The organism is Rhizobium sp. X9, from assembly GCF_018873185.1.
Taxonomy (GTDB): Bacteria; Pseudomonadota; Alphaproteobacteria; order Rhizobiales; family Rhizobiaceae; genus Agrobacterium; species Agrobacterium oryzihabitans.
In genome coordinates this window covers 848,129-905,799 of sequence record NZ_CP071311.1, presented here as the reverse complement: position 1 = coordinate 905,799, position 57,671 = coordinate 848,129, and the positions used below count along the sequence as shown (strand labels likewise).

At 59.3% G+C, this 57,671-nt stretch carries 52 protein-coding genes and 1 pseudogene (2 of these 53 running past the window's edge); 30 read left to right on the top strand and 23 right to left on the bottom strand.

Annotated elements, in window-relative coordinates; genetic code table 11:
- Together JZY08_RS04400 and aspS are read right to left on the bottom strand one after the other, a co-directional pair.
- Nucleotides 1-341: the 5' portion of an aromatic acid exporter family protein gene (locus JZY08_RS04400; RefSeq protein ID WP_003496707.1), read on the bottom strand. The gene continues 136 nt to the left of window position 1, outside the view; 341 of the gene's 477 nt are visible here — the first part of the coding sequence; the start codon lies at nt 339-341; its stop codon lies beyond the left edge, outside the window.
- Between the two features lies 1 nt (nt 342).
- Complete coding sequence (aspS, locus tag JZY08_RS04395; protein ID WP_078054068.1) at nt 343-2,130, bottom strand: aspartate--tRNA ligase; 1,788 nt, start codon at nt 2,128-2,130, stop codon at nt 343-345.
- A gap of 179 nt (nt 2,131-2,309) precedes the next feature.
- Here aspS and JZY08_RS04390 point away from each other — a divergent pair, with 179 nt between their 5' ends.
- The 8 genes from JZY08_RS04390 (at nt 2,310) to JZY08_RS04355 (ending at nt 10,024) form a co-directional block, all read left to right on the top strand.
- The gene (locus JZY08_RS04390) at nt 2,310-3,581 is read left to right on the top strand and encodes an MFS transporter (protein WP_216331116.1); all 1,272 of its coding nucleotides are present in this window, start codon (nt 2,310-2,312) and stop codon (nt 3,579-3,581) included.
- Between the two features lie 82 nt (nt 3,582-3,663).
- Nucleotides 3,664-4,824, top strand: coding sequence for a ribonuclease D (rnd, locus tag JZY08_RS04385; protein ID WP_142169888.1), 1,161 nt, complete (start codon nt 3,664-3,666; stop codon nt 4,822-4,824).
- Between the two features lie 79 nt (nt 4,825-4,903).
- Nucleotides 4,904-5,512: a hypothetical protein gene (locus JZY08_RS04380; protein WP_216331114.1), complete on the top strand. Its 609-nt coding sequence runs from the start codon at nt 4,904-4,906 to the stop codon at nt 5,510-5,512.
- A gap of 182 nt (nt 5,513-5,694) precedes the next feature.
- Complete coding sequence (locus JZY08_RS04375; protein ID WP_035217846.1) at nt 5,695-6,723, top strand: adenylate/guanylate cyclase domain-containing protein; 1,029 nt, start codon at nt 5,695-5,697, stop codon at nt 6,721-6,723.
- 141 nt (nt 6,724-6,864) lie between these two features.
- Nucleotides 6,865-8,223 (top strand): esterase-like activity of phytase family protein, encoded by a 1,359-nt coding sequence (locus tag JZY08_RS04370; protein ID WP_142169884.1) that lies wholly within the window; start codon nt 6,865-6,867, stop codon nt 8,221-8,223.
- Nucleotides 8,224-8,381: 158 nt separating this feature from the next.
- The gene (locus JZY08_RS04365) at nt 8,382-8,729 is read left to right on the top strand and encodes a hypothetical protein (RefSeq protein ID WP_003496724.1); all 348 of its coding nucleotides are present in this window, start codon (nt 8,382-8,384) and stop codon (nt 8,727-8,729) included.
- 171 nt (nt 8,730-8,900) lie between these two features.
- Nucleotides 8,901-9,239, top strand: a complete 339-nt coding sequence (locus JZY08_RS04360; protein WP_216331112.1) for a hypothetical protein — start codon at nt 8,901-8,903, stop codon at nt 9,237-9,239.
- Between the two features lie 152 nt (nt 9,240-9,391).
- The gene (locus tag JZY08_RS04355) at nt 9,392-10,024 is read left to right on the top strand and encodes a DapH/DapD/GlmU-related protein (protein WP_216331110.1); all 633 of its coding nucleotides are present in this window, start codon (nt 9,392-9,394) and stop codon (nt 10,022-10,024) included.
- A 97-nt stretch (nt 10,025-10,121) separates the two neighbouring features.
- Here JZY08_RS04355 and JZY08_RS04350 read toward each other — a convergent pair whose 3' ends face one another.
- The 5 genes and pseudogenes from JZY08_RS04350 to JZY08_RS04330 all read right to left on the bottom strand — a co-directional run bounded on the left by JZY08_RS04350 (nt 10,122) and on the right by JZY08_RS04330 (nt 16,362).
- The gene (locus JZY08_RS04350) at nt 10,122-10,589 is read right to left on the bottom strand and encodes an N-acetyltransferase (RefSeq protein ID WP_137037418.1); all 468 of its coding nucleotides are present in this window, start codon (nt 10,587-10,589) and stop codon (nt 10,122-10,124) included.
- A 64-nt stretch (nt 10,590-10,653) separates the two neighbouring features.
- The gene (gene ppx, locus JZY08_RS04345; RefSeq protein ID WP_035217861.1) at nt 10,654-12,177 is read right to left on the bottom strand and encodes an exopolyphosphatase; all 1,524 of its coding nucleotides are present in this window, start codon (nt 12,175-12,177) and stop codon (nt 10,654-10,656) included.
- A pseudogene (locus tag JZY08_RS04340) lies at nt 12,174-14,294 on the bottom strand (RNA degradosome polyphosphate kinase); the annotation flags it as partial. The pseudogene JZY08_RS04340 and the gene ppx, both read right to left, overlap by 4 nt.
- Before the next feature lie 179 nt (nt 14,295-14,473).
- Entirely contained in the window at nt 14,474-15,202 is a 729-nt protein-coding gene (hdaA, locus tag JZY08_RS04335) for a DnaA regulatory inactivator HdaA (protein ID WP_216331109.1), read from the bottom strand.
- A 2-nt stretch (nt 15,203-15,204) separates the two neighbouring features.
- Complete coding sequence (locus JZY08_RS04330) at nt 15,205-16,362, bottom strand: AI-2E family transporter (RefSeq protein ID WP_035217867.1); 1,158 nt, start codon at nt 16,360-16,362, stop codon at nt 15,205-15,207.
- Between the two features lie 294 nt (nt 16,363-16,656).
- Between JZY08_RS04330 and purM the strand changes: the two genes are divergently transcribed.
- The 3 genes from purM (at nt 16,657) to JZY08_RS04315 (ending at nt 19,469) form a co-directional block, all read left to right on the top strand.
- A complete protein-coding gene (purM, locus tag JZY08_RS04325; protein ID WP_216331107.1) occupies nt 16,657-17,730 on the top strand; it encodes a phosphoribosylformylglycinamidine cyclo-ligase in 1,074 nt (357 codons plus the stop codon).
- A complete protein-coding gene (gene purN, locus JZY08_RS04320; RefSeq protein WP_082184085.1) occupies nt 17,727-18,398 on the top strand; it encodes a phosphoribosylglycinamide formyltransferase in 672 nt (223 codons plus the stop codon). The genes purM and purN overlap by 4 nt, the downstream gene beginning before the upstream one ends.
- A gap of 135 nt (nt 18,399-18,533) precedes the next feature.
- On the top strand, nt 18,534-19,469 hold the full coding sequence (locus JZY08_RS04315; protein ID WP_216331105.1) for an omptin family outer membrane protease: 936 nt from the start codon (nt 18,534-18,536) through the stop codon (nt 19,467-19,469).
- Nucleotides 19,470-19,560: 91 nt separating this feature from the next.
- On the opposite strand, the gene JZY08_RS04310 is transcribed toward JZY08_RS04315, so the two are convergent.
- The 3 genes from JZY08_RS04310 to JZY08_RS04300 all read right to left on the bottom strand — a co-directional run bounded on the left by JZY08_RS04310 (nt 19,561) and on the right by JZY08_RS04300 (nt 23,553).
- Complete coding sequence (locus JZY08_RS04310) at nt 19,561-20,517, bottom strand: peptidoglycan-binding protein (protein WP_216331103.1); 957 nt, start codon at nt 20,515-20,517, stop codon at nt 19,561-19,563.
- A gap of 134 nt (nt 20,518-20,651) precedes the next feature.
- Nucleotides 20,652-21,275 carry an NUDIX domain-containing protein gene (locus tag JZY08_RS04305; RefSeq protein ID WP_216331101.1) on the bottom strand — a complete coding sequence of 208 codons (624 nt, stop codon included), beginning with the start codon at nt 21,273-21,275 and terminating at the stop codon, nt 20,652-20,654.
- 58 nt (nt 21,276-21,333) lie between these two features.
- Nucleotides 21,334-23,553 carry a molybdopterin-dependent oxidoreductase gene (locus JZY08_RS04300; protein ID WP_216331505.1) on the bottom strand — a complete coding sequence of 740 codons (2,220 nt, stop codon included), beginning with the start codon at nt 23,551-23,553 and terminating at the stop codon, nt 21,334-21,336.
- A 41-nt stretch (nt 23,554-23,594) separates the two neighbouring features.
- Between JZY08_RS04300 and JZY08_RS04295 the strand changes: the two genes are divergently transcribed.
- On the top strand, nt 23,595-24,458 hold the full coding sequence (locus tag JZY08_RS04295; RefSeq protein WP_216331099.1) for a 23S rRNA (adenine(2030)-N(6))-methyltransferase RlmJ: 864 nt from the start codon (nt 23,595-23,597) through the stop codon (nt 24,456-24,458).
- Nucleotides 24,459-24,462: 4 nt separating this feature from the next.
- Here JZY08_RS04295 and JZY08_RS04290 read toward each other — a convergent pair whose 3' ends face one another.
- Entirely contained in the window at nt 24,463-25,410 is a 948-nt protein-coding gene (locus tag JZY08_RS04290; protein WP_035242832.1) for a lysylphosphatidylglycerol synthase domain-containing protein, read from the bottom strand.
- 208 nt (nt 25,411-25,618) lie between these two features.
- Here JZY08_RS04290 and JZY08_RS04285 point away from each other — a divergent pair, with 208 nt between their 5' ends.
- Both JZY08_RS04285 and JZY08_RS04280 read left to right on the top strand, forming a co-directional pair.
- Nucleotides 25,619-26,392 (top strand): ribonuclease, encoded by a 774-nt coding sequence (locus tag JZY08_RS04285; protein WP_216331097.1) that lies wholly within the window; start codon nt 25,619-25,621, stop codon nt 26,390-26,392.
- Between the two features lie 113 nt (nt 26,393-26,505).
- Entirely contained in the window at nt 26,506-27,102 is a 597-nt protein-coding gene (locus tag JZY08_RS04280) for a glutathione S-transferase (protein ID WP_082184079.1), read from the top strand.
- 115 nt (nt 27,103-27,217) lie between these two features.
- Here JZY08_RS04280 and JZY08_RS04275 read toward each other — a convergent pair whose 3' ends face one another.
- Entirely contained in the window at nt 27,218-27,874 is a 657-nt protein-coding gene (locus tag JZY08_RS04275) for an outer membrane protein (RefSeq protein WP_035217887.1), read from the bottom strand.
- A 350-nt stretch (nt 27,875-28,224) separates the two neighbouring features.
- On the opposite strand from JZY08_RS04275, the gene JZY08_RS04270 reads away from it, so the two are divergent.
- The 5 genes from JZY08_RS04270 to JZY08_RS04250 all read left to right on the top strand — a co-directional run bounded on the left by JZY08_RS04270 (nt 28,225) and on the right by JZY08_RS04250 (nt 32,477).
- Nucleotides 28,225-29,013 carry an SDR family oxidoreductase gene (locus JZY08_RS04270; RefSeq protein WP_035217889.1) on the top strand — a complete coding sequence of 263 codons (789 nt, stop codon included), beginning with the start codon at nt 28,225-28,227 and terminating at the stop codon, nt 29,011-29,013.
- Nucleotides 29,010-31,061, top strand: coding sequence for an excinuclease ABC subunit UvrC (uvrC, locus tag JZY08_RS04265; protein WP_216331095.1), 2,052 nt, complete (start codon nt 29,010-29,012; stop codon nt 31,059-31,061). The genes JZY08_RS04270 and uvrC overlap by 4 nt, the downstream gene beginning before the upstream one ends.
- 102 nt (nt 31,062-31,163) lie before the next feature.
- Entirely contained in the window at nt 31,164-31,751 is a 588-nt protein-coding gene (gene pgsA / locus JZY08_RS04260; protein WP_045015850.1) for a CDP-diacylglycerol--glycerol-3-phosphate 3-phosphatidyltransferase, read from the top strand.
- Complete coding sequence (moaD, locus tag JZY08_RS04255; protein WP_080600305.1) at nt 31,751-32,005, top strand: molybdopterin converting factor subunit 1; 255 nt, start codon at nt 31,751-31,753, stop codon at nt 32,003-32,005. Before pgsA ends, moaD begins: the two co-directional genes overlap by 1 nt.
- A 4-nt stretch (nt 32,006-32,009) precedes the next feature.
- Complete coding sequence (locus JZY08_RS04250; protein WP_137037408.1) at nt 32,010-32,477, top strand: molybdenum cofactor biosynthesis protein MoaE; 468 nt, start codon at nt 32,010-32,012, stop codon at nt 32,475-32,477.
- 60 nt (nt 32,478-32,537) lie between these two features.
- On the opposite strand, the gene JZY08_RS04245 is transcribed toward JZY08_RS04250, so the two are convergent.
- Nucleotides 32,538-33,434, bottom strand: a complete 897-nt coding sequence (locus tag JZY08_RS04245) for a branched-chain amino acid ABC transporter permease (RefSeq protein ID WP_082184075.1) — start codon at nt 33,432-33,434, stop codon at nt 32,538-32,540.
- Nucleotides 33,435-33,495: 61 nt separating this feature from the next.
- Here JZY08_RS04245 and JZY08_RS04240 point away from each other — a divergent pair, with 61 nt between their 5' ends.
- The gene (locus JZY08_RS04240; protein ID WP_216331504.1) at nt 33,496-34,047 is read left to right on the top strand and encodes a CGNR zinc finger domain-containing protein; all 552 of its coding nucleotides are present in this window, start codon (nt 33,496-33,498) and stop codon (nt 34,045-34,047) included.
- Nucleotides 34,044-34,556: a hypothetical protein gene (locus JZY08_RS04235; protein WP_216331094.1), complete on the top strand. Its 513-nt coding sequence runs from the start codon at nt 34,044-34,046 to the stop codon at nt 34,554-34,556. Before JZY08_RS04240 ends, JZY08_RS04235 begins: the two co-directional genes overlap by 4 nt.
- Nucleotides 34,557-34,822: 266 nt before the next feature.
- On the opposite strand, the gene ndk is transcribed toward JZY08_RS04235, so the two are convergent.
- Entirely contained in the window at nt 34,823-35,245 is a 423-nt protein-coding gene (gene ndk / locus JZY08_RS04230) for a nucleoside-diphosphate kinase (RefSeq protein WP_003496769.1), read from the bottom strand.
- 101 nt (nt 35,246-35,346) lie between these two features.
- Complete coding sequence (locus tag JZY08_RS04225) at nt 35,347-36,042, bottom strand: glutathione S-transferase family protein (RefSeq protein WP_080600306.1); 696 nt, start codon at nt 36,040-36,042, stop codon at nt 35,347-35,349.
- 256 nt (nt 36,043-36,298) lie between these two features.
- On the opposite strand from JZY08_RS04225, the gene JZY08_RS04220 reads away from it, so the two are divergent.
- On the top strand, nt 36,299-37,345 hold the full coding sequence (locus tag JZY08_RS04220; protein ID WP_164056196.1) for a GGDEF domain-containing protein: 1,047 nt from the start codon (nt 36,299-36,301) through the stop codon (nt 37,343-37,345).
- A 69-nt stretch (nt 37,346-37,414) separates the two neighbouring features.
- A complete protein-coding gene (locus tag JZY08_RS04215) occupies nt 37,415-39,298 on the top strand; it encodes an ABC-F family ATP-binding cassette domain-containing protein (RefSeq protein ID WP_216331093.1) in 1,884 nt (627 codons plus the stop codon).
- A gap of 56 nt (nt 39,299-39,354) precedes the next feature.
- On the opposite strand, the gene JZY08_RS04210 is transcribed toward JZY08_RS04215, so the two are convergent.
- The 5 genes from JZY08_RS04210 to JZY08_RS04190 all read right to left on the bottom strand — a co-directional run bounded on the left by JZY08_RS04210 (nt 39,355) and on the right by JZY08_RS04190 (nt 45,763).
- Nucleotides 39,355-39,837, bottom strand: a complete 483-nt coding sequence (locus JZY08_RS04210; RefSeq protein WP_082184072.1) for a heme-binding protein — start codon at nt 39,835-39,837, stop codon at nt 39,355-39,357.
- A gap of 103 nt (nt 39,838-39,940) precedes the next feature.
- Complete coding sequence (locus JZY08_RS04205) at nt 39,941-40,549, bottom strand: response regulator transcription factor (protein ID WP_003496778.1); 609 nt, start codon at nt 40,547-40,549, stop codon at nt 39,941-39,943.
- A gap of 5 nt (nt 40,550-40,554) precedes the next feature.
- Entirely contained in the window at nt 40,555-42,210 is a 1,656-nt protein-coding gene (locus tag JZY08_RS04200) for an ATP-binding protein (RefSeq protein ID WP_216331092.1), read from the bottom strand.
- 284 nt (nt 42,211-42,494) lie between these two features.
- Nucleotides 42,495-44,435, bottom strand: coding sequence for a GGDEF domain-containing phosphodiesterase (locus JZY08_RS04195; protein WP_216331091.1), 1,941 nt, complete (start codon nt 44,433-44,435; stop codon nt 42,495-42,497).
- 113 nt (nt 44,436-44,548) lie between these two features.
- Nucleotides 44,549-45,763 carry a GGDEF domain-containing protein gene (locus JZY08_RS04190; RefSeq protein WP_216331090.1) on the bottom strand — a complete coding sequence of 405 codons (1,215 nt, stop codon included), beginning with the start codon at nt 45,761-45,763 and terminating at the stop codon, nt 44,549-44,551.
- A gap of 317 nt (nt 45,764-46,080) precedes the next feature.
- On the opposite strand from JZY08_RS04190, the gene JZY08_RS04185 reads away from it, so the two are divergent.
- Nucleotides 46,081-47,007 (top strand): Gfo/Idh/MocA family protein, encoded by a 927-nt coding sequence (locus tag JZY08_RS04185; protein ID WP_082184067.1) that lies wholly within the window; start codon nt 46,081-46,083, stop codon nt 47,005-47,007.
- A gap of 32 nt (nt 47,008-47,039) precedes the next feature.
- Here JZY08_RS04185 and JZY08_RS04180 read toward each other — a convergent pair whose 3' ends face one another.
- The 3 genes from JZY08_RS04180 to JZY08_RS04170 all read right to left on the bottom strand — a co-directional run bounded on the left by JZY08_RS04180 (nt 47,040) and on the right by JZY08_RS04170 (nt 50,246).
- Entirely contained in the window at nt 47,040-48,068 is a 1,029-nt protein-coding gene (locus JZY08_RS04180; protein ID WP_216331089.1) for a sensor domain-containing diguanylate cyclase, read from the bottom strand.
- Nucleotides 48,069-48,277: 209 nt separating this feature from the next.
- On the bottom strand, nt 48,278-48,727 hold the full coding sequence (locus tag JZY08_RS04175) for a DNA polymerase III subunit chi (RefSeq protein WP_216331088.1): 450 nt from the start codon (nt 48,725-48,727) through the stop codon (nt 48,278-48,280).
- Between the two features lie 25 nt (nt 48,728-48,752).
- Nucleotides 48,753-50,246 carry a leucyl aminopeptidase gene (locus tag JZY08_RS04170; RefSeq protein WP_216331503.1) on the bottom strand — a complete coding sequence of 498 codons (1,494 nt, stop codon included), beginning with the start codon at nt 50,244-50,246 and terminating at the stop codon, nt 48,753-48,755.
- A 314-nt stretch (nt 50,247-50,560) separates the two neighbouring features.
- Between JZY08_RS04170 and JZY08_RS04165 the strand changes: the two genes are divergently transcribed.
- The 6 genes from JZY08_RS04165 to rsmA all read left to right on the top strand — a co-directional run.
- A complete protein-coding gene (locus JZY08_RS04165; RefSeq protein WP_216331087.1) occupies nt 50,561-51,730 on the top strand; it encodes an LptF/LptG family permease in 1,170 nt (389 codons plus the stop codon).
- Nucleotides 51,727-52,815 carry an LPS export ABC transporter permease LptG gene (gene lptG / locus JZY08_RS04160; protein ID WP_082184064.1) on the top strand — a complete coding sequence of 363 codons (1,089 nt, stop codon included), beginning with the start codon at nt 51,727-51,729 and terminating at the stop codon, nt 52,813-52,815. The genes JZY08_RS04165 and lptG overlap by 4 nt, the downstream gene beginning before the upstream one ends.
- Complete coding sequence (locus JZY08_RS04155) at nt 52,815-55,196, top strand: LPS-assembly protein LptD (RefSeq protein ID WP_216331086.1); 2,382 nt, start codon at nt 52,815-52,817, stop codon at nt 55,194-55,196. Before lptG ends, JZY08_RS04155 begins: the two co-directional genes overlap by 1 nt.
- Nucleotides 55,197-55,493: 297 nt before the next feature.
- Entirely contained in the window at nt 55,494-56,441 is a 948-nt protein-coding gene (locus JZY08_RS04150; protein WP_003496802.1) for a peptidylprolyl isomerase, read from the top strand.
- A 19-nt stretch (nt 56,442-56,460) separates the two neighbouring features.
- The gene (pdxA, locus tag JZY08_RS04145) at nt 56,461-57,483 is read left to right on the top strand and encodes a 4-hydroxythreonine-4-phosphate dehydrogenase PdxA (protein ID WP_216331085.1); all 1,023 of its coding nucleotides are present in this window, start codon (nt 56,461-56,463) and stop codon (nt 57,481-57,483) included.
- On the top strand, nt 57,483-57,671 hold the 5' portion of the coding sequence (rsmA, locus tag JZY08_RS04140) for a 16S rRNA (adenine(1518)-N(6)/adenine(1519)-N(6))-dimethyltransferase RsmA (protein WP_082184061.1). Its footprint extends 642 nt past the window's final position; the window shows 189 of its 831 coding nt (coding positions 1-189); its start codon is at nt 57,483-57,485; the stop codon falls past the right edge of the window. The genes pdxA and rsmA overlap by 1 nt, the downstream gene beginning before the upstream one ends.

Genomic DNA, 57,671 nt, shown 5'->3' with positions numbered 1-57,671 from the left:
GCCTGTATCGGCACGACCGGCGGCAGGCCGAACATGGAGGCGAGGATCATGGCGATGAAGGTCGCCGAGGCCAGCCGGATTTCAGCAACATCATGCGGGACGAGGAGCGCAATCTCCCCGACGAGAATGCCGATGGTGACACCAACCATCAGGCCAAGGCCCTGGCGAACATGGCTTGGAATTCCCGGAGCAAGGCAGATAAGCGCGCTGATTGCGGCAAAGACGGGTTGCGGATGGCCCAGCCACCGATGCGCGACCCAGAACGCAAAAGCGGCCGCAAGTGCGGCCGCCAATGCACGGGTGAAGGCTGCACGAACCCGGTCGAGCAGCGTCTTCACCATATCAGTCCTTCTTGGACGGAACGACGCGCAGCGCCAGCTCACGAAGCTGGGTCGGCGTTGCCGGCGACGGCGCGTTCATCAGGAGGTCCTGTGCCTGCTGGTTCATCGGGAACAGCGTGATTTCGCGCAGGTTCTTCGCGCCAACCAGCAGCATGACGACACGGTCGATGCCGAAAGCGCAACCGCCATGCGGAGGCGCGCCGTACTGGAAGGCACGGTAGAGACCGCCGAAGCGCTCTTCCACATCGCTCTGCGACAGGCCCACCTTTTCGAAGGCCTTGACCATCAGTTCAGGCGACTGGTTACGGATCGAGCCGGAGGCGATTTCGAAGCCGTTGCAGACCGCGTCATACTGGAACGCCTTGATGGAGAGCGGATCCTGCCCTTCCAGCGCTTCCAGACCGCCCTGCGGCATGGAGAAGGGGTTGTGGGCGAAGTCGATCTTCTTTTCTTCCTCGTTATATTCGAAGAAGGGGAAATCGACGATCCAGCACATTTCGAAACGGTCGCGATCGATCAGGTTCAGCTCGTCGGCGGCACGGGTGCGCGCCTCACCTGCGAACTTGTAGAACTTGGCGGGATCGCCGGCGACGAAGAAGCAGGCATCGCCTGCCTCAAGGCCGAGCTGCTGGCGCAGCGCCTCGGTGCGTTCTTCGCCGATATTCTTGGCGAGCGGACCGGAACCGCCGACCTTGCCGTCCTCTTCCTTCCAGAAGATGTAGCCGAGGCCGGGCTGGCCCTGAGACTGCGCCCATGCATTCATGCGGTCGCAGAAAGCGCGCGAACCACCGGTCTTGGCCGGGATGGCCCAGACCTGAACCTTGGGGTTGGAAGCGATCATGTTGGCGAAGACCTTGAAGCCCGAACCGTCGAAATGTTCGGTCACGGCTTCCATGACGATCGGGTTGCGCAGATCCGGCTTGTCGGAGCCATATTTGCGGATCGCCTCGTCATAGGGAATGCGCGGCCACTCTTTGGTAACCGGCTTGCCTTCGGCGAATTTCTCGAACACGGCCGTCATCATCGGCTCCATCGTGGTCCAGACATCTTCCTGGGTCACGAAGCTCATTTCGACGTCGAGCTGGTAGAACTCGCCCGGCAGGCGGTCAGCGCGCGGGTCTTCATCGCGGAAGCACGGCGCGATCTGGAAATAACGGTCGAAACCGGCCACCATCAGAAGCTGCTTATACTGCTGCGGCGCCTGCGGCAGCGCGAAGAACTTGCCTTCATGGATGCGCGAGGGCACGAGGAAGTCGCGCGCGCCTTCCGGCGAGGAAGCGGTGAGGATCGGCGTCGTATATTCGGCGAAACCGGCATCGGCCATGCCGGTGCGCATGGCGGAGATGATCTGCGTGCGCTTGACGATGTTCTTGTGCAGCGTTTCGCGGCGAAGATCGAGAAAGCGGTATTTCAGGCGAACGTCTTCAGGATAGTCAGGCTCGCCGAAGACCGGCAGCGGCAGTTCCTTGGCAACGCCGAGAACCTCGATTTCCTGCGCATAAAGCTCGATCTCGCCGGTCGCCATGCCCTTGTTGACGGTGTCTTCCGAGCGCGCCTTGACGAGGCCGTCGATGCGGATGACCCATTCGCCGCGAACCGTCTCGGCAACCTTGAAGGCCGGGCTGTCAGGATCGGCAACGACCTGGGTGATGCCGTAATGGTCGCGAAGGTCGATGAAGAGAACGCCGCCATGATCTCGCACGCGATGAACCCAACCGGAAAGGCGAACGGTTTCGCCGACGTCGGACTTGCGGAGAGCGGCACAGGTGTGGCTGCGGTAACGATGCATTTTTTTATCCTGGAACGTGTCGTGGGCCAGATGGGCGGCACTGTCGAAATTTGCCGGAAAAGCGCATGGCCAGCCTGATTTGTCAAGGCAAAGCACAACAATGTCGCCTTCTGGCTGTCCTTTCCCCCTCCTTGGCTTTAGATAGTCCTAATCAGCCCGCCAAACCGAGTCGGCCCGCAATGAGCCAGATCAGACCTCTTATCCCGCTTCTCGTCACCGCCGGCATTCTGATCGGCGGTAACGGCCTGCAGGGAACCTATATAGCCTTGCGTGGCCTCTCCGAAGGATTTTCGGCCAGCACCATCGGCCTCATCAGCGCCGCCTACAGCATCGGATTTGCGCTTGGCTGCATTTCGGTGACGCGGCTTCTGCGCAAGATCGGCCATATCCGCACCTTCGCCACCATGGCGGCCGTCGCGTCGGCCGCGTCGATCGCCATGCCGCTGGTCATTCATCCGCTGTTCTGGATGCTGATGCGTTTCGTCATCGGCATTGCTGTCGCCTGTCTTTTCGCGGCGATAGAAAGCTGGATCAACGCGCAGGTGACGAATTCCAACCGGGCGCGCACGCTCTCCATCTATCGCTTCGTCGATCTCGGCTCCGTGACGCTCGCACAATATATCATTCCCGTCGCCGGCATCGACGGACCGGTGGTATTTTCGCTGATCGCCATGGCGCTCACGCTGTCGCTGGTGCCGATCTCGCTTGCCGACAAATCCAACCCCGCGCCGCCGAAACAGATACCCTTCAATCTTTTCGCGGTCTGGCGCATCTCGCCGCTTGCCGTGGTCGGCTGCGTGGCCGTCGGCCTCAGCATGGCGGCATTTCGCAATATCGGCCCGATCTATGCCGAACAGATCGGGCTTTCCGTCACCGCCATCGCCACCTTCATGAGCGCCGGCATCATCGGCGGCGTGGTGCTGCAATATCCGCTCGGCGTCTATTCCGACCGCTACGACCGGCGCATCATCATTCTCGCCACCACGGCCGGGTCGGTGATCGTCGGCCTGTTTCTCGCCTTCTTTGCCGGCACGGATGAGTGGAGCAACATCATCGGTGTCTTCATCTTCGGCGCCTTCGCCCTGCCGCTCTATTCGTTGAGTTCCGCTCATGGCAACGACCATGCCAAGGAGGGCGAACATGCGATGGTTTCCGCCGGGCTGCTGTTCTTCTGGTCGGTGGGCGCAACCGTCGGGCCGTTGCTTGCCTCCGTGCTGATCGACCAGTTCGGTCCGAAAGCGCTGTTCAGCTATACGGCCGCGATCCAGATCGTTTTCATCGCCTACACCATATACCGGCTGCGGGTGCGCGAGGGCGTTCCCGTGGAGGAGAGGAACTGGCGGTTCCGTTCGCTTTTGCGCACATCCGCCTATTTCCAGAAGCTCGCCGCGCCCCCGCCGCCCAAAAAGGACGGGCAGGAGCCAAATCCGCCCGAGAAAAACGATCCTTAAGCCTTCAAAAGCGGGCTTTGTATTGACATGCGCCCGGCAAAGGGAAAGTAAGACGGATAATTTTCACGAGTGGCCATTTGCAATGATTGAAACGACTGCCGCCCTCGCCGAAGCCTGCACGGAACTGGCGAAATCGGAATTCATCACCATCGACACCGAATTTCTGCGGGAAACGACCTTCTGGCCGGAACTCTGCCTCGTGCAGATGGCGAGCCCGACGCTCGAGGTGCTGGTCGATCCGCTCGCCAAGGGTCTCGACCTGACCCCGCTTTTCGAGCTGATGGCCAATCCTGCTGTCGTGAAGGTTTTCCACGCCGCCCGCCAGGATATCGAAATCATCTATCATCTCGGCGGGCTTATTCCGCATCCGATCTTCGACACCCAGGTCGCCGCCATGGTCTGCGGTTTCGGCGATTCGATCTCCTACGACCAGCTGGTGCAGAAGATCAAGAATGTGCAGATCGACAAATCCTCGCGTTTCACCGACTGGAGCCGCCGCCCGTTGACCGACAAGCAGCTGGATTACGCGCTGGCTGACGTGACCCATCTGCGCGATGTCTATCTGGCGCTGAAGGCGCAGCTGGAGCGCGAAGGCCGCTCGCTGTGGCTGACCGAAGAGATGGACATTCTCGAATCGCGCGATACCTACGACATGCATCCCGACGATGCGTGGCTGCGGCTGAAATCGCGTCTGCGCAAGCCGACGGAACTTGCGATCCTCAAATTCGTCGCCGCCTGGCGCGAGCGTGAGGCGCGATCGCGCAACGTGCCGCGTTCACGCGTGCTGAAGGACGATGCGATCTTCGAAATCGCCCAGCAGCAGCCGAAGGATGCCGAGGCCCTGTCGCGGCTTCGCACCATCCCGAAGGGCTGGGAGCGTTCCGCTTCCGGCACGGCCATTATCGAAACCGTGAACGCGGCGCTGGCGCTTCCCAAGGAGGAGATGCCGAAGGCGCCGCGTCACAGCCATGCGCCGGAAGGCTCGGGTGCTGCCGTGGAACTGCTGAAGGTCCTCCTGAAGCTGACCGCCGACAAGCATGGCGTCGCCGCCAAGGTCATCGCCAATAGCGAGGATCTGGACAAGATCGCCTCGGAGGGCGAAAAGGCGAGCGTGGCCGCATTGACCGGCTGGCGGCGGGAACTCTTCGGTGACGTGGCGCTGAAACTCATCAACGGCGAAGTGGCGCTGCGTTTTGCCGGCAAGAAGGTCGAGGCGGTTGAGGTGGCAGCGAGCGAGCCGTAATCGCCCGCACGCCGGACCGTAATTTCGCCCGCATCGCATTCCATCTCTGTGCCGATCGTTGCGCTTTGAGGGTATTGCCATGAAACCTGCCAGCACGCTTCTGGTGGCCGCCTCCGTGGCGGTCGCAGGCATCCTCCCTGCCCCCGCAAGCACCCACGCCGCTGATGGCAAGGTCGATCTTCAGGGAGAATGGACGACCGACTGCCTGAAAATCGGCAAGAATGACCGGCACGGAATCGTTACGCGCATCACGATACGTGGCGAAAGCATGCATGCCGTCTCGCAGATCTATGCCCGCAACAGCTGCCAGCAGCCCACGGTGCAGGTGCGTTACGAAGGCGCGCTGGATGGCGGGCTGAAAGACCATGACAGCCTGCTGTTTGCCCATACCGTCACCTCGATCACCATGACGCCGAACGACCCCGCTGTCGTCGAACATTATAATGGCGACCCGAAAGGCACCGGCTGTGGCCTGAGCGGCTGGAAAGAGAATATTCCTTTCGATGTCGACGGCAAAACCTGCGCTGCAATCACTTTCGCCGGCAGAGGAGAAACCCTGTTCGACCGGGCATGGATAGAGGGCAACCGGCTGCGCTTTGCCGCCTTTCCGGTCAAATGGTCGAACCGCTCACCGGACGACCGACCGCAATCCCCGCTTGAAACAGTCTACTACAGAACATCCTATTAGACGTAGCGCGGTATCAGCACCCTTTTTGCGGCAACAGGGCAACAACCTTTCCAATCCTTCATGTGACCTTACCGAAAGGTCACTTTTTGCAGCGCATTTTCCGCATTAATGTCGCATATGACCTGAACAGAAGCTTCGCCCGGCGGGAACGGGGGCTTCCCTTCCCGAGATCAAGAACCGATATGAGAAAATTGCTGCCCATTCTGGATTACGTGGTGCTCTTCGTTGCCGTGGCCGGCAGCGGCGTGGCCTATGCGCTTCTGGAATATGGCGGCGGCGCGCTGATCGGTGCTACCTATGCGCTGTTCGCCTGCACGCCCATCCTTGCTTTCGAGCGCGGTTACATCATGCCGGGCCTGTCGCGGCAGGTCAGCGCCCTGCCGACACCGGCCTATATCGCCGTCGGCCTCATCATTTACGCCATCCTGGTCTTTTGCGGCTTCGGGCTTGGCGGCACGATCCTGTGGCTCAGCGGGATATTTCCCGGCACCTGGAAGCGGGCGGTGCATGCCGAGGTGCAGACCCTTGTCTTTACCCTCATCGTCTGTGGCATCATCGTTTTCATCATGCGGGTGCGCGAGCTTCTGGGCCGCGATATCTTCATCGACCTCATTCTCGGGCGCTACAGACGCCCGGTCAGCGAAGACCGGGTCTTCATCTTCATCGATCTCGTCGGCTCCACCTCCTTCGCCGAAACCCATGGCGACCTGAAGGCGCAGGAGTTTCTCGGTGAAATCTTCGCAAGCTATGCCGCGCCGGTCAGAAAGCACGGTGGCGTCATCGACGACTATATCGGCGACGCCGCCATCATCACCTGGCCCTATCACATGGCGATAAGGCGAGCGGCCTGCGTGCGCTGTGTTTTCGACGTCCAGGCGACCATAGAAAGCAATCGCGACATGTGGCTTGCCCGCTTCGGCGAAGTGCCGCGCCTGCGCTTCGCCATCCATGGCGGACCGGTCATCACCGCCGAAATCGGCGTTGACCATCACAAGATCACCTATTTCGGCGATACGGTGAACACAACCTCTCGGCTCGAATCGCTGAGCAAGATGCTGGGACACCCCGTGCTGATTTCCGCCGATCTTGCGCATCAGCTGGTGCTTCCCAAGGGCGTGCGCAGCGAATATCTCGGCGAACACGCGGTCAAGGGCCGCGGCCAGACGCTCGGCGTGTGTACGCTCAGCCAGTATCAGGCCCCTGCTGCTTAAGCCAAGACGCGGGGGCGATACTGGCTTTTTAGGGCATCGTCATCAAAATTCATCAAAGCTTCAAACGACAATCACCTGCCTGTCATGCGACGACCATATCGCCTCAATCCTGTCTTCAACAGGAAATGAGGGGTCTCCATCATGAAGCACGTTCTTTTCGCATCCTGCGCTCTTCTTGCGCTCACCACCGCTTCGCATGCGGCTGACAAGGAGTTTCCGGCAAAGCTGGTCTCCCACGCCATTCTGCCGGCCAATACCATCATCGCAGCACCCGCCGATGCGCCGGAGCACCTCAAGACCTCCGCCAAGTTCACGACGGCCGACCGCAAGCGCGCTGAAGGTCTCGGCACCGTGCCCGGCAAGGACGGTGTGCGCCTGACCGGCCTTTCCATGCCGTTCAACGGCCAGCCCATGCAGGGCTTTTCCGGCATCAAGGCCATGCCCGATGGCAGCTTCTGGAGCCTTTCCGACAATGGTTTCGGTTCCAAGCTCAATTCCAGCGACGCCATGTTGATGCTTCACCATCTGAAATTCGACTGGGACGCCGGCAAGGTCAATGCGCTTGAAACCGTGTTCCTCTCCGACCCTGATATGAAGGCGCCCTTCCCGATCGTTCTGGAAGGCTCGAGCAAGCGCTACCTGACGGGTGCGGATTTCGACGTCGAATCCATTCAGCCGGTTGCCGATGGTTTCTGGGTGGGCGAGGAATTCGGGCCTTACATCCTGAAATTCACCCGCGACGGCAAGTTGACCGACGTCATTACCACCAAGGCTGGCGACATCGAGGTGAAGTCCCCGGATCATCCGACCCTGGCGCTGCCCGGCAACCCGACACAGAAAATGCCGGCTTTCAACCTGAAGCGTTCAGGCGGTTATGAAGGCATGGCGCTCTCCAAGGACGGCTCCAGGCTCTATGGCCTTCTGGAAGGCCCGCTCTACACCGCCGACGGCCAGGTGGAGAAGACCGAAGACGGTTCGACCGCACTGCGCATCATCGAACTCGACACCGCCAAAAAGGAATGGACCGGCCGCACCTGGCTTTACCCGCTGGCGCAAGGCGGCGAAGCCATCGGCGACTTCAACATGCTGGACGACAGCACGGCGCTGGTCATCGAGCGTGACAATGGCGCCGGCACCGCCGACAAGGCCTGCGCCGACCCGAAGAAGCCGGAAGCAAACTGCTTTGCCGTGCCCTCCAAGGTCAAGCGCATCTACAAGATCGAGTTCAATGACGCCAATGTCGGCAAGGCCGCGCGCAAGATCGGCTATATTGATCTGCTGAAAATCTCCGATCCTGATAACAAGAAGCGTCAGGGCGGCAGCAACGGTTTCTACGACATGCCTTTCGTCACCATCGAGAATGTCGATCGCGTTGACGCCACGCATATCATCGTCGGCAACGACAACAACCTGCCCTTCTCTGCCGGCCGTGCGCTGGACAAGGCCGACGACAACGAGTTCGTCCTCCTCGAAGTCAAGGATCTGCTCGACGCCAAGTAAGGAAAACGGTGCCGGAATTCATTCCGGCACCGCCCACGCATCGGCGTGAATTCAACAGTCGGAGCGTTCCTGCAGCCTTCATAGGGATGCGCGGCGCTCCGTTTCTCCACTGACCATGCCTGACCCGGAACCCGGTTCCGAAACAGGGAAGAGACCATATGCAGGACCATGCCGAACGACTTTATTACGCCTTGAGGAAAAGCTGGTCGGGCGAGACCAGCAGCCTGTGGTCACGCGAAAACCCGGCCAGGGGGCAAGGCAGCGTGACCGCGCTGGTGGTTCAGGATATTTTCGGCGGTGAACTGGCCAAAACCGCCGTCAGCGGTGGGGACCACTTTTACAATATCGTCGAAGGCACCCGCTGGGATTTCACCTTCAGCCAGTTCGATATTCCAGTCGGCTATCAGGACGCGCTCGCCAGCCGCACGGAAGCCATGGCGACGACCACGCCGCTGCAATATGCCTATCTCAGCGCCTGCATCCGCAAGGCGCTTGGGCACGGCTGACCTGCTTGCACATAAGTATCGGCCGATTGCCGTCTTGTCCCCAGTCCGGCATGACGGCAGCTATCATTCTCAATTTCAGCAACCCGATTTCGATCTCTCCCGCAAAGCGGACACAATCCTTGCGATAGTATCGGTCAGCGAAACGAAGCACACCGACAGGAGAGACGTTCGATGAATGAGAGTTGCCCGGTTCCGACACCGGCTGAGCGGCAAGTTCAGGACATATTGGAACGGACGGAAGCGGCGATGATGTCCACGATTCACGCAGCGCTTGAGCGCGCCAGCAAACAGGCCGCCGAGGAATTCAGGGCCGTTGGCTCAGAAATGCAGCCCCCGCCGCATGACTATTTCGCCGCTGTCGCTCACCAGCAGCTTTTCCTGCTCTTGTGTGGCGCCGACCCGCAAACATTCAAGGGCGGAGACCCCGAAATTGCGGGGCATATCATCCGGAATGCTCAAAACATATCCGATCACTACTGGACGAAAAAAGACGCGAGTTCGGGCGATTGACATACCATGCATGCAGGCAAGATTTTGCTCCACCTAGCGCGCATGATCTACATTTAAAGGGAACGCCCAGACCGACCGGTGTTCCTCGGCCTTTCCCACGTCACATGCCCTTCATCATCTCCGGTTAAGCAGGCCAAAATCCGGAGACTGGAATGGACCCGACCGCACAACCCAATCGCCCAAAGCTTGCAGAGACCTTTATCCATCCGACAGCAAGCATAAGGGATTCGAGCGTCGGCGAATGCTGCGAAATTCTGGCGGACACCTCCCTGCACCATGTGGAACTCGGAAATTACTCCTACCTCGGGCCTCGTTGCATGGCCGGTGACGCGACAATCGGGAAGTTCTGCGCCATCGCCGCAGAGGTCAGGATAGGTGCGCCAAACCATCCGATGGACCGCCCGTCCATGCATCGTTTCAGCTACTGCCCGGAATATTACTCTGCGGATGCCGTGCGCGACGACGCCTTCTTCGATCAGCGCAAGGCGGATCGTGCCATCATCGGTCACGATGTCTGGATTGGTCACGGGGTCATCGTGTTGCCGGGTGTAAAGGTTGGAGACGGCACCGTCCTGGCAGCGGGCGCAGTCGTCACCAGAGACGTGCCGCCCTATACCATCGTCGGTGGTGTGCCCGCAAAGATCATTCGCGAGCGATTTTCCCGAACCATCGCCGAAAAGCTGACCGCCATCGCATGGTGGGACTGGCCATTCGAGACAATCATGGCGCGGCTTGCCGATTTTCAGTCGAGCGATATCGAAGCCTTTTGCGAGCGCTGGGCCTGAAACAATTCGCGCCCCAACGGCGAAAACGTCTGTTTGTTATTCGAAGAAAAATACCAGCCGGCCGTTAGCCTCGCCACGGTGAGACAGAGTTGCAAAATCATGCAACCGACTTTTTCATATCGATGAGGATTTCACCTTCTCTTGAAGGATGCGGACGACGCCCGCACTCCTCAAAGCCGCAATCGCTGTAAAGCGCTATGTTCTTCGTCATCCGCATATTCGTGTAAAGGCGCAATTCGCCAATCCCACATTCCAAAGCGTGTAGCTCTGCGAAACGGAGAAGTGATTTCCCGATGCCCCTTCCCTGAAAGATGGGACTAACGGCTATGCTGTAAATCATGAGATATCGGTGATGGCTTTCGAGAACCACCAATCCAGACGTTTCGCCATCGGTTACGCTAAACCACACTTGTTCCGCAGAAATGCGCGGCAGGTAATCTTCAAAAGCGGGTTTGGGCGCAGCACCCACGATTTGTAGATATGCTGGAATATAGGCCGCAGCACTGATCTCTTTCACGATCAGCGCTTCGTGCGGCAACGCCAGTCTAAATCGTGTCTCGGTCAACGGATCCCCTTAAGCCAGCTCCCATGTTGACCAGCATTCTATGCTACGTCATGCGCGCGACCATTTATTCGAACACAAATGCCAACCGCTTGCCCGTCAGCTTCGCCAATTGCTGCAGGCGGCCATCCAGTCGCTCGCCGGCGAAATCACAATAATCATGCGGTACGACGAATTCCAGATCCACATCCGGATTGGTGGATTTGCGGAATTTCAGGTGGTCGACGACGCCAGGCATCGAAGCCGAGAAGAGGTAGACGACGCGCAGCAGGCCGCCGAGAAGTTTCCCCAGCTCCAGCAGGCGATCGCCCGCCATGGCTGCGAGCGGTTGGGTGGTGCCGTTGTCGTTCAGCCCCTCGAAACGGTAATAATTGGCAAGCGCGATATAGGCACGGCCCGGATGGGTGATCGCCACGAAGGAGGAATGGGCGATGATGTTCAATGCCTGCAGGCCACGATAGTCCGGATGGGCGCGCCAGCTGATATCGGCCAGAAGGCAGGCCGCCTGCCGGTAACGGCTTTCCTCTTCCGTCTCTTCGATACCGAAGACCGGGAAAGTGCGGCCGCTCCAGTCCGCCAGTTCACGTGCATGTTCAGGCGAACGGGCGCGCAGAATGGCAAGTTCGTCGGCCGTGACCAGCAGCGGATCGGAATCCCGCTCGGTTTCCGTCAGGAGCGAATAGAGATAACCTTCGCGCACGCCCTGCGCCGAGAAGGCGATCTTTGCCGGTTTCATGACCTTCAGAACTTCGCGCATGGCGATGGCGCCGAAGGGCAACAGCGAACGGCGGTTCTTGGAGACTGCCTGCCAGGCAGGGTCCTTGCTGTCCCTGGAGACGATAACCTCTTCCAGAAAATTCAGCATTTCCTCCAGCGGCAATTCGTAACCCTGCATCATGTGCAGCGGATAGCCGGTGATTTCCATGTGCAGCTTGGCGATATTTCGCCATGTGCCGCCCACGGCATAAAAGGTACGCCCCTCGCCCGCCGCCAGAAGTTTGGCGAAGGATTTGACGTGTTTTCTGGCAATGGTTGCGGCTTTTTCCAGCGAGCCGTCCGATTGCTCCGACAGTCGCAGGCCGCCGAGCGGCAGGGTGATGCCCTCGCCGCAGCTTTTGCCCCTGATGTCGATGAGTTCGAGCGAACCACCGCCCAGGTCGCCGGCAATGCCATCCGGCTCGTGGAAACCGCTGATAACGCCATAGGCGGAATAAAGTGCTTCCTTCTCGCCTGACAGCACCTCGATCTCGCAACCGAGGATCGCTTCGGCTTCGCGGATGAAATCCGGACCGTTTTCCGCCTCACGCGCCGCCGCCGTTGCCAGCACGTAGAGCTGCTGCGCCTGCGCCTGTTCGGAAAGCGCATGGAAGCGCCGCAGCGCCATCAATGCCCGGCCAACACCTTCCTCATGCATGCGGCCCGTCAGCGCCAGCCCCTTACCGAGACCGCAAAGGACCTTTTCGTTGAACAGCACGGCGGGCGCGCGGGAGAGGCCTTCATATACGACGAGACGAACGGAGTTCGAACCAATATCTATGACGGAAACGGGGGCAAGGCCGGTCAGCCGCCCCTGTGCTTCTGATCGAGTCATTCAGCCTGTTTCTTGCGGGACGAAATCAACCCGGCAATCAATTTGGGCGCACTGGATTTCAAGGCTTCACCACGTCCGGAAAGGCTGGGATTGGTCATGAAATAGTGCTGCGCGTTGAACGGTTCTTCGCCTTTACGCACCTCGATGCGCCTCGACGTTCCGTCCGCAAGTATCTCGTAGCTCTGCTGGTTGTCAATGAGATTGCCCAGCATAATCTGTGAAAGAACCTGCTCGTGCACGGTGGGGTTGGTCAGCGGCACCAGCGTTTCCACACGGCGATCGAGGTTGCGCGGCATCATGTCGGCGGAGCCGATATAGACCAGCGCCTTGTCGGAAGGCAGGCCGAAACCATTGCCGAAGCAGAAGATACGGCTGTGCTCCAGGAAGCGGCCAACGATCGATTTAACGCGGATATTGTCCGACAGGCCCGGCACCTGCGGACGCAGGCAGCAGATGCCGCGCACCACAAGATCGATTTCCACACCGGCTGCACTGGCGCGGTAAAGGGAATCGATGATTTCAGGATCGACCAGCGAATTCATCTTCATCCAGATCGCCGCCGGCGCGCCGCGCTTGGCGTGTTCGATCTCTTCATTGATGTGCTTCACGATGCGCGAGCGCAGCGTATAGGGCGAAATCGCGAGCTTCATGCCTTCTTCCGGTTCGCCATAACCGGTGATGAAGTTGAAGATATTCGCCATGTCATGGGCGATCTTCGGGTTACAGGTGAAGAAGGAAAGGTCGGTATAAATCTTGGCCGTGATCGGGTGATAGTTGCCGGTGCCGAGGTGGCAATAGGTCCGGAGCTTGCCGTCCTCGCGGCGCACCACCATCGACATCTTGGCATGGGTCTTCAGTTCGATGAAGCCGAACACCACCTGCACGCCGGCGCGCTCCAGGTCGCGCGCCCAGCGGATATTGGCTTCTTCATCGAAACGTGCCTTCAGCTCCACCAGCGCGGTGACGGACTTACCCGCTTCGGCCGCGTCGATCAGCGCGCGAACGATCGGGCTGTCATTGGAGGTGCGATAAAGCGTCTGCTTGATGGCAAGCACGTCGGGGTCGCGCGCGGCCTGCAGCAGGAACTGCACAACCACGTCGAAGCTTTCATAGGGGTGGTGAACCACCATGTCCTTTTCGCGGATGGCGGCGAGGCAATCGCCGGCATGTTCGCGCACGCGCTCGGGGAAACGGGCGTTGTAGGGTTCGAATTTCAGGTCGTCGCGCGGCGCCCGCACGATTTCCGAGATGGTGTTGAGTGCAAGAAGGCCGGGCAGAACGGCGACGCGATTATCCGGCACGCCCAGTTCATGCACCACGAACTGGCGCAGCGACTGCGGCATTTCGCTGTCAGTCTCGATGCGGATGACGGAGCCGCGGCGGCGGCGCTTGAGGGCGCTTTCAAAGAAACGGACCAGATCTTCCGCCTCTTCCTCCACTTCGATATCGCTGTCGCGGATGATGCGGAAGGTGCCGAAACCACGCACCGTATAGCCGGGGTAAAGCCGGTGAATGAACAGGCCCACCACATCTTCAAGCGTGATGTAGCGGATGGCGTTCCTGTCATCCGGCAGACGCACGAAACGGTCGAGCGCCGGCGGCAGGCGCAGAAGCGCGGTCATCGGCTCGCGGCCATTGACGCTGTCAAGCTGCAGGCCCATGGAGAAACCGAGGTTCGGAATGAACGGGAACGGGTGCGCAGGGTCGATGGACAGCGGCGTCAGCACCGGGAAAATGCGTTCCTCGAATTCGGTGCCCAGCCAGGTCCGATCCGCATCGGAAAGCGCCGCAGGGCGCACGACGAAGATGTCTTCCTTGGCGAGATATTGCTGCAGAACGGCAAGCGAAGCCTGCTGCTCCATCTGCAGATTGTCGATTTCCTTCAGAATGTCTTCCAGCTGCTCGGCCGGCGTCTTGCCATCGGGCGTCTTGACCGTAATCTTCTGGCGCACCTGTCCTTCAAGGCCGGCGACACGAACCATGAAGAACTCGTCAAGATTGGCGGCCGAGATGGAGAGAAAACGCAGCCGCTCCAGAAGCGGGTGATCCGTATTCAGCGTTTCTTCCAGAACACGGCGGTTGAATTGCAGCCAGGAGAATTCGCGGTTGATGAAACGGGCGGGGCTGTCCCAGAGGCTCTCGCCCTCGATCACCGGCTGAACCTTGTCCAAATTGTCCTGCGCTACTGCGTCCATGCCCTGTTCCATCCCCTGACCTAATTCCGTCCCGTGATCCTGCTGCATCGCGTGATCGTCCTTCTTGCCCGTATAACAGTTTGACGACGGAACTGTGACAGTCAATCGCCGTCCAGTCCCCCGCCCGCCGCTGCGCTTTCCATCGCGTTGAGAACTTCCGCCGCCAGCGGACGGGTAATCCTTGTTCCACGCGAGAGCGCCAGCCTGTCGATCCGGTCCACGATCGTCTGCGCCGTATCGAGCGAACGCTCCATTCTATTGACGATGTAACCTATGAGTTTGTCATCCATGTAAAGCTGACGGTCGGCGAAGAGTTTCATCAGCACCTGTGCCAGAAGCCCCTCGTCCGGCTCGCCGGTCTCCACCACGGTTACGGCTTTGAGACGCGAACGCAGATCCGGCAGCGTCACCGGCCATGCGGCCGGCCATTGCCGGCTGGTCATCAAAAGCGTCTTGCCGTGCTGGCGCACGCTGTTGATGACGTGGAAGAGTTCGGTATCGTCGAAACCGCGGCGATCGGCATCTTCGAAAAGCACCGGTGCGCTCTCGGCCGCTCGCGCGGCATCCGCACCGACCTGCGGGTGGATTTCCACGGCGCCGCTGATGTTTTTCCAGATATGGGCAAGGTGCGACTTCCCCGAACCCGGCGGCCCGGCGAGCACAACTACGGGCGACGGCCAGTTCGGCCATTCATCAACGAGGCTGACGGCAGCCTCGAGCGAAGCGGATACGAGAAGGTCTTCCCTGCCGGAGGCGGCCTGGTGCGAAAATACGAGCGGCAGCTGCTCGGCCTTCGACCGGGCGTTGTCGGTTTTGATCTGGTCAGTCATCGTCAGCCCTGACCGTCCGCCTTGGTGGAGGACGTTTCCCTTTCTTCCAAGGCAGGGTTGGCCTCCCACGGAAGGTTGGCGGCGTGTCCGTGGTAAAGATCGCTTTCAAGATACCGCGACAAGGCGAAGCGGACAAGCACGCCGACGGCCGCCGCGGCCGGCACCGCAACCAGAAGGCCGACAAAGCCGAAAAGCGCGCCAAAGGCGAACAGGGCAAACATCAGCCACACCGGATGCAGGCCGACGCTTTTGCCAACAAGCTTCGGCTGGAGAATGTTGCCCTCGATGAACTGGCCGGAGAAGAACACGGCAAGCGTCAGAAAGACATAAATATAATCCGGCCAGAACTGCACGATGGCGACGCCGACGGCGAGGATGAGGCCGACCATCGAACCGATATAGGGGATAAAGCTGATGAGGCCGGAGAAAAGGCCGATCAGCAGGCCGAAATTGAGGCCCACCAGCGACAGGCCAACAGCGTAATAAACGCCGAGGATAAGGCAGAGCGACCCCTGCCCGCGCACGAACCCGGCAATCGTATTGTCCATGTCGCGGGCGATCTGGCGGACGGTATGCACGTAGTCACGCGGTATCCAGCTGTCGACCTTGTCGATCATCCTGTCCCAGTCGAGCAGCAGGTAGAATGCGACGACGGGCGTGACCACCAGCAGCGACACGACGTCGACCAGCGATTTGCCGGAATTCCATATCTGCGTCAGCAGGGTACCGATAAAGCCGGCGCCCTCCGTCAGGAGCTTTGAAAAATTCTCCTTCACCGAGTTGATCTGGCTGCTCACCCAATCAGGCAGGAGGTTGGTATCCGCACCCGCGATCAGCTGCTGCAGGGACGATATATATTGCGGGATGCGGGTGATGAATTCCGACGCCTGGGCGGCAATCACCGGAATGATGATGATGAGCGACAGCGCGAAGATCAGCACGAAGGAAACGAGAATGACGACGGTTGCCATCAACCGGCTGAGGCCGCGCCGTTCCAGCCAGTCGGCAACCGGATCGAGAAAATAGGCAAGCGCCATGCCCGCCACGAAAGGCAGGAGAATGGAGCTGAAGACCATCAGGAAAAGGATAAAGACGGCAAGCACGCCGATCCAGAAAAACACCTGTCGGCGCAGGTTCGTACCACTCACATGGGGTTGCATCCGTTCATCCTCTTGTCGCCGTCCCTTAACCGCCCATGATGGAGATAGGATGCGCATGTGCACATGGTCAAGACCGGCAATCCGGCAGCGTCTGGCAGGCAAGTGCCGGACAGGAGCATCGAGGACCCGTTTTCAGGCCTGCACGGGCCATTCCCGGTCCGCAAACCCGAGGCAGGGAAAATGTCAAACCTTCGCAAAGCCGTTAAAAACCGGAGCTTTTGCCACGCAAACCCTTGCATCAGGCCCCGTGCCGTGCGAATGGCGACGCCAAAGGAACCAGCGGAGACGAGAGCCATGAGCCAGTCGGGCAAGAACGGTCTTACCTATAGTGACGCAGGTGTGGATATCGACGCCGGCAACCTGATGGTCGAAAAGATCAAACCGGCGGTGCGCTCGACGCGGCGTCCCGGCGCGGACGGCGAAATCGGCGGCTTCGGCGGCCTGTTCGATCTGAAGGCGGCCGGCTTCACCGATCCGGTTCTGGTCGCTGCCAATGACGGCGTCGGCACCAAGCTGAAGATCGCCATCGACGCGAATTACCACGATACGGTCGGCATCGACCTCGTTGCCATGTGCGTCAACGATCTCGTCGTTCAGGGCGCAGAACCGCTGTTCTTCCTCGACTATTTCGCCACCGGCAAGCTCGATCCCGATCAGGGCGCTGCCATCGTTACCGGCATTGCCGCGGGCTGCCGCGAATCCGGCTGTGCGCTGATCGGCGGTGAAACCGCTGAAATGCCCGGCATGTATTCCGATGGCGACTATGATCTCGCGGGCTTTGCCGTGGGTGCTGCCGAACGCGGCCAGCTTCTGCCGGCCGGTGACATTTCGGAAGGCGACGTCATTCTCGGGCTGTCCTCCTCCGGCGTACACTCCAACGGTTTCTCGCTGGTGCGCAAGATCGTATCGGTCTCCGGTCTTGACTGGGATGCCCCTGCCCCCTTTGCCGAGGGCAAGAAGCTTGGCGAAGCGCTGCTGACACCAACCCGCATCTATGTGAAGCCGCTTTTAAAGGCGATCCGCGAGACCGGCGCGCTGAAGGCGCTGGCGCATATCACAGGCGGCGGTTTCCCGGAGAATATTCCGCGCGTTCTGCCCAAGCATCTCGCTGCCGAAATCGATCTCGACGCGATCAAGGTTCCCGCCGTTTTCTCATGGCTTGCAAAAACGGGCGGCGTCGAGCCCAAGGAAATGCTGCGCACCTTCAATTGCGGCGTTGGCATGATCGTGGTCGTTTCGGCTGAAAATGCCGAAAAGGTCACGAACGCTCTGACGGCGGAAGGCGAGACCGTTTTCCCACTCGGCCGCATGGTGGCCCGCGAAGAAGGCGCGCACGGCACGATCTACAAGGGCACCCTCGGCCTATGATGAGCGCCGCCTTCCCGTCCGGCCGCAAACGCGTCGTCGTTTTCATTTCCGGCAGCGGCTCCAACATGGTGTCGCTGGCCAAGGCCTGTCAGGCGGCCGATTTTCCGGCCGAGATCGTCTGCGTGATCTCGGACAAGGCGTCAGCGGGCGGGCTGGAAAAGGCACGGGAGTTCGGTATTCCCACGCTGGCCTTCGAGCGCAAGACCTATGCCAGCAAGGCCGAGCATGAGGGCGCCATTCTGGCCGCACTTGGCGAGATCGCGCCTGATATTATCTGCCTTGCGGGTTACATGCGGCTGATCTCGGGGGATTTCATTGCCCCCTATGAAGGCCGCATCATCAATATCCACCCTTCCCTTCTGCCGCTCTTTCCCGGCCTGCACACGCATCAGCGCGCCATCGACAGCGGCATGAAGATTTCCGGCTGCACCGTGCATTTCGTCACCGAAGGCATGGATGAGGGCCCGACGATCGCTCAAGGCGCGGTGCCGGTTCTCTCCGGCGACACGGCTGAAGCGCTTGCGGCGCGTATCCTGACCGTCGAGCATCAGCTTTATCCGCTGGCCCTGAAGCAGCTGGCGGAAGGCAAGGTGCGAATGGATGCCGGCAAGGCCATCACCAACAATGACGCAAGTAAATCTGAATATTGCACTCTGATTTCTGCTTGATAATAAAGATACCACTAAAGTAAAAACACACTTAAAGTGCCATTTATTCCAAAATAAACCGATCATTTACCATAATCATCTCTAATGCCCGCAACGGCCCCGCATTTCGGGCCCTCCGGTCATTCAGGAGCGATTATGCTATTTTCAAGATTTTCCCTGCCGCTTTCGGCCCTTTTACTGGTGAGCACGAGCCTGCCGCTCGCCGCCGAGCAAAGCGGCATCACCGCTTCGCTCGATGCCGGTGTTCTCAATCTCAGGGCGACCGAAACCGTCCATATTGGCAACAGCAAGGTAAGCGAACTCGAATGGGAAACCAAAAATGCCATGGCGCTGCGCGGCTCGCTGGGGCTTGAGCTTGCGCCTGGCTGGCGTGTGAAGGCGGAAGGCCGCGTCGGCTTCGAAGGCGATGGCTACATGACCGATTACGACTGGATGGCGCCTTTTTCCAGGGACAGCTCCAAAAACAACTGGAGTCACCGCTCCCAACATGACGATACGCGGCTTGATCATTATTTTTCGGGAAGCTTCGAACTCAATCGCATGCTGCTTGACGATCCGCAGCAATATCTGAGCGCTGGCGTCGGTTTTCGCTACACGGATGTGCAATGGTCGGCCTATGGCGGTAGCGCCGTCTACAGCCTTTTCTCTCCAAGGGATTTGCGTGGAAGATTCAGGGATGATGAGAAGGTCATCACCTACCGCCAGCAAATCCCGGTTTTCTACGGCAACTTGACCGGCGGCCAAAGGTTCGGCAACTGGTCGCTCAATGCCGGTGTGGAGGGCGGTGCTATGGTCTATGCCAAGGCAACGGACGACCATCATCTGCGCGACATGCGCTTTACCGATAAATACGACGTGGCCGGCATGTTCGGGGTAAAGGCAGGCGTTGCCTATGACCTGACGGAAAACGCCTCGATCTATCTCGACGGTGCCTACGACTATACCAGCCTCGGGCGCGGAGATACCTATTATAGCGGTGCCGGAGCCGGAAACCTGTCATCGGAAAAAAATGCCGGCGGTGGCAGCTTGCAGTCGATCTTCGTGGGTGCCGGCGTCAAGGGCCGGTTCTGATTTCGGAGGCAGTCTTCTGCCTCCCCGAAAAAGCCGCGCCTTCGAAAAGGACGCGGCTTCAATCAATCATCCATGTGCCCACCTTCAGGCGTTAAAACCAGTCCTGCTGCCAGACATAATCGCGATAAGCCCAGGGCGGCGAATTGACCAGGACTGACTTGGAATAGATCTTCTGCAATTCTGCACCGAAGGTCGACACGCCGGGAACGAGGCCAACTTCCCACTGGAAATGCCACCATTCGGCGCCGAGATAATCGCCACCCTTCTCGAAGGCGGCGCGCGCGCGGATCGGCTTGAAGCCGTTTTTGGCAAAAAGCGCTGTCAGATCGAGGAAATGGCCGGTGACCGACACGCCCTTGACCCGGCTCTTGTTGGTCACGACATCCGTTATCGTCTGCTGTGGCGGTAGAGCGCCTTTTTCAGCCTTATCCTGCCAGCAGCGGGCGTAAACATTGTAGCGCCGCTCTCCAACTCGTTGGGCCACATAGGCATCTGTCGCCGGGTCCTGCATGCCGCTCCAGATGAAGAGGTCGAGTGCCCGCCCGGAATAGTGGAAGGAGGTGGCGCTGCGGTTCTTGTTGACTGACGCATTCAAATCGCGACTTCCGCCGGAAGACGTAAGAACGCCCCCTTGACGATGGACCTCTTTATAAACCTGCAGATAGGAAGGCATAACGTCGCTACGCAACCTGACTCGTGAATAGCCCTTTTCTTTTCCCGCACCAAAAACGTCCGCAGGCCCCATCTCGATACTGTAATTCGCCTGCCCTCCGAGTGAAAGCGGCGACGACAATTCTCGCTGTCTGGTTTCGAACGCCTGCTGCAAAGCGGCCAGTGTAACCGGTCCGATGCGACCGTCCTCATAAAGCCCGCTGTCCGCCTGAAACGAGAGGACCGCTTCTTCCGTATCGGCACCGAAGATGCCGTCCGTCTCAAGACTGTCATAGTCTGCCGAGGCCGATTTGCGCCCTTCGAAATGCAGAAAATTCAGTATTTCCTGTATCGCCTGCACGGTACTTCCGCGCGAACCCTTCTCCAAGATCATCATCAGCTCCCCAGCCGCTCGTGAACTTACGCACACAGAGCTTACGTGGGTTGATAAAATAATCAACGGCAATCTTTAATTGAATTTCAAGTAATTTAGAGTATACTTCGGTGAAGATATTATTCACCGGACAGCACTCAGCGTGAAATTCTGTCCCGATTCAACATGGCCCATTGCAGCAGAATGATCGTCTTGGAGTCGGTGATTTCGCCGGACGCGATCATCGCGAAGGCCTCGTCGAGACCGTAGGTCAGGACTTCCAGATCCTCGCCTTCCGTTTCCAGCCCCCCACCACTGCCGGCCTGCACGTCAAGATCGATGCGGGCAACGAAAAGGCTGACTTTTTCGGTCAGCGTTCCGGGGCTGGCATACATATCGAAGAGATAGTCGACCTTCTCAACCGCGTAACCGGATTCTTCCATCGCCTCCCGGCGAATGGCGTCGGCCGCATTGTCATCATCGAGAAGACCGGCCGGAACTTCGATCATGAAGCTTTGATCGCCGTTCATGAAAGCGGCGGGGCGAAACTGGCGCACCATCACCACGCTGTCGCGCTTGGCATCGTAAAGCAGGATGGCGGCGGCGCTGCCATGGTCGTGGACTTCCCGCACGATGCGGATCGTCTTGCCATCCGGCATAAGCTGGTCGAAAACGAGCTTCTGCATATGCACGAAGCCCTTCCACACGGTCTCTTTTTCCACCAGTCGGACCCTGCCGGTATCCGTATCGGCCGGAACGTTCTTCGCTTGTGTCTGTGTCACCGGATATGTCCTTGCCTGTCGTGGAATTGGTTGAGCCTGCCCCTGTCGCAGCGCAATATCAAGCCTCGCTGGCTTGATCTTCGCGGCGGAGCCATACCTTGTTGTCGTGAAAAGCCGCCCCGCCATAGGGGGCAACGGCGTCCGCGCCGGTCAGAACATTGATGCCCTCACCGTCCAGATGTGCCTTGTTGGGCCACAGCCCTTCAGCAACCAGAACGCCGGGTCTGGCACCCTCCACGATTTTTGCGTGGAGACGCACTTCGCCGCGGCCATTTCCGATGCGCACGATGTCACCATCGGCGATATTGTTACGGGTAGCGTCCGCAGGACAGATCATCAGTTCGGGACGGCCTTCCTTCTGCACGGAGGTTTTCGTTTCCGCAAAGGTGGAGTTCAGGAAGTTGCGGGCCGGCGATGTCGCCAGCCGGAAAGGATGGTCCTGATCGGCGGTTTCGATGACGTCTACCTGATCCGGAAATTTTGGAAATTGCGAAACGGGGCCCATCACGCCGATGTTTTTCGGCGGCCGGTTGGGAGACGGCCCGGTTGCCCATTCGGGGCTGAAACGGAATTTTCCGTCGCCATAACCGAAGCCCTCGAGATAATGCGCCACCTCGAAAGCGGGCTGCGCATCGATCCATTTTTCTTCCGCCAGCGTATCGAAATCGCCCCAGCCGCTGACTTTCAACATGCGGTCGACATGGTCACGGGCTGAGAGGCCGAAGCCCGGCATATGGTCGATGCCGAGACGTTTCGCCAGCTCTTCGATGACGAAGAGATTGGTGCGCACCGTTTCCGGCGGCTCCACCAGTTTGGGGCCTAGCAGAATGTGGTTCTGGCCGCCGGCGCGGTAGATATCGTCATGTTCGAGGAACATGGTCGCGGGCAGCACGATATCGGCAACTTCAGCCGTCTCCGTCATGAACTGCTCATGCACGGCAACGAAAAGATCGTCGCGCAGGAAACCCTGTTTCACCAGCCGCTGCTCGGGCGCGACATTAACGGGATTGGTATTCTGGATGAGCAGAGCCGTCACCGGGCCGCCATGACGCAGCGCTTCCGCGTCACCCGTCAGCACGCGGCCGATCTGCGACTGGTCGAGCTGGCGCACATCGGGGTCGGCATAGGCCGTGCCCATCAACTCCGACTTGTTGAGCCGGAAGATATCGCCATTGTTATGGAAGGCGCCGCCACCCTCATATTGCCAGGAGCCGAGCACCGTTGCGATCGAGAGGGCGGCGTGCATGGCGACCGCGCCGTTGCGCTGGCGGGCGAAACCGTAACCCAGCCGGAAGAAGGTCTTTTTCGTCGTGCCGACGAGCCTTGCGAAATCCTCGATCTCCTCGACGGAGAGACCGGTGATGTCAGATGCCCATTGCGGCGTTTTTGTCTTCAGATGCGCTTCGAGCCCGGCCGGATCGTCCGCAAACCGCGCCATGTAGTCGCGGTCGGCATAACCGTCGCGGAAGGCGATGTGCATGATGGCGCAGGCAAGCGCGGCATCCGTGCCCGGACGCACGACGATGCGCATATCCGCCTGTTTCATGGTCGGATTGTCGTAGATATCGACGACGACGATCTTCGCGCCGCGTTCCTTGCGGGCCTTGACCGCATGGGTCATGACATTGACCTGAGTGGCAACCGCATTGGTGCCCCAGATGACGACGACATCGGCCTTGGCGATCTCGCGCGGATCGGGACCCCGCAGCGCGCCCGTGCCCATCACATAACCCGTCCAGGCCATGTTGGTGCAGATCGACCCGAAAAAGCCGGAATATTTCTTGGCATGGCGCAGCCGCTCGATGGAATCGCGCTGCACCTGCCCCATGGTTCCGGCGTAGAAATAGGGCCAGATGGCCTCGGCACCGTGGCGGGCTTCAGCCTTCACGAAAGCGTCGGCGACCTCGTCCAGCGCCGCTTCCCAGGAAACCTCCTGCCAGTCGCCGGCACCCTTCGCGCCCCTGCGGCGCTTCGGGGTCAAAAGACGACCGGGATGATAGATGCGCTCGGAATAACGCGCCACCTTGGCGCAGATGACGCCGGCGGTGTATGTATTGGCATTGGCGCCGCGCACACGGCCGATGCGGCCATCGGCATTGATGTCCACTTCCAGCGCGCAGGCGCTCGGACAGTCGTGAGGACAGACCGTGTGGCCAACACGTGTGGCGCCTTCGGCGGCGTTTTTAGCGGAAATCGGGGTCGCAACGTTCATGTCTTTTCTATATTGCATCAGCGATGCGGCAAAAAGGCCGAAGTGACGTCCATCAAGAATATTCATCATCACCATTCATCCGGATAAACGGCAAGCGAGACACATCCATGAACTATCGCCACATCTACCACGCCGGCAATTTCGCGGATGTTCTCAAGCACGCTATTCTCGCGCGCCTCGTCCGCTACCTGCAGAACAAGGACAAGGCGTTTCGCGTGCTGGATACCCATGCCGGCATCGGCCTTTACGACCTGTCCTCGGAAGAGGCGCAAAAGACGGGTGAATGGCAGACCGGCATCGGCAAGCTGATGGACGCCGATCTTCCTGCTCCCATCGCCGAATTGCTGGAACCCTATCTTTCCGCCGTCAGGGAGCTCAATCCGGATGGCGGCGTGCAATTCTACCCGGGTTCGCCGAAACTCGCGCGCATGCTGTTTCGCCCGCAGGACCGACTTTCGGCCATGGAACTGCATCCGGATGATGCACGCGCCCTGTCCCGCCTGTTCGAGGGCGATTATCAGGTGCGCGTCACCGAACTGGACGGCTGGCTGTCGCTCGGCGCACATCTGCCGCCGAAGGAAAAGCGCGGCCTTATCCTCGTCGATCCGCCGTTCGAGCTGGAGAACGAATATCAGCGGCTCGCGGATGGCCTGAACAAGGCCTATCGGCGTTTTTCCACCGGCACCTATTGCCTGTGGTATCCGCTCAAAAAGGGCGCGCCGATCAGGGATTTTCACGAGCGGCTGCAATCCTTCGAAATTCCGAAGATGCTGTGCGCCGAACTCTCCGTCAAAAGCGACCGGCTGGAAGGCCTGAGCGGTTCCGGCCTCATCATCGTCAACCCACCTTATACGCTGAAGGACGAGCTGCACACGCTGCTGCCATTCCTGAAAACGGTGATGGCGCAGGACCGGTACGCTTCGCACCGCGCCTTCTGGCTGCGCGGCGAGGAAAAGCCGGAGGAGGATTGAGGTCCTACCTCAGCCCTTCCCGTTTCTGCGCCTGCGCAAGCTGTGATCGCTCGAAGAACAGGATCACGAACAGGGCCATGATGAAGGGAATGATGAGGTAGAACAGCCGGAATACCAGCAGCGCCGCAATCACGTCAGCGGGGTTCATGTCCGGCAGGCCGGTGACGAAGACCAGTTCCAGCACGCCGAGCCCACCCGGCGCGTGAGAAATCAGCGCCGCCGAGAATGAAATCAGGAATATGCCGAGGATGATCATGAAACCCGGATTTCCCGCCTCCGGCAGGGCGAAATAGATGATGCCCGCCGCGCCGATCAGCTCGATCGGACCGATGACCAGCTGTTGCGCCACCAGTTTCGGTGCGGGATAGGGCAGGAAAAACGAGCGGATTTTCAGTGGCTTCAGCTTCAGAAGACTGCCGAGCACGTAAAGACCGACGACGACGAGCAACAGGATGCCGGTTGTCGTTGAAGCCTCCACGGGCAGGATGCCGGTGAAGCGCTCGGTAATGTCAGGCTCGTAGACAAGCACCATGCCGATCAGCATAATCGTGCCGATGGTAAAGGTGAAGGAACAAAGCGCGACAAGCACGCCGACTTCCCCGACGCTCAGCCCCTTCGACGTATAGGCACGATACCGCACCACGGCGCCGGAAAACACGGAAGCGCCGACATTGTGGGAAAGCGCATAGGTGGTGAAAGAGGTAAGCGTGATGAAGAACCAGTTCACCTTGCGGCCGAGATGCTGGAGCGCGATGCGGTCGTAACCGGCAAGGGCGGCATAGGCTACCAGCGTCGACAGGCCGGAACACACCCAGTCCCGTGCGCGAATGGCCGCCAGACTTTCCCACAGGTCATCAAGCGAAAGACCGCGCAGCTCATGATAGAGCAACCAGGCTGAAAAACCGATCGTCGCCAGACCAACGACGGGCCAGATGTATTTCTTTGATGTCATGCGGTCATGCCCGCCTATTTCCTCCAGCTTCACCCCAGCCCTATTTCCGCTTTCCGCAGAAGATTCGTTCGACTCTATTCGTTATGCGGCGAAGCTTTCAACCTTTTCATGGAAGATTGCCCGTTTGCCCCGTTCACAAATTTATGTAAGACCGATTTGTCGCCGACGGTGATATGAGGTCGTCCATTTTCCGGGGAACGTGCGCAGAATGAAGCGTTATGCGGGTTTCATCGCCTTGGGTCTTCTGTCGCTTGCAGCGCTTTGGTTCGCGCAGGAAAAATCCACGCCCACCGGCTCCGACAGCAACCGGCAGACGCAATCACAATCGCAGCCAGTCGGGAATTCCGGGGCAGACGCTTCCCGGCGCGCTGCATCCCGGCAGGATACGGGCAGAAATCCCGTATCACGCGGAACGGGCTTTGATTTTTATGTACTTTCACTGTCTTGGTCGCCGGCATTCTGCGCCAGTTCCGAAGGCTCCGGTAATCGCCAGCAATGCGGCAGCGACAGGCGTTACGGTTTTGTCGTGCATGGGCTTTGGCCGCAAAACGAGACTGGCTATCCCGAATTCTGCAAAAGCGGCGAGCCGGACCGCGTGCCTGACGCCATCGGCCGTACCATGTTCGACATCATGCCTTCCATGGGGCTGATCGGCCACCAATGGCGCAAACACGGCTCGTGCTCCGGCCTTTCGCAGAAGGATTATTTCTCGGCAATCCGGGCCGCCTTCGAGACGGTCAGGCTGCCGGAGAGGATTGCCTCGGGTGCCGGAGCGGCCAGCCTCTCTGCGGACGCGATAGAAACCGCCTTCACCGATGCCAATCCCGGCATGTCGAAACGCGGCGTCTCGATCAGCTGCGATGGAAAGCGCCTCGAGGAAGTCCGCATCTGCCTCAATACGGACATGACATTCCGCGACTGCCCCGAGCTTGACCGCAAAGGCTGCCGCGCCGGTGCCACCGAAATTATTCCCATTCGCTAAAGCGGATCGGATGATCTCTATTTCTTTATTTTACATATTTTCCAGACATAAAACCGCTACGCATTTTATTGGAAATACTCCAGTCACGAGACGCCAACCCATAGGACCCGACCATGGAACTGCTCTATTCGCCCGCCTCCCCCTATTCCGCCAAGGTGCGCATGGCCGCCCGCCATCTCGGTATCGACATCACGTCCGTGCGCGTCGACACCAATGCCGAGCCGGCAACGCTGATGGACAATAATCCGCTCGGCAAGATCCCGGTCCTGCTGCTGGATGATGGCGGTTCGGTCTATGACAGCGTGGCGATCATGCACTATCTCGACCGCCTTTCGGGCGGAAAGCTCTACCCGAAGAAGAATGGCAAACGCACGGAAGTGGAAATTCTGGAAGCGCTCTGCGACGGCATCATGGATTGCCTGCTCGCCATTGTTTACGAGCGCCGTTTTCGCCCCGAAGACAAGATTCATCAGCCATGGATCGACAAGCAGTGGAAAAAGGTTGTGAAGGGCCTCGACCATCTCAACGCGAACCTGCCGAAAACCGGCAAGAAACTGCATGGCGGCCATTTCGCGCTTGCGGCGATGATCGGTTATCTCGATCTGCGTTTCGCGGGTGAATGGGCAGAGGGTCGCGATGCGCTGGCGCAGTGGCCTGAGACATTCGGCAAGCGTTTCGAAGCCTACACGGAAATGAAGGCCGCCGCCTGACGTCAAAGCAAGACGATGCCTGGCCTGATAGCCGGGCATTCATTCTGGGCACATGCCGCAGAAACAAAAAGCCGGGGCGTAAACCCCGGCTTTTCTTTTACCGATCCGAGAAGGATCAGAACTTGACGCCGATACCGGCCTTGACGGAGTGATCGTCGAAACCACGCGAGAACGCGCCGGAGTCGAGACCGTAGTCCTTCTTCTGGTAGTCGCTGTAGCGATATTCCAGACGGGCGGTGATGTTGTCCGTTACCATGGCTTCAACACCGGCACCAACGGTGTAACCGAGGGCGGTGGCGCTGTCCTTGGAGGTCGCGTCACGAACCTTGTTGTCGGAGACAGCAAGACCGGCCGTACCATAGAGCAGGAACGGGTTCATGTCGTAACCAACGCGGCCACGCAGCGAGCCGTTGACGCCCTGCTTGCCTTCGACGGCGTTACCGGCAACCGTACCGGCGGAGCCCTTCTCGTCGCCCAGGTTCACGTCTGCTTCAGCACCGTAAACGATCTGGCCGCTCTGCATGTTGTAACCACCGTAGAGACCGCCACCGAAGCCCTTGGCGTCACGGCCATCATTGCTGGAGCTGAAACGGCCCCAGTCATAGTTGACCGTACCACCGAGGTAAGCGCCGGACCAATCCTTGACCGGTGCGGGCTGGTCGTAGGACACCGGTGCCTGGGGCACTTCGTTTACGGCGTCAGCGGCGTGAGCGGCCGAGAAGCCGGCAGCTGCCATGGTCGAAGCCATAAGGGTTGCTACGAAAATACGCATGCTATTCTCCTTTCAGGACCGCTCTGCACTCAAAACATTGTTTTCAGACGCGGTGTAAAAATCGTCGGGTTAATCGCCCCTCTGGAAACTGAACTTGATGGGAGAATGCGGAGATCAAAGAGCCAAAATGTGAATTGTTTGGGGCAGAGACGTGACTAGAATTAGACGTTGCCTAATTGCCACAAGGGTTTTATTAACCCTAACAGAAGCCTAATCAGCAATATATCGGCTTTAAACTTAGTTATATTCAAATTAAACCGAAATTGCATTGTGAATAAAAAATCGCCCAATTCTTTTGGGGCCGACGGACAGCTTGCGATTTGCATTTATATCCAGCAAATAGGGCGGGTATGAGCAAATGCAGGTCCGCCGTGAAAGAAAATATACCGAAGACAGTCTTGATAACCGGAGCCGCCCGAAGGCTTGGGCGGGCGATCGCCACGGATTTGGCCGCCCACGGCTTTGCAATCGCCGTCCATGCCAATGCCTCTATGGCTGAAGCCGAGGAATTCGCTAACGAAATAAGGCAAAACGGTGGCAAAGCCGTCGCCGTCCAGGCGGATCTGACACAATCTGCGCCGACAATGGCGCTTGTCGAACAGGCATCTTCCGCGCTCGGCCCCATCGGCGTCGTCGTCAACAATGCGTCCGTTTTCCTCAACGATTCGGCTGAGGCCCCCGATCCGGCGGTCTTCGATGCGCATTTTGCCGTGCATGTCAGGGCCCCTTCCCTCATCGCGGCCGCCTTCATCGAACAATTGCCACAGGATAAATCCGGGCTGATCGTCAATATCATCGACCAGCGCGTGCTTGCGCTCACGCCGCGTTTTTATTCCTACACGCTTTCGAAATCCGCCCTTTGGACCGCGACGCGGACGATGGCGCAGAGCTTTGCACCACGCGTCCGGGTCAATGCCATCGGACCGGGTCCCACCTTCAAAAGCGAAAGACAGGCGCCGGAGGACTTTCAGGCGCAGATCGACGGCCTTATATTAAAGCGTGGTCCTGCCGCAGATGAGTTCGGGCGGACGATTCGCTTTCTTTTCGACACGCCGTCGGTCACCGGACAAATGATCGCGCTCGACGGCGGCCAGCACCTTGGCTGGGAAACCCCTGATGTGGCGGAGATTAATGAATGAACGGAAAGAAGCTGCCTGATGGCGGTATTCTCTTCGATGAAACCGACGACGAAGACGACGATGCAAGCCTTGCCGTAACAGAAGCGGCCGAGGCTCCGCGCGACGTTGCCGGCATGGACTGGAATGCGGGCTGGAAGAATGAATCCGGCCTGAAGGGCATGGACCTCATCGGCGAATTCGTCAAACACCTGCCGAATTCGCCGGGTGTCTACCGCATGTTTAACGAGGCGGGCGATGTGCTTTATGTCGGCAAGGCGCGCTCGCTGAAGAAGCGCGTCGGCAACTATGCGCAGGGCCGTGTCCATTCCAACCGCATCGCCCAGATGGTGCGTTTCACCACCCATATGGAATTCGTCACCACCCGCACGGAGACCGAGGCGCTTCTGCTTGAAGCCAACCTCATCAAGCGCTTGCGGCCGCGCTTTAACGTGCTTCTGCGTGACGACAAATCGTTTCCCTATATTCTCATCACCGCCGACAATCGCGCCCCGGCGATCTTCAAGCATCGCGGTGCGCGGGCGCGCAAGGGCGATTATTTCGGCCCCTTCGCGTCGGCCGGCGCGGTCGGCCGAACGATCAATTCGCTGCAGCGCGCCTTCCTGATCCGCACCTGTACCGACAGTGTTTTCGAAACCCGCACGCGTCCCTGTCTTCTCTACCAGATCAAGCGCTGTTCCGGCCCCTGTACGCATGAGATCAGCGATCAGGGGTATGCGGAACTCGTCAAGGAAGCCAAGGATTTCCTGTCCGGCAAGAGCCAGAGCGTCAAGACCGCGATTGCACGGCAGATGAACGAGGCGGCCGAGGATCTCGATTTCGAGCGCGCCGCCGTCTATCGCGACCGGCTGGCCGCACTTTCCCATGTCCAGAGCCATCAGGGTATCAATCCCGCCGGTATCGAGGAGGCGGATGTCTTCGCCATCCATCATGAAGGCGGCATATCCTGTATTCAGGTGTTCTTTTTCCGCACCGGCCAGAACTGGGGCAACCGCGCCTATTTCCCGAAGGCGGACCCGTCGCTGCCCGGCTCGGAAATCCTCAATGCGTTCCTTGCGCAGTTCTACGACGACAAACCGGTACCGAAACAGATCCTGCTTTCCGAAACCGTGGAGGAACAGGAACTTCTGGCGGCTGCCCTTGGTGAAAAAGCGGGACACAAGGTGACGATCAGCGTGCCGCAGCGCGGCGAGAAGAAGGACATTACCGACCATGTTCTTGCCAATGCGCGCGAGGCGCATGGCCGCAAGCTGGCGGAAACCTCGTCCCAGGCGCGGCTGCTGAAGGGTTTTGCGGAAACCTTCAACCTTCCCTATGTGCCGCGCCGGATCGAGATTTACGACAACTCGCACATCATGGGCACCAATGCCGTGGGCGGCATGGTGGTGGCGGGGCCGGAAGGTTTCGTGAAGAACCAATATCGCAAGTTCAACATCAAATCGACCGACATCACCCCGGGCGACGACTTCGGCATGATGCGCGAGGTGATGACCCGCCGCTTCTCGCGCCTGTTGAAGGAAGAGGGCAAGCCCGACCGCGGGCAGACGCAGACGCCGACACCGGAGGAAGCCGCCGACATGCCCTTCCCCACCTGGCCGGATGTAATCCTGATCGACGGCGGTCAGGGCCAGATGACGGCGGTGCGCGCCATCCTCGATGAACTCGACATACGCGACAGTGTGATCGCCATCGGCGTCGCCAAGGGCGTGGACCGCGATGCGGGCCGCGAGCGTTTCTTTGTGGATGGGCGCAGCGATTTTTCCCTGCCGCCACGGGATCCCGTTCTCTATTTCATTCAACGCATGCGTGATGAGGCGCACCGTTTCGCCATCGGCTCACACCGGGCGCGGCGCAAGAAGGAAATGGTGCGCAATCCGCTGGATGAAATTTCGGGGATCGGCCCCGGACGCAAGCGCTCGCTGCTGCAGCATTTCGGCACGGCGAAGGCGGTTTCCCGCGCAGGCCTCAACGATCTGATGAACGTCACCGGCATTTCAGAAGCGGTGGCGCGGCAAATCTACAATCACTTCCATGAGAGCAGTGGCGATTGAAGGCGCGGTATCGCAATGAACTGCTAAAAAAACATAATAACGTGTTGACCCTATGCGTCAGGGGCGGCATCAAGGCAGCTTATCCAGACTGACAGGTTTCCCATGGCTTCGCGCGCATATAACATTCCCAACCTTCTCACCTATGCCCGCATTCTGGCGGTTCCTGTCATCGTTTTGTGTTTTTACGTCGAAGGAAAGCTGGAAAGCTCGGATTTCGCGCGCTGGACGGCTCTCTGGCTGTTCATCATCGCCTCGCTGACCGATTTTCTCGATGGTTATCTGGCGCGTATCTGGAACCAGACCTCCAATATCGGCCGCATGCTGGACCCGATCGCCGACAAGCTGCTGGTGGCCTCGGTGCTGCTCCTGATGGCTGCGGATGGCACCATTGCCGGCTGGTCGCTCTGGGCCGCCATTACCATTCTCTGCCGCGAAATTCTGGTCTCTGGCCTGCGCGAATATCTGGCGGCGTTGAAGGTCAGCGTTCCCGTCACCCGCATCGCCAAATGGAAGACCACCATCCAGATGGTGGCCATCGCCTTTCTTCTCGCGGGCCCTGCTGGCGACAAGGTTCTGCCCTACACGACAGAAATGGGAATTACGCTTCTCTGGCTCGCGGCGGCGCTGACCATGTATACCGGCTACGACTACTTCAAGGCGGGCCTCAAGCACATCGTGGACGAAGAATGATGGCACGGATCGTTTATTTCGCCTGGGTGCGCGAAAAGATCGGCACGGCCGAGGAGGAGCTGGACATCCCCTCCTCCGTCACCACGGCCGGTGAACTGATCACCTGGCTCACAAGCCGTGGCGAAAATTACGAAGCCGCCTTCGAATTTCCGGATGTGATCCGCGTTGCAGTCAATCAGGAACATGTCGAACATGACGAGAGCATTGCCGGCGCGCGCGAGATCGGCATTTTCCCGCCCATGACCGGGGGATGAGTGGATGCAGCCAGCCGTCAAGCCGACGATCCGCGTGCAGCGCGAAGATTTCGACGCTGGGGAAGAAACCCGCAGGCTGACGGAAGGCGACGGAAGCATCGGCGCGGTGGTGGCCTTCACCGGGCTTTGCCGCGACGATGGCGGCACGCTGGCGGCGCTGGAACTTGAACATTATCCCGGCATGGCAGAAGCGGAAATGACCCGCATCGCCGATCTCGCCATCGAGCGTTTCGCCCTTCTCGGTCTCACTGCCATCCATCGCCACGGCAAGATCGCTGCCGGCGAAAATATCGTCCTCGTCGTCGCCGCAGCCCGGCACCGGCAGGCCGCCTTCGACGGCGCAAATTTCGTGATGGACTACCTCAAGACCTCCGCCCCGTTCTGGAAAAAGGAACATGGCAAGGATGGCACGGCGGGCGAGTGGATCGCGGCCAAGGCAACGGATGACGCGGCCAAGGACAAGTGGCGGTAACGCTTCGTCGTTTTCGCATTTCCGGACGGAAAACTGGCGTCCACTTCTCCTCGGAATGCTCTAGGGCGCTTCCACCCTGCTGCGCATGACGATCAGCCAACCGACCAGAAGCGTCAGAACGGCCGCATCCCGCCAGATGACAGGCCCGTAACCAACCCACAGGGTTTCGGCAAAACCGACGGCAGCGGCCCCGAGCGCGCAGACGAGCGGGCTGGCATAACCGCCCGCCGCCGAAATGAGTACGACCTTCAGGCCGAATACCAGCCCGGCGCCGAAATCCATTGTGCCGTAATAAAAGGTCGCCAATACACCGGCGATTGCGGCGATAAGGCCCGCCGCGCAATAGGACAGCAGGAATATTCTGCCCGCATTCACCCCGCAGAGCGAGGCGGCGAAAGCATCGTCCGACACCGCCTTCCAGCGTCTGCCAAAGCCGGAACGCCGCAGATAGAAATAGCCTGCGAGAACGAGCAGGCAGAAAACGGCCGTGTTCAGCATCTGCATTGGCGTCAGGGTAACGGCAAAGCTGCCATCGGCCCAGAAACGCACCGGTTCGGATAAAAGCGGCGGCAGCCATAATTGACGGGTGCCGGCGGCAAGTCTGGCGCTTTCGGTGAGCGCGATCAGCACGCCGATGGAGGCGACCGTTACCGCATTGGGGGAGGCTTTCGCCAGCGGCCGCATCACTGCCCTGCCGATGAACGCCGCCGCCCACAGCCCGCCGAACAGCCCCATCCCCGCCCCAAGGGCAAGCGTTGCGGGCAGGACCAGCCACAGCCGGTTCCAGCCGAAATCGGCAAACAGCAGGCAGGTCTGGCCAGCGAAGGCGAAAATCGCGCCGTAGGTGACATCTGCCCGTCTGGTGATCGAAAAGGCGATCGCGTAGCCGAAGGCCAGAACCGCATAAAGCGAGGCGACCGGCACGGCATTCAGCAATTGTTGCAGGAAATAGGCCAAACGCGTCCTCCCGCCGCTATTATAACTGTTAAAATGGATTTTGACAGTTATAATGTCTGACATGACATTTCGCTGGACAGAACATCGTTTCGCAGGCGGCGCATTGGCACTCGATGTTGCCAACAGTATCATCTTGCGTTCCGACGCGGCAAAATCGATCGACCGTTTTGCCGCACCCGAGCAGATCATTGCCTTTGCGGAAGCTGCGACCCGTCTCGGTGCAGAGCGCGGCAGGTTTCCGACGCTCATCGCGCCTGAGGCGGAAAAGCGGCCGGTTTTTCTTGGTCTGCGTGAGGCTATCGACGACTATTTCCGCTCCTCACTCGCCAGTGGCGGCAATGATGACGGCAGCTTGGCTGAGCTTCTTTTCGCCTGCGGCGCGGCATTGCGGTCGTTTCCTCTCGCGACAAGCCTCGGCAATGCGACCGCCCATTCCGCCCTTTCGCTGCTTTCGGCAGAGACGCGGGAACGGCTGAAGATTTGCGGCAATTGCGGCTGGCTGTTCATCGACCGCAGCAAGAACAGAAGCCGCATCTGGTGCGACATGGCGGTGTGCGGCAACCGACAGAAAGCCAGCCGGCATTATCAGCGGAAGAAGGAGGCGCAGACATGAAAAGAACTGCCATTCCATTGCTGGCGATTGCGGCGCTGCTCTCTCTTTCCGGATGCCAGCGGGACGAGCCGCGCGATGTCGCAAAGGTTTCGGGCCGCATGTTCGTCTTCAACTACCGGGTGGCGATTGCCACCTATCTCGTGACCCTGCAACGCATCGCGCCCATCCGCGACGGCAGCACGCTGGAGGCGACGTTCGAAAATCCTCGCGGCGGCCCTGACCTGACGACCAAGGACAAGATTTTCCCGAAAGACGAAAAGATCGCCGTCCAAAGCCCGCCGGTCGAATGCGTCAAGCAGGACCGCCCCTATAAAGTCACCATCCGCATAAAGGGGCCGGAGGGTGATATCCTGCAAACGATAGAGACCACGATCCGCTCCGACACGGACCAGTCGCTTCTTCCGGCCAAGCCGCTCACAGTCGGGCCGCTCTATACGCCCAATCCGGAGGTGTTCAAACCGGATGGCACGACGGATATGCGACCGGTGGAGGGGTGTCCGGCGTCGTGAACACCTCCCCCTCATTCCTGTGCTTGTCACAGGAATCCAGCCAGCCCAAGTCCTTGGGCTGGAGGGACTCTTTCGCCGCGCGGACGCGCGTCGGCTGGATTCCTGTGACAAGCACAGGAATGAGGGGGGCGGATGCTCGGCACAGGAACCCATCTTCCTGCAAATAAAACAAAAAAAACGGAGCCTTTCGGCTCCGTTTCATCGAGTCTTTTCAGCGGCTTCACACCATCACCTGAGAAGGCGATTCAAGCCGTTGATATTTTGAATCAGCCGACGATTTCGGTTTCGGCGAACCAGTAGGCGATTTCCTGTGCGGCGGTTTCCGGAGCATCGGAACCGTGAACGGAGTTTTCGCCGATGGAGAGCGCAAAGGTCTTGCGGATGGTGCCTTCCGCAGCCTGGGCCGGGTTGGTGGCGCCCATGATTTCACGGTTCTTGAGGATGGCGTTTTCGCCTTCCAGAACCTGAACGATGGTCGGGCCGGAGGTCATGCCTTCAACGAGTTCGCCGAAGAAGGGACGCTCTTTGTGAACGGCGTAGAAGCCTTCGGCTTCGCGCTTGCTCATCCAGACGCGCTTGGAGGCGACGACGCGCAGGCCGTTGTCTTCAAATACCTTGGTGATCGCGCCCGTCAGGTTACGCTTGGTTGCGTCCGGCTTGATCATCGAAAATGTGCGTTCAATCGCCATGTGTCCGTTTCCTTTTCCTATAGAAAGTGGGCGGTCTTTACCCGCCCAAAGGCCCGAAAACAAGGGGGATCAACCACATTGCGACGATGGCGGCAGACATTTCACGCCGCTGTCACACTGCGGCCTCTCGCGTCGTGGAGATCGAGGCAGCCCTCGAACCAGTCCCGGACAGGATCGTTTTCAGAAAACAGATCAGCCCCGGTGGTGATCCTCGCCCATTGCAACGCGCCGAAAACGATATAGTCCGCAAATAACGGCGAAGTGCCGCCGATGAAGGGCTGGAAGCTCAGCATGCGGCGGATTGGCGCCAGGAGCGCCGGGAAGGCCGCGATTTCCGCCTGACGATTGGCCACCACATCCTCCAGCGGCCGGCCGAGCGCCTTCGTCCTGCTGTCGCGGAAATAAAGGCGGTCCGGCTCATCAAGCATATTGTGGATATCGAGCACGGCAATGCGGGTGATGGCCGGGTGAAGCTGGGTCTGCGACCAGCTTTCGACAAAGCGCGCCATTGCCTTGCCGCCCTCGCCGTTAAACAGCGACGGGCGCTCCGGGTAAGCCTCATCGAGATAAAGGGCGATTTCGAAACTGTCGCTCACCAGCTGGTCGCCATCGCGCAGGATCGGCACGGTCCTCGAAAAACCGTCCTCCACCGTCGGAATGACCGTGAAGGGCAAGGGCCGTTCCTCGAAATCCAGCCCCTTATGCGCCAGCGAAAGCACCGTTTTCCAGCAATGGGGAGAAAACGGCCGGGAGCTATCGCTTCCGCAGAGAGAATATAAGGTTCTGGAGGTCGTCATAGGCTGCACCCTCTTATGTCCTGTTGGAGAAACGATATAAGAACGGCCATCACCTGAAATCAAATCAGGATTTGTCATAGCACCGATCAAAAGCCGTTTGCGACTTACAGCCTTCACCACGCCGGAATTTATGGTTGAATGTGGCAAAAACCTCCCGCGAGTTTAGCCTATTTTAAACCGTCGCGTGTATGAGTAACCCCAATTCGGAAGTCGAATATTTGGACGCATTCATAAACATGATCTCTTGGGGCTGACCGTGACAACATCTGCTGGCGATATAAAACGCGAACAGTCCAGAAACGGTCTTGTCGTTACCCGGATCACGCAATTCATCGGCAAGATGAACATTGCACCATTGCCGCGTAATTATGAACTGATCTATGAGATATTGTCGGGGCATAACCCGGCCATGGGGCGCGATATTCTCGCGCTCGGCAACGCGCCGCAACAGCATGAAATCGATATTATCGGCCAGAGGCACAATCTGCCCGGTTTCTCCCGCATCGAAGCGGAACAGATGGCGGCCACGGCTTTCGAAACGCTCAATCAAATTTCCGCGCGGCTGGAAGCCGGCCTGCAGCGCAGCGAAACATTCGTCACCAGCCTTGCCGAGGAAGATCACGATGAGCCGCCGTCACTGGAACGGCTTGCGCAACTGATGGGCGACATTCGCGAAGAACAGACCAGTCTCAAGCATTTCATCTCGATGGGACTGATGAAAATCCGCGAGGTTGAGAAACGACGGGCCGAGCTTCAGGCGAACTCCCTGCGTGACGCCTTGACGGCGCTTCCCAATCGGCCGGCATTCCTTGAAAAACTCGAAGACCTCTTCTCAGGCGATCAAGCGCCATCCGCCACGTCGCTGGTGCTGCTCAACATCGACCATTTCCGCGAAATCAACGGAAAATACGGCCCAACCGCCGGCAACAAGGCGCTTCGGCGGTTTGCCACGCTCTTTCGCAAGACAATCAAGAAGGATGACTTCGTCGCCCGTATCGGCGGCAATGAGTTCGCCTTTCTGTTCGCCGGCGTCTCGCAAAATACCGCTGAAGCAATTGCCGAGCGGTTGCGGCAAAATGTGGCGGCGCTGCGCTTCGTGACCAGCGAGGGCGAAGGCGAACATCTGACGGTTTCGATCGGGGTCGCGGCAGTGGACGGCACTGCCACGCCCGCCGAATTTTTCGGCCATGCCGAACTCGCCCTGCTCTCCGCCCGCTGCGGCACGCGCAATTGCGTCATCGGCTACTCCCGGGACGTGGCGCAACATAGCCGCGGCAGCTATCTGGCGCAGCTCGGCTGTTGACGCTGCATTCTGTTGCTGTGTGGCGCGGGCGCTCTTGCCTTGGCCACGCAGTTCGGCCAAAACGGCGCCATGATTACGATTACCGATCTTTCCGCCCGCATCGCCGGGCGCCTGCTTCTTGACCATGCCAGCGTAACGCTTCCGGCGGGTGTGAAGGCAGGCCTTGTCGGCCGCAACGGCGCTGGCAAATCCACCCTGTTCCGGGTCATCACCGGCGATTTTTCTGCGGAAAGCGGTTCGGTAAAGATCCCGAAACAGGCGCGCATCGGCCAGGTGGCGCAGGAAGCGCCGGGAACGGAAGAGTCGCTGATTTCCATCGTGCTTTCCGCCGACAAGGAACGCAGCGCACTGCTGGCCGAAGCGGAAACCGCAACCGATCCGCACCGTATCGCCGAAATCCAGATGCGGCTCGTCGATATCAACGCCCATTCGGCGGAGGCCCGCGCGTCGAGCATTCTTGCCGGCCTCGGCTTCGATCACGAAGCGCAGCTTCGCCCCGCCTCCTCCTTCTCCGGCGGCTGGCGCATGCGCGTGGCGCTTGCCTCCGTGCTGTTTGCCGAACCGGACCTTTTGCTGCTCGACGAGCCGACCAACTATCTCGACCTCGAAGGCACGCTCTGGCTGGAAGACTATATCCGCCGTTATCCGCATACCGTCATCATCATCAGCCACGACCGCGATCTTCTGAACAACGCCGTCAACTCCATCGTGCATCTGGACCAGAAGAAGCTGACCTTCTATCGCGGCGGTTACGACCAGTTCGAGCGGCAGAAGGCCGAGGCCGACGAATTGCAGATGAAGGCCAAGGTCAAGAACGACGCCGCGCGCAAACATCTGCAAAGCTTCATCGACCGTTTTCGCGCCAAGGCCACCAAGGCGCGCCAGGCGCAGAGCCGCATCAAGGCGCTGGAGCGCATGGGCACCGTTGCTGCCGTGATCGAGGATCACGTCCAGCCGATCACATTCCCGGAGCCGGAAAAGCAACCGGCATCGCCCATCGTCGCCATCAATGGCGGTGCCGTGGGTTATGAGCCGGGCAGATCAATCCTGAAACAGCTCAATCTGCGGATCGACAATGACGACCGCATCGCGCTGCTCGGTTCCAACGGCAACGGCAAATCGACCTTTGCGAAATTCATCTCCGGCCGGCTTGCCCCGCAGGCGGGCGATCTCCGTGTTGCGCCCGGCCTGAAGATCGGCTTTTTCGCGCAGCACCAGCTGGATGACCTCGTGCCGGATGAAACGCCGGTCGAACATGTGCGCAAGCTGATGCCGCTGGCGCCGGAGGCGCAGGTGCGGTCGCGGGTGGCGCAGATGGGTCTGGCAACGGAGAAGATGGCGACGGCGGCGAAAGACCTGTCGGGCGGTGAAAAGGCCCGGCTGCTGATGGGGCTTGCGGCCTTTCACGCGCCCAACCTGCTCATCCTCGACGAACCGACAAACTATCTCGATATCGACAGTCGCCGGGCGCTTATCGAGGCGCTGAACGACTATGACGGCGCCGTCATCCTGATCTCGCACGACCGGCATCTTATCGAGGCGACGGTGGATCGCCTGTGGCTTGTGGCCGACGGCACGGTCAAAACCTTCGAAGGCGATATGGAGGAATATCGCGATCTCGTCGTTTCCTCCGGCAAGAAGAAGGAAGACAAGGTCGAGGCCGCCGCCGATCAGGCATCGAAAGCCGACCAGCGTAAGGCCAATGCGGAAAAGCGCGCCCAGCTCGCCCCGCTCAAGAAAAAGATCAATGAAATCGAATCCCTGACGGCGAAGCTTGAGAAAATGATTCAGGCGCTCGACACGGAACTGGCGGACCCTGCCCTGTATGAAAAAGCGCCCGCCAAGGCCGCGCAGAAGGTGAAAGAGCGTGGCGAGGCCGCTGCCAAGCTTTCGGACGCCGAGGAGCAGTGGCTCATGCTTTCAAGCGAATATGAGGATGCGATGGCGCAGTGATGCGCGACAATGCGGCGGCTTCCAGCGAAGCCGCCGCATCCATTTTTTGGTGGTGCTTACTTCGCGCCGATGGCGTTGAGACCTTCACGGGCGCATTCGCTATCGATGGCGCCCGAAGGTGCGCCGCCGACGCCGATGCCGCCGACCAGGGCTTCACCGATCTTGATCGGCAGGCCGCCGGCCTGAATGACCAGACGCTCGTCCATGGTCCGCAGACCTTCATTGGCGGGCTTGGAAGCGATGAAGTCTGCAATCTCGCCAATGTCACGGCCGAGCGATGCGGCCGCAAAGGCCTTGCCGGTTGCGCTGGAGACCGTATGGGGGCCGGAGCCGTCGGCCTTCAGCATCACCTTGGTGGCGCCGTCACGGGCAACGATGGTGACGGTGACGGCATTACCCTTTGCCGAGCAGGCCTGAAGCGCTGCCCTGGCCGCCTTCTCCGCCATTTCGAGCGGCAGGTAAGGCGCAGTCGGCAAAGCCTGTGCGAAAGCTGCCGAAGGGGCGATCAGAAGCGAAACGATAAAAAGGTTACGGAGCATAAGAAAGTCCTCTTGCGTGGTGAGGACTGCACTTTAGGCGCAAGGAGCAAGGCCGCGAATCCGTAAGATTGGCCGCCCTCTCGGTAGTTCTACCGATCCGCGCCTAACGATCCTCTCCGGCCTCCAGCCAGAGCCTTGTCATTTCCGCCTGCGACGTGGTGCCGAGTTTGAGACCGATGGCCGCACGGTGGCTATCGACCGTGCGCGGTGAAAGGCCAAGTCCATCGGCGATCTGGCGGGTGGTGAAACCGAGCGCGATGCGTTCAAGTATCTCACGCTCCCGCGCGGTCAGGAGCGACAGCAGCGCCAGCGTCTCGGCGTGCTGCGCCTTCGCGTCGAGCGTGCGTGCCAGGGTCTGGTGCGCCTTCTGGATCGCGTCGATGAGATCCTGTTCGTCTACGGGTTTGGAGAGGAAATCCACCGCGCCGTTGCGGAAAGCTCGGCGGCAGGCATCGATATTCCCATGGCCGGAAATGATGATGACCGGCCAGTCAACACCTTCTTCCAGCAGCTTTTCCTGCAGCTTCAATCCGGTAATCGCCGGCATGCGGATGTCGAGGATAAGGCAGCCGGGCTCGAGGCTTTGCAACTGACCGAGGAAAACCACTGGATCGGCAAAACCCCTTGCCTTGATACCGACGGTGGACAACAGCAAGATCAGCGCCTTGCGCACCGCGGCGTCGTCGTCAACGAGATAGACGGGCAGGGTCATGGCCTTTATGCCTCCGCCGCGACTGGCAGGACGACCCGGAAAAGAGCGCCGTTCTCACCATCGACATAAAGGATTTCGCCGTCGGCGCGCTCCACCAGCCTCTGGCTCAGCGCAAGTCCCAGTCCCATGCCGTTCTTTTTCGTGGTTGCGAAAGGCGTAAACAGCCGGTCGCGCAATTCCGGCGCAACGCCGGGGCCATTGTCAGTGACTTCAAGCACGGCGAAGTCGCCCTGCTGGCTCAGAGTGGCAGTAATTGCGCCCCTGACCTCCGAACTGCCGAGCGAATCGAGCGCATTGCGCAGCAGGTTGAACATCACCTGCTCGATTTCCACCGGATCGACCCGCACCGGGAGCGGCGTGTCCGGCACGATGATATCGATGATCACATCCTGACGTGCCGCTTCACCGGCAAGAAGCGCATCGACATTGCGAAGTGCTGCCCGCAGGTCATGCGCCGCCGCCGGGCGTCGATGCGGCAGCGACCAGTTTCGGAACCGGTCGAGCATGTTGGAAGCGCATCGGGCCTGTCCGACCATATCATCCAGGGCACCGGAAAGCGTTCCTAGATCCTGGCGGGCGAGAAGCCGCCGCCCCGCCTGCGCCTGCGCCAATATTGCCGTCAGGGGCTGCGTCAGCTCATGCGCCAGGCCACTGGCCATCTCGCCCAGCGCATTGACCCGCGAGGCATGGGTAAGCCTTGCTTCCATACCGCTCAGTTCCGCCCGCCTTTCGGCAGCCCGCATACGCATCCTCTGTCTCACCATCACGATACCGAGCAGGAAAACGACGCTGGCGCTGCCCAGCAGGGCAAGCAGAGCGCGGCCGGGCAAAAGATCCTGCCAGGTAATGGACAGGGCAACTTCCAGAATCAGCGGCTGGCTGGCGCTGCTCAGTTGCCGGATATATTGCGGTTTTTCCGGCAGTTCCGGCGGACCGAACAGCAATGTACCGTCCGGCATCTTCAGCCGGATCACGGCCTGTTTCGCCGACCAGAAGGGCGCGTCTGATGCGAGCAGTCCCGCGCTGTCGACAGCGAGCACCAGGAGTTTCGACGCCGTCTCGCTGTTGGGGCTGCGCTTGACGATCATGTAATGCCCGGGCCTCAGCCCGCTCGCCAGCAATGCCGGCCGGCCGGTAAATACCGACCCCGCCCTGCGAATCGCCGCGGCCAGTTCACCTTCCAGCGGCCGGGTGCCTATGGCAGGGCCCTCATCGTTGAGGGACACCAGCTGGACTTCATCAATGCGCGGGTAAAATTGCAGGATGGGAGCCGCCACATCGAGCAGCAGGCCGTAGTCCGGCCCCTGCTCCGCCTGCGCCACGGCCGAAAGCGCGGTCACATGGGCGTCGTGTTGATCTGCCCGGCGCGAAGCCTCCGCCTGCAGGGCGTTGCTTTGCCGTTCCAGTTCGCCGAGCAGGCTCACATATTGATAAGCCGCCAAAGCGGCAGTGACCGCCGCCATGAGCAACAGCCAGACCAGCAGCATCCTCAGCCACGGCCAGCCAGAGGTCGCGCGCGGATGGCCCGCAGGGCCCCGACGACCGGACACGGCATCGGCGACCGTCCGTAGCGACTGGCTGACGCTTCCCGCCCGTGTCGCCTGTCTCTCCGGCGAAGGCTTGCCGGCCCCGTCGTGCCATATGTCGTCGTTTTCAAGCATCCGTTCGCTCGCGTGACCGCAAAACACGGTCGGAACATGGGTTCGTCAAAGGACTTCCTCAGCACAGACCGGGGGAACATTCAATCCAGTCAGGGCTGAATTCAGATATCAGGCTGGAGCTTACCATTGTTCGCCGCACTCCAGCTTATCTTCATCCCTTTGCTTGTCATAGACATCCAGCAGCCCAGATATTTGGGCAGAAAAGAGCCTATAGCGCAGACACGTGTCGGCCCGATTCCTGCGACAGGCACGGGAATAAGGGCGACGCATTTGACCGAAAGATGCTAGGCGCATTCCTTCATGGGCTTTAACCGCTCAAGCGGCACGGCGGGCGAATAGAGATAGCCCTGGCCGAAACGGATGCCCATCTGCATGAGCAGCCTGCTCTGCTCCTCCGTTTCTATGCCTTCCGTCACCAGCTTGGCGCCATAACGCTCGGCGCTTTCGAAGGCGAGCGCGATCGCCTCCCTGAACCTCGATTGATCGAGCCGTGACGTCATCCAGTGATCGATTTTAACCTCCTCGAACGGGAACCGCGCAAGAAGGGTGAGTGCGGCATAACCGGTACCGAAGTCATCCAGTGAGAGCCGCACGCCGGCGGCACTCAACCTGTCGAAATTCTGCTGCACGATATCGATATTCGGTATTCTGCTCATCTCCGTCACCTCGATCGAGAGGCGCTGCACCGGCACCCCCATCTCGTTCAAAAGCGCAACGACACGATCTCCAAAACGCGCTGTTGCAAAAGACGAGGCGGAAATATTCACGGCCAGGTGAAAATCCGCATCGAGGCCCCGCAGGTCGGCGAGGTCGCGGACAACGCCTTCGATCGTGGACCATTCGAACTCCACCAGCATCCGATGGCGCTCGGCAATCTCCAGCACGTAATAGGGCGAAAGCGGCTGCCCCCGTGCATCGACCGCCCGCAAAAGGGCTTCGGCGCCGATCATGCGGCGATTGTGCATTTCAAATTTCGGCTGATAATAAATTGGCGGCCGGCCGGATTTGATCCAGCTGACCAGCATCTGCCGCACGCCCTCGTCCCGTGTCGCTTTCTCAGCAAAGGAAAACGGGAAAATCTGCACCGGGTTTTCGCTTCCCTTCAGCGCCAGGCTAAGATGCCTGAGGAAGGAGGCCACGTTCTGCCGGGACAGCATATCCAGATTGGCCGCGCCGATTTTCAGGTGCGGTGCAAGCCCCGTCTCCGTAGACTTGGAAAATGCGCTCAACGCGTCATGGAGACGCATCATCAGCCTCGCGCTTTCCGACTTCTCCAGCGAAATCCCCTGCATGACAACCGCAAGTGTCGTATCGCCGAACATGAAGCTGCATGGTGCGTTGGATTTGGACAGCAGGCCGTTGTCCTCGTCGCAGATCTCCTGCGCCAGCCTCGGCCAGAAAAGATCGCCCCAATCCTCGCCCTCGCAGGCAGCGACATCGGCAATATTGACGATTTCAATCAGCACAAGGGCATGCGGAACGGCCGGTTTAAGCCTCGTCGTCATTTCGATATGATCCTTGAGGGCACGCCTGTTGGGGAGGCCCGTCAGGGAATCCGTCCGTGCTGCGGCTTCGCGTTTCCTCACTTCTTCCCGTGCACGCGCTTCGCCGCGCAGCAAGAGAAGCAGGAAGGCGATCATCGGCAGACCAACGGCCACCGCACCCAGGGTACGGCGGCCGACCGCGCTCAGGAAAAGCGCCTGGTCGATCAGACCAATGCCGAATGACAGGGAGATTGCAAGCAGCGCGGCAACGAATCTCACCGCGAACACGCCGAGAATATCCCGAATTCCGAGGTCGTTGAGACGGCGCCTGCGCATCCAGCCATACAGCATGATTCCGCTAGCCGAAATGACCACCATATCCTGAAAGGCGGCGAAAAACAGCGCAGTGCCACCGAATACGAGACGCCCGACGGCGATAAACGCCAGGCTGATCAATCCCCCCTGCCAGGAACCCAGCACACCTGCCAGAAACAACAGGTCCGAGCGAATATAGGGTTTGGAGGGCAGCTTGATGAACTCGGAAACAAGGAGCGTCAGCAAAAAGCCGGCCACCCCGAATATGAGGCCATAGTAGATCTTATAACGCGCGTCATCGAGCGCTATGTCGCGCCTTACAAGGATCAGCACGGATACCATCCCGATCACGGCGGCTGCCTGGAGCAGCAGAAATGGAAGCTCGGCGGCGGCCGCCGCCGCCTGGGTGGCGATCAATTCCATCATCTGCAAATCCCCCGGTCATTATTGTTATGGCGCCGGAATTCCGGCGTTTGGCCTTCACCGATCCCACATTTGTGCGGGACCATATTCGCACTCTGCCGGTCGAACCGGCCGGTCTATATCGCTATTGCGGGCTCAACACCGGCGAACCCAGCCGGCCTCGCAATCGTCCCGATATTCTCGTTCGCCAGTACCAGCCGGTCGCGGCCCTGGCGCTTCGCCTCGTAAAGCGCAACGTCTGCCCGGTTCAACATTTCGGATGTTATTTCCCTACCATCGGTCGAAACCGCGACCCCCAGGCTGACTGTCACGATTGCCAGCCCGTCCGGGCGGCTCGGGTGGGGTATGGCCTCGTCGAACACAGCCAGCCGCAGCCTTTCACCGACGGCGAGAGCTGCGGAGACGGCGCAATTGTCGAGCAAGACCACAAATTCCTCGCCGCCATAGCGCGCGACGAAACTTCTGTCGTCGTCGTCCTTGCGTAACGCTCCCCGCAATCTGCCGGCAATCCTGCGCAGACAATCGTCACCCGCCACGTGGCCCTCTGAATCATTGTAGTTCTTGAAATAGTCGACATCGAGGAGGATGAGCGCCCTTGGCCTGCCGCCATTGTCTGAAGCTTCGCCCGCCGCCTCATCAAAACTGCGACGATTGCGGATTCCGGTCAGTTGATCGGTGTTGGAAAGCTGCTGAAGCTCCCGATTTGCGTTTTGAATGCGTTGCAGCAGCGTTTTTTCGCGCACCGACGCCAGATAATCCCGCCGTTCGACATTTTCGATGCGATAGGCTGCAAAGAGCGAGACCACGCCAACACCGACCGAACACATGATAGCCGGCATCTTGGCAACTTCACTCGTCACCGTGACGTATTCCAGGCCAACGATGAAGACGACCATGCAGCCGACCGTTCCCATGACCGCAAGCGGAAATGGTTTGCGATGTATCGTATTCATGTAGAGGACGACGGTGATGATCCCCATATAATATTCGCTCGCCGCCGAAGTCCTCGCATTGGCATAGATGAACATCAGCGACGCGACGACCAGCATGCAGCCCAGCCCGTGAAGGACCTCATGTGCGATCGCATCCGGCCGCGCCCTCGTCGCATAATATCGCGCGGGAAAATAAAGGAACAGGAGCGGCGTGATAACGAACAACCGGACGACGAAATCCAGCCAGATGATCTCCGGCACCAGCGTCATGTCGACGAATATGTACAGATTATAGAGGACGACGCCAAAAACCAATCCATATGTATTGAATTGACGATTGCTCTCGTTGACTTTCTGGACGAACCCGGACGAACGGTCATCCCCAAGTAAAACCACCATACACGTGCTCTTCAAAATCTATTCAAGCGAAACCTAAAATTAATAAAATCATTATCGAATATCGATTGAATATATCTTAAATTTACACCATTAAAACCACCTCGAAACGAAAAACAACACTTTAAATATCGAGAAAATATTTGTAAAATTCAAATATTATGTACTATAAAAATACAGAACTCGCGATTTATGTTGCGATATAACGAACTGAAAAAACACTCATCGCGTAAGGACGATTGCCTTGCTCCTTCGATTGTTTCTGCTAAAAACTTGTAAAGTCACACTTTATCCATGACGCGCTCAAACAGGTTCCATTCATGTCAGCCACCAAGCTTGCCATCGTCGGCGTCGGCAAAATCGTTCGCGACCAGCACCTTCCAGCCATTGCGGGTAATCCGGATTTCGAATTGATCGCCACGGCGAGCCGCCACGGCACGGTGGACGGCGTTGCCTCCTACGGCACCATCGAGGCCATGCTGGAAGCCGTACCGCAGATCGAAGCGGTTTCGCTGTGCATGCCGCCGCAATATCGTTACGAGGCAGCCTATGCTGCGCTGAATGCCGGCAAGCACGTTTTCCTCGAAAAGCCGCCGGGTGCGACACTTTCGGAAGTTCAGGACCTTATCCGCCTTGGCGATTCGAAAGGCCTTTCGCTGTTTGCAAGCTGGCACTCGCGTTATGCGCCGGCGGTTGAGGCCGCAAAGGCGTTTCTGGCCTCGACGACAATCGACAGCGTGCATGTGATTTGGAAAGAGGATGTGCGCCACTGGCACCCGAACCAGGCATGGATCTGGCAGGCGGGCGGCCTTGGTGTGTTCGACCCCGGCATCAACGCGCTGTCGATCATCACCCATATCCTGCCGCGCGCTCTGTTCCTGACCAAGGCCACGCTCGAATTCCCGGAAAACCGCGACGCTCCGATCGCCGCCGACCTGCATTTTTCGGATGTGACGAAAATGCCGGTGCACGCCGAATTCGACTGGCGCCAGACCGGCAAGCAGAGCTGGGATATCGTGGCGGAGACGGCAGCCGGACGGATGGTTCTGTCGGAAGGCGGCGCGAAGCTTTCCATCAATGGCGAAGAGAAACTGTCGCAGCCGGAACGGGAATATCCGGCGCTTTACGAGCGCTTCGCGGAGATCATCAAGGCTAGCCGGTCGGATGTCGATCTTGCGCCGCTGACCCATGTGGCCGACGCCTTCCTGCTCGGCCGCCACAAATTCGTGGATTCCTTCTACGACTGAGAAGGCCAAGGGGTTGCCGAAAGCCAGATATATCAAAGGGCGCGGCTGACGAAGCGGTCGCGCCCTGATTTTTTGGCCTGATACAGCGCCTCGTCGACACTGCGCAAAAGCGTGGCACGGTCCGAACCCGCCTGCGGAGCGATTGCGCCGCCGATGCTGAGACGGGCGCCGACCGCCTGCCCGTCGACATCGAAGGGTTCGCGGAAAGCGGCCAGAAGCCGATCGGCCAGCCCGTTCATCACCTCAGATGTGCTGGGACGGGGGATGAAAATGGCGAATTCGTCACCGCCCATGCGCACCACCGTATCCTCGGCGCGGATCGCATTGCGAATGCGTGCGGCAGCGGCGGTCAGCACCCGGTCACCCGCCGGGTGGCCGAACGTGTCGTTGATCGCCTTGAAACCGTCCAGATCGAGATAGAGCACGCCGAAGGCCTCGTTCTCCCGCAGAGCCGCGCCGAGTTGGCTGTCAACAATCGCCTCCAGCGCCTTGCGATTGTAAAAGCCGGTCAGCGGATCGGTCATCGCCGCATCCCGCAATTCGCGCTCCGCCAGGCTCATCGTGAAATTGGCTTTCTGAAGACGCAGGAGTGCAGCCGCCAGCAGCGCAAAATGCTTCAGATTGTCAATTTCACCGTGGGAGAATTTTCTCGGTACCGTATCGACAAGGCAAAAGGCACCGACGACCAGCCCGGGTTCCAGCTCGATCGGAGCGCCGGCATAAGAACGCAATTCCGGACCGCCTTTTACATAGGACATGAAGCGGAAATCCGGGTGCTGGGTCAGATCGGAAATGACCACGACATCCTGCCTGGCAATGACGCGGTTGCAGATCGACAGATCGCGCGGGCATTCCGACAGCTGCATCCCCGCCTGTTCGGCAATATGGAGCCAGTCCTCATCGACGATATGGACGGCCGCACGCGGGACGTCAAAAACCCCCTGCCCCAGTTGCGACAGCACTTCCAGTTCCGGCATTTCCGCATTCTTGAAGGACATGATTGACCGAACCGCGACCAAACGCTCGGTTTCTCTCTCCGGTCGCGATATCGCCTGTCCCATACTAATGTCCTTCTGCTGTTTCGCCCGTGGCTGCCGCCCCTGATCAGGGCAGACGGATCAACCGGAACGCCTCGATCAAATCGGGCGCCGGTTTAAGGTGCGCTCCCTTTTGGCGCATAATGCAAAAACCGGCAGTTGACGCCACATGCGAATTTTCGCCGGTCTGTTTGCATATGGAACCAATTGCGCGGAAGCCCGATGCCACGCGATCAGGCCTTCTTCTGCCAGCGCCCTTCCGGCGACTGTTGCCAATAGGTCAGGGCATGACCCTCGGTCTTCAGCCTTTTCCAGTGATTTCGCGCCATTTCGAGCTGGTAGGCATCGTATCCGTCAAACATGAACACGATACGCTCATAGGCTTCCACGGCCGGCGGTTCGGCACCGTCGACCAGAAAGCGGACGCTGGCTTCGTTGCCGTTGCCAGCCGATGCCGTCAGAAGAATCGGCTGGTTCTGCGGCGTGGAAGAACTGTCCGTCGCGTGCGGCAGAAAACTGTCGTCACGAAAGGTCCACAGATGAGCATCGAGGAAATCGCGACGCTCCTCGTCCACCGTCTGGATCGCGACCTTCCAGCCGCGTTCCAGCGATTTCTCGAGCAAAGGCGGCAGCGCATCCTCCAGCTTCGATTCCGTCAGATGGTAGAACAGAATTTCAGTCATCCGCAGACTTTTAAGCTCCGTCGCGTCAATCTTCGTAATGGGCGCGAACGAGTTCGTTCAGCAACCGCACGCCATAGCCCGATCCCCAGGACTGGTTGATCTCGGTCATCGGCGACCCCATTGCGGTGCCGGCGATATCGAGATGCGCCCATGGTGTTTCGCCAACGAAACGCTTGAGGAACTGCGCGGCGGTGACGGAGCCCGCCAGACGACCCGAGCTGTTCTTCATGTCGGCGAACTTGGAATCGATGATCTTGTCGTAATCCTTGCCGAGCGGCATGCGCCACAGCTTTTCCGCCGTCACGTCGCCCGCCTGTGCAAGACGCACGGCAAGTTCGTCGTCATTGCAGAAAAGACCGGCCTGAAGATTGCCGAGCGCAACCGTGATTGCGCCCGTCAAGGTGGCAAGGTTGATCATGAATTTCGGGCTGAAACGCTCCTTGGTGTACCAGAGCGCATCGGCCAGAACCAACCGGCCTTCGGCATCGGTATTGATGATCTCGATGGTCTGGCCGGACATGGAGGTGACGATGTCACCGGGGCGCTGGGCGTTGCCATCGGGCATGTTTTCCACCAGACCGATGACGCCGATGACATTCGCCTTCGCCTTGCGGGCCGCGAGCGCATGCATGAGGCCGGTGACGGCCGCAGCGCCGCCCATGTCGCCCTTCATATCTTCCATGTTGAGGCCGGGCTTCAGCGAAATGCCGCCGGTATCGAAAACGACGCCCTTGCCGACAAAGGCGATCGGCTCGTCTTTCTTGGAGCCGCCGTTCCACTGCATGACCGCAAGCCGGGGCGGACGCGCAGAGCCCTGCGCCACGCCAAGAAGCGCGTTCATGCCGAGCTTCTTCAACTCCTTCTCGCCGAGGATTTCCACTTCGACGCCAAGCTTGCGCAGCTCTTCAGCCTTTTCCGCGAATTCGACGGGGCCGAGAGCATTCGGCGGCAGATTGACGAGATCGCGCGCGAGAATCACGCCACCCGCAACCGCTTCAGAGACGGCAAAAGCCTTTTCCGCTTCCTGATGGGCCGCTGTGACAATAACGACCTCGACTTTCTTCGGGGTCTTTTCGTCGTCGGATTTCTTTTTAGTCTTGTAAGCATCGAAGCTGTAGGCGCGCAAAAGAAGGCCAAGCGCAAAATCCGCAGCCGCCTGCGCACCGATCTCGACGCCGGGGGCATCGAGGTAGATGGCGACCTTGTCCGCCTTTTTGAAATTGGCTGCAGCCGTGCCGCCGGCACGCAGCCAGTCATGCGCGACAAGTTTCGCCGGCTTGCCGAGACCGATGACGAGAAGCCGGTCGGCGCTCGAACCCTGCGGCGCGATCACATCGAGCGTCGTCATCGACTTTGCGGCAAAACCCAAAATCTTTGCCGCCCGGGCAATCACGCCGCCCGGATCGGCCTCGGAAGCACCGGCAACGGCGTGAGCCTCACCAGACGCCTGCAGCACGACGGCGAGGGCATTTTCAAGCGAGGCGGAATTGGCGAAAGAAATATCGAATTTGGCGGACATGGTTTCCTGCTCTTCGTGGACGACTTGCGTGGTGCGCCTGATCATGGCCTTTTCGGCCCCTGGCGCAACCCCGCATTTTTAAAGGCCTGCATTCTTTAAAGGTCCATATTCTTTAAAGGAAAGGTATTTTTGTGGAATGCACGGTCACGTCATGAAACCGACAGCTTGTTCCACAAAAAGACACAGGCGACGGAAAAATCGTCGCGCAAAACATATTTGTGAGCATGCCGGAATAGCCAATTGCAAACGATGCGATTAGATAAGCGGAAATCCGGCGGGCGACCGCACGGGAAAACAATGTCGAACAGGGCCGTATGAAGCTTCTCGAGAACTATATCCTGCGGCGGACAACGCAGATGTTTCTGGTCGCGTTGCTGCCGGTGCTCGCGATCATATGGACCATCCAGGTTCTCCAGAGAATCAATCTCGTTACCGATACCGGTCAGTCGATGGGTTCCTTCATGGCGCTCGCGACGATGATCCTGCCGACGCTCATTCCGGTCGTGCTGCCATTCGCCCTCGTCATCGGCATTACCCAGATATTCACGGCGATGAACAATGATTCCGAGCTCGCCATCATCGATGCGGCCGGAGCGCCGCGTTCGATCATGTTTCGCCCGGTTCTCATTCTGGCCGCGGTTCTGAGCGCGTTTTCTTTTACCATCACCAATTTTATCGAGCCACCCGCTCGAAGCTCCGCACGGCAGATGGTGGCCGCGGCCTATGCCGACCTTCTGTCCTCGGTTATCGAGGAAAAGACCTTCCGCACCATTCAGGACGGCCTTTACGTGCAGATCGCCCAGCGCCAGGGCCGCATCCTCAAGGGCCTGTTCGTCGCCGACCGCCGTGATCCGAATTTCGATCTCATCTATTATGCCAAGGAAGGCATGATCGATGAAAGCGGCACGTCGCTGACCATGCGCGACGGTGAAGTTCAGCAGAAGACACCTGATGGTAAGGTCTCGATCGTCAAATTCCTGTCCTATGCTTTCGACCTTTCGACCATGTCGGAAAAGCAGGATTCGGAACCCTCGCTTTCTCCCGGCGATGCCAGCCTCGGCTTCCTTCTCTCGCCCGACGAGACTAATGCGAGCTACAAGCGCTCACCGGAAAATTTCCGCAGTGAATTGCACAAGCGCCTGTCGGACTGGATGTTTGCCTTCGCCTTCGCATTGATCTCGCTGGTCATCGCTGCCGATGCGCGTTCACACCGCGAGGCGCGCCTGCATCCGATGGTCGCAGCACTTGTGACCGCTTTCATGCTGCGTTGGCTCGGTTTTTACGTCACCAATCAGGTCAAGCAGAGCGCGGCCTTCATTCCGCTTGTCTATGCCGTGCCGGGTCTCAGCGGCGCTGCGGCCGCCTTCATTCTCATCACGGGCCGCAAGCCTAGGATGCCGAAGATCATTGCGGATACGGCCGGCCGCGTACGCCGTCTTTTCTCCAGCCGGCTGGCGCGAAGCTCCGGGAGCGGTAACGCATGATTTTCAACACGCTCGCCCGCTATTTCCTCAAACGATATCTGATGACGGCCGTCTGGTTCGTGCTCGGCGTGTCGTCGATCATCTATCTCGCCGATTTCAGCGAAACGGCACGGCGCATGTCCGGCCTGCCCGGCTATACCGTTCCGGCCGCGCTTGGCCTCACCGCGCTTCGCCTGCCGCTGATCCTGCAGCAGACCGTTCCCTTCATCGCGCTCTTCGTCGGCATGACGACGCTGATCTCGCTTAACCGCCGTTACGAACTGGTTGTCACGCGCGCGGCCGGTATCTCCGCCTGGCAATTCATCCTTCCTTTCGTCCTTGGCTCTGTCCTCATCGGCATTCTGTCTGTCGTGGTCCTCAATCCTATCGCCGCCTGGGGCCAGAACCGGTCGCTGGCGATGGAGGCGGGCCTGCGCAACGAAGCAAATGGCGGCCGCCAGCAGGAGATCATTCCGTGGATGCGCCAGGCGAGCGGCGGCCAGGACACGATCATCGGCGCCAAGAGCTTCGAAGACAACGGAACGATGCTTCTCGACGTGGTGCTTATCCACCTCGACAAGGACGGGAATATCGTCTCGCGACAGGATGCCAAGTCGGCAAAGTTGGAAGATGGTTACTGGCTTCTTAACGGCGTGACTGAAACGCGCGCCGGACATGTGCCAGTTCGGCAAGAGAGCACGCGGATCAGTACCAATCTGAGACGCGAATTCGTGCAGGAACGCATGACGCAGACGGAAACCGTTGCTTTCTTTGATCTTTCTCACAAGATCGAAGTTGCAAAGTCTTTTGGACTGTCTTCAAAAGCGCTTGAGACGCAGTATCATTTCCTGCTATCGACGCCCCTGCTTCTGGTTGCGATGACCTTGATCGCCGCGACCGTTTCATTAAAGTTCAGCCGCTTCGCCCAATCGCGCTCCGTGATTCTGGGTGGAATCGTTTCCGGCTTCGTGCTTTATGTAGTAACCGTGCTCGTAAGGGCATTCGGGAGTGGTGGTGTTGTCCCTCCCACCGTCGCGGTCTGGGTTCCAGTCGTCGTGGCGTTGGCTTTGGGGGCAACAATTCTGCTTCATCAGGAGGACGGCTAGTGGCGGTAATTGACCGCGGGAATATCAGGCGGCTTTGGACGGCCCTTCTGACAGGTGCCGCTGTGTGCGCGTATTTGGCATCCAGCCCGGTCGCTTTCGGCCAGGATGGTTTGCTTGCGTCGGCAAGCCAAGACGATTCGAAACTCCTGCTTACAGCAAATGAACTGACCTATAATCGCGATTCCCAGCGCGTGATCGCGAAGGGCGTGGTTCGCATGAAATATTCGGGCTACCGCATGGTGGCCCAGCAAGTGGAATATAATCAGCAGACCGGCCGCGTGATCGCCCATGGCAACATCGAATTGATCGAGCCCGGCGGTAACAAGATTTATGCCGACGAGATGGACGTCACTGACGACTTCGGTCAGGGCTTCGTCAATGCGCTGCGTGTCGAGACCCCGGACAATACCCGTATCGCGGGCGAAAGCGCCGAGCGCCTCGAAGGCGATCTGATGGTCCTCAACAACGGCGTCTATACGGCCTGTCTGCCCTGCGCCGCCAAGCCTGAGAAAGCGCCGCTGTGGCAGGTCAAGGCCGAGCGCGTCGTTCAGGATGGCAAGACCCATACGATCCGGCTCGAAAAGGCGCGCCTGCAGCTTTTCGGCCATTCGATCGCCTATGTGCCGTTCCTGACGGTTCCCGATAATACGGTGAAGCGGAAGTCCGGCTTCCTGTTCCCGCAGATGAGCATCACCGACAACCTCGGTTTCGGCATCGGCGTGCCCTATTTCCAGGTCCTTTCCGACACATCGGATGTGACCGTCACGCCGACCTATTACACGACGCAGGGTCTGCTTCTGCAGGCGGAATTGCGCCAGCGTTTCGAGACCGGCATGCATACGGTAACGATTGCCGGCATCAGCCAGCTGAAATCCGAGACCTTCACGGCCGGAACCAGCGACGCGCTCAACGACAATCGCGGCATGATCGCCAGCAAGGGTGACTTCACCATCAATCCGCGCTGGGCCTTCGGCTGGGATGCGATGGTGCAGACCGACAACAACTTTTCGCGCACCTATGGGCTGAAGGGCTATAGGAACGACGTTCAGACCAATCAGATTTATTTGACGGGCACGGGTGAGCGGAACAGCTTCGACGCACGCGGCTACTATTTTAATGTTCAGGATACCGACAATACCGAATCCCTGGAGCGCAAGCAGGCTATCGTTCATCCGGTCGTCGACTACCGCTATTTCGTGCCGGATCCGATCTATGGCGGCGAACTTTCGCTAACCACCAACCTCACCAGCATCACCCGTCTCAAACAGGATGCCTACGCGCTCGGAGGCTATTCGCGCTTCAACGGGCTTGAAGGTGATTACACGCGTCTTTCCACCGAAGCCGAGTGGAAACGCACATTCACGATGGATAGCGGCCTGCAGATCACGCCAATTCTGGCCGCACGCGGTGACGCGATGTGGACCGACATGTCGCCGGCAAGCTTCACCTCGGGTGGCACATCCTATGCCTATCAGGGCATGATGCATGACGACGCAGCGTTTCGCGGCATGGTCACCGGCGGTCTGGAAGTGCGTTATCCCTGGCTCTTCACGGCGCTCAACAGCAGCCACGTGATCGAACCGATCGCGCAGATCTTCGTGCGTCCGAACGAGCAATATGCCGGCCGTCTTCCCAACGAGGATGCGCAGGCCTTCGTATTCGACGCAACCAACCTCTTCGAGCGCGACAAATTCTCCGGTTTCGACCGGATCGAAGGCGGCACGCGCGCGAATATCGGCTTCCGCTATAACGGCACCTTCGACAATGGCTACGGCGTTCGCGCCATTGCCGGCCAGTCCTTCCATCTGGCGGGTGACAATTCCTTCGCCTCCTACGATCTCGTCAATGCAGGAGCCAATTCAGGCCTCGAATCCGACCGTTCGGATTACGTCGCCATGGCGGCTTTCGATGCGCCGATCGGCCTTTCGCTGTCGTCGAGCCTGCGTCTCGACAAGGACGATCTCGACATCAATCGGTCGGAGACGGGCATCAGCTATTCGGACCGCCGCCTCGCCGGCAAGCTCAGCTATACGCAGGTCAAGGCACAGCCGAAATATGGCTATAACGAAGACCGCGATATCATTCAGGCGTCAGGTACATTGCGCATGGACGACAACTGGTCGCTGTTCGGCTCGATCAATTACGATCTGAACGGAAAGTTTGCCGCTGAACGCCGCATCGGCATTGCCTACCAGGATGAGTGCACGATCCTGACGGTCAGCTACTCCGACGAAGGTAATATCAATTCCAGCCGGCAGTCCGCCAATGACTGGTCGATCAATGCCCGTCTGGCTTTCCGTACACTCGGCGATGTCAGCATCGGCTCCGCAAACGAAGACTGGGCCGACATGGATATCGGCTGGAAGCCGAACAATTACTGAGTTTAAAGGCAGGCCGCACAGCATCGTGGCCTGCCTTTTTGCTGCTCAGTCAGTAAAAGTCACGGTTTTGCCGCAACAACGCGCCAGTGTCGGCTTGGCATAAGACCGTATCGGGTTTTCTTTCAACAACCGACACATTGCCGTTTTGCGGATCGCGATGATATATACGTGGCAATTCGCGGTGCGGATGCAGACGTGCAGGTCTGAAAGGCCGGGGGTGCGGAACTCCCCATCGACAGACAGAACAGATTGGCGGGACGGGGAAACAGGACCCTGCCCGACGAAAGGGAGAAGGACATGATGAATTTCGGAAAGACGGCTTTGCGTGGCGCTGCTTTTGCCTTTGCGATATTCGCCGTTCCCATGGCCATTGTGCCCTATGCCGGCCAGGCTTTCGCCGATAACACCGTCAAGATCGTCGTCAACAAGACCCCCATTACCAATGACGATATTGCCAAGCGCGTCGCCTTCCTGAAGCTGCAGCGCCAGTCCGGCAATCTCAATGAAAAGGCCCGCGAGCAGCTCGTCGACGAAGCGCTGAAACGTGAGGAAATCGGCCGTGTGAAAATGTCGGTCAGCACCGAAGACGTCGATGCCGCTTTTGCGCGTTTTGCCGGCAACAACAAGATGACCCCGCAGCAATTGACCAAGGTATTGTCGCAGGCTGGGGTCGGCGCCGACCATTTCAAATCCTTCATTGCCGTGCAGATGAGCTGGCCGCGCCTCGTCAACGCCCGCTACGGCGCACGTGGCAAGATGTCGACGCAGGATCTCGTTACCCGTCTGAAGGAACGCGGCGAAAAGCCGGTAACGACGGAATATTTCCTGCAGCAGGTGATTTTCGTCATCCCGGAATCAAAGCGCAACTCCATTACCGGCAAGCGCAAGGCCGAAGCTGAAGCTTCCCGCAAGCGTTATCCCGGCTGCGACCAAGCCATGACCTTCGCCGCGACCATGCGCGATGTGGCGATCAAGGATCTCGGACGCATTCTCGCACCCGAGCTGCCGGAAGACTGGAAGGCGCTGGTGGAAAAAACCAAGGAAGGCGGCACGACGGGCACGCGTGTCACCGAAAAGGGCGTCGAATATCTGGCGATCTGCAAGCAGCGTCAGGTTTCAGACGATTATGCCGCCGAAATGGTGTTCAAGTCCGAAGACCTGATGAAGGCCAAGGAAGGCGAAAACCCGAACGAAAAGAAATACATGGATGAGTTGCGCAAGAAGGCGCAGATCGTCAACACCTGATACGAGAGCCGGCCTTTCCGTGACACATGCATCCCTGCCGCTTGCCCTGACACAGGGAGACCCAGCCGGTATCGGCCCTGATATCGCCATTGCCGCCTGGGCCAGGCGCCGGGAAAACGGCGTGGCGCCCTTCGTCTTCATAGGCGATCCGGATGTGGTGGCGAGCCGTGCGGCCCTGATCGGCATTCCGGTCAATATCGAGACGTGCGATGTGGCCGATGCCGTCGACCTTTTCGATCGCGCTTTTCCGGTCCTTCCCCTTCCCGTCGGTTTCGAGGTACAGGCAGGCCAGCCGCATGTCGGCGCGGCCCATGCAACGATCAAGGCGATCGAGACCGCCGTTTCCCTGACCGTCGAGGGCAAGACTGCCGCCGTCGTTACCAATCCCATTGCGAAATCCGTGCTTTATGAAGCCGGCTTCGGTTTTCCCGGCCATACGGAATTTCTTGCCGATCTCGCCTTGCGCCTCACCGGCGAGCAGGTGACACCGGTGATGATGATTGCCGGACCCAGGGTTCGCGTCGTCCCGGTAACGATTCATATCCCGATAAAAGACGTGCCAGCGGCGCTGACGGAAGAGTTGATCGTCACGACCTGCCGCATCATCGATGCCGATCTCCGGCAGAAATTCGGTATCGAAGCCCCGCGTCTGGCAGTCGCCGGTCTCAACCCGCATGCGGGCGAAGACGGCGCACTTGGCACCGAGGACCGCGATGTGGTTCATCCGGCAACCATTCGGTTGCGGAAGGACGGGATCGATGCTTTCGGCCCCCTGCCCGCCGACACGATGTTCCACGATGCCGCCCGCAGGCGCTACGACGTTGCGGTTTGTATGTACCACGATCAGGCGCTCATTCCGGCCAAGGCGCTCGGCTTTGACGATTCCGTCAATGTCACGCTAGGACTGCCCTTCATCCGCACCTCGCCCGACCATGGCACCGCCTTCGGCATAGCCGGTCAGGGTATTGCCAATGAGGCGAGCCTGGTCGCGGCGCTGAAGATGGCGGCGGAGATTTCCGCCCGCAGCCGGGTCAGCGCATAATGGCCGCGATAGACGGACTGCCGCCGCTGCGCGATGTCATCCAGCGGCATGGGCTCGACGCAAAGAAATCGCTTGGGCAGAACTTCCTGTTCGATCTCAACCTCACCCAGAAAATCGCCAGAACGGCAGGGCCGCTCGACGGCGTGACGGTGATCGAGGTCGGCCCCGGTCCCGGTGGCCTCACCCGC

Coding starts and splice junctions, on each gene's coding strand:
- JZY08_RS04190 (WP_216331090.1), bottom strand. CDS start 45,763: ATGGTGGTTTTACTTGGGGATGACCGTTCGTCCGGGTTCGTCCAGAAA.
- JZY08_RS04295 (WP_216331099.1), top strand. CDS start 23,595: ATGAACTATCGCCACATCTACCACGCCGGCAATTTCGCGGATGTTCTC.
- purN (WP_082184085.1), top strand. CDS start 17,727: ATGATGAGCGCCGCCTTCCCGTCCGGCCGCAAACGCGTCGTCGTTTTC.
- JZY08_RS04250 (WP_137037408.1), top strand. CDS start 32,010: ATGCAGCCAGCCGTCAAGCCGACGATCCGCGTGCAGCGCGAAGATTTC.
- JZY08_RS04170 (WP_216331503.1), bottom strand. CDS start 50,246: ATGTCCGCCAAATTCGATATTTCTTTCGCCAATTCCGCCTCGCTTGAA.
- JZY08_RS04175 (WP_216331088.1), bottom strand. CDS start 48,727: ATGACTGAAATTCTGTTCTACCATCTGACGGAATCGAAGCTGGAGGAT.
- JZY08_RS04210 (WP_082184072.1), bottom strand. CDS start 39,837: ATGCTCCGTAACCTTTTTATCGTTTCGCTTCTGATCGCCCCTTCGGCA.
- JZY08_RS04380 (WP_216331114.1), top strand. CDS start 4,904: ATGAAACCTGCCAGCACGCTTCTGGTGGCCGCCTCCGTGGCGGTCGCA.
- JZY08_RS04180 (WP_216331089.1), bottom strand. CDS start 48,068: ATGGGACAGGCGATATCGCGACCGGAGAGAGAAACCGAGCGTTTGGTC.
- ndk (WP_003496769.1), bottom strand. CDS start 35,245: ATGGCGATTGAACGCACATTTTCGATGATCAAGCCGGACGCAACCAAG.
- ppx (WP_035217861.1), bottom strand. CDS start 12,177: ATGACTCGATCAGAAGCACAGGGGCGGCTGACCGGCCTTGCCCCCGTT.
- JZY08_RS04365 (WP_003496724.1), top strand. CDS start 8,382: ATGCAGGACCATGCCGAACGACTTTATTACGCCTTGAGGAAAAGCTGG.
- JZY08_RS04215 (WP_216331093.1), top strand. CDS start 37,415: ATGATTACGATTACCGATCTTTCCGCCCGCATCGCCGGGCGCCTGCTT.
- JZY08_RS04285 (WP_216331097.1), top strand. CDS start 25,619: ATGAAGCGTTATGCGGGTTTCATCGCCTTGGGTCTTCTGTCGCTTGCA.
- aspS (WP_078054068.1), bottom strand. CDS start 2,130: ATGCATCGTTACCGCAGCCACACCTGTGCCGCTCTCCGCAAGTCCGAC.
- moaD (WP_080600305.1), top strand. CDS start 31,751: ATGGCACGGATCGTTTATTTCGCCTGGGTGCGCGAAAAGATCGGCACG.
- JZY08_RS04270 (WP_035217889.1), top strand. CDS start 28,225: ATGAGCAAATGCAGGTCCGCCGTGAAAGAAAATATACCGAAGACAGTC.
- JZY08_RS04165 (WP_216331087.1), top strand. CDS start 50,561: ATGAAGCTTCTCGAGAACTATATCCTGCGGCGGACAACGCAGATGTTT.
- JZY08_RS04390 (WP_216331116.1), top strand. CDS start 2,310: ATGAGCCAGATCAGACCTCTTATCCCGCTTCTCGTCACCGCCGGCATT.
- pgsA (WP_045015850.1), top strand. CDS start 31,164: ATGGCTTCGCGCGCATATAACATTCCCAACCTTCTCACCTATGCCCGC.
- lptG (WP_082184064.1), top strand. CDS start 51,727: ATGATTTTCAACACGCTCGCCCGCTATTTCCTCAAACGATATCTGATG.
- JZY08_RS04240 (WP_216331504.1), top strand. CDS start 33,496: ATGACATTTCGCTGGACAGAACATCGTTTCGCAGGCGGCGCATTGGCA.
- JZY08_RS04280 (WP_082184079.1), top strand. CDS start 26,506: ATGGAACTGCTCTATTCGCCCGCCTCCCCCTATTCCGCCAAGGTGCGC.
- JZY08_RS04225 (WP_080600306.1), bottom strand. CDS start 36,042: ATGACGACCTCCAGAACCTTATATTCTCTCTGCGGAAGCGATAGCTCC.
- rnd (WP_142169888.1), top strand. CDS start 3,664: ATGATTGAAACGACTGCCGCCCTCGCCGAAGCCTGCACGGAACTGGCG.
- JZY08_RS04300 (WP_216331505.1), bottom strand. CDS start 23,553: ATGAATATTCTTGATGGACGTCACTTCGGCCTTTTTGCCGCATCGCTG.
- JZY08_RS04370 (WP_142169884.1), top strand. CDS start 6,865: ATGAAGCACGTTCTTTTCGCATCCTGCGCTCTTCTTGCGCTCACCACC.
- JZY08_RS04375 (WP_035217846.1), top strand. CDS start 5,695: ATGAGAAAATTGCTGCCCATTCTGGATTACGTGGTGCTCTTCGTTGCC.
- uvrC (WP_216331095.1), top strand. CDS start 29,010: ATGAACGGAAAGAAGCTGCCTGATGGCGGTATTCTCTTCGATGAAACC.
- JZY08_RS04275 (WP_035217887.1), bottom strand. CDS start 27,874: ATGCGTATTTTCGTAGCAACCCTTATGGCTTCGACCATGGCAGCTGCC.
- JZY08_RS04185 (WP_082184067.1), top strand. CDS start 46,081: ATGTCAGCCACCAAGCTTGCCATCGTCGGCGTCGGCAAAATCGTTCGC.
- purM (WP_216331107.1), top strand. CDS start 16,657: ATGAGCCAGTCGGGCAAGAACGGTCTTACCTATAGTGACGCAGGTGTG.
- JZY08_RS04150 (WP_003496802.1), top strand. CDS start 55,494: ATGATGAATTTCGGAAAGACGGCTTTGCGTGGCGCTGCTTTTGCCTTT.
- hdaA (WP_216331109.1), bottom strand. CDS start 15,202: ATGACTGACCAGATCAAAACCGACAACGCCCGGTCGAAGGCCGAGCAG.
- JZY08_RS04330 (WP_035217867.1), bottom strand. CDS start 16,362: ATGCAACCCCATGTGAGTGGTACGAACCTGCGCCGACAGGTGTTTTTC.
- JZY08_RS04195 (WP_216331091.1), bottom strand. CDS start 44,435: ATGATGGAATTGATCGCCACCCAGGCGGCGGCGGCCGCCGCCGAGCTT.
- JZY08_RS04205 (WP_003496778.1), bottom strand. CDS start 40,549: ATGACCCTGCCCGTCTATCTCGTTGACGACGACGCCGCGGTGCGCAAG.
- JZY08_RS04290 (WP_035242832.1), bottom strand. CDS start 25,410: ATGACATCAAAGAAATACATCTGGCCCGTCGTTGGTCTGGCGACGATC.
- JZY08_RS04235 (WP_216331094.1), top strand. CDS start 34,044: ATGAAAAGAACTGCCATTCCATTGCTGGCGATTGCGGCGCTGCTCTCT.
- JZY08_RS04315 (WP_216331105.1), top strand. CDS start 18,534: ATGCTATTTTCAAGATTTTCCCTGCCGCTTTCGGCCCTTTTACTGGTG.
- JZY08_RS04200 (WP_216331092.1), bottom strand. CDS start 42,210: ATGCTTGAAAACGACGACATATGGCACGACGGGGCCGGCAAGCCTTCG.
- JZY08_RS04360 (WP_216331112.1), top strand. CDS start 8,901: ATGAATGAGAGTTGCCCGGTTCCGACACCGGCTGAGCGGCAAGTTCAG.
- JZY08_RS04355 (WP_216331110.1), top strand. CDS start 9,392: ATGGACCCGACCGCACAACCCAATCGCCCAAAGCTTGCAGAGACCTTT.
- JZY08_RS04310 (WP_216331103.1), bottom strand. CDS start 20,517: ATGATGATCTTGGAGAAGGGTTCGCGCGGAAGTACCGTGCAGGCGATA.